This is a genomic window from Streptomyces sp. NPDC002867 (assembly GCF_053591895.1).
Map to the genome: position 1 here is coordinate 1 of NZ_JBSFUR010000013.1, position 57,671 is coordinate 57,671.

General features: G+C 71.2%; 43 protein-coding genes and 2 pseudogenes (1 of these 45 running past the window's edge). 28 read left to right on the forward strand and 17 right to left on the reverse strand.

Features of this window, described 5'->3' with window-relative positions:
- Positions 1–84 precede the first annotated feature (84 nt).
- The 7 genes from ACWD0A_RS15065 to ACWD0A_RS15095 all read right to left on the reverse strand — a co-directional run bounded on the left by ACWD0A_RS15065 (position 85) and on the right by ACWD0A_RS15095 (position 5,352).
- Positions 85–417, reverse strand: coding sequence for a TcmI family type II polyketide cyclase (locus ACWD0A_RS15065; RefSeq protein WP_451298140.1), 333 nt, complete (start codon positions 415–417; stop codon positions 85–87).
- A gap of 39 nt (positions 418–456) precedes the next feature.
- Positions 457–936 (reverse strand): SRPBCC family protein, encoded by a 480-nt coding sequence (locus ACWD0A_RS15070; protein WP_451298142.1) that lies wholly within the window; start codon positions 934–936, stop codon positions 457–459.
- Between the two features lies 1 nt (position 937).
- On the reverse strand, positions 938–1,195 hold the full coding sequence (locus tag ACWD0A_RS15075) for an acyl carrier protein (RefSeq protein WP_177152254.1): 258 nt from the start codon (positions 1,193–1,195) through the stop codon (positions 938–940).
- An 11-nt stretch (positions 1,196–1,206) separates the two neighbouring features.
- Positions 1,207–2,454: a ketosynthase chain-length factor gene (locus tag ACWD0A_RS15080; protein WP_451298144.1), complete on the reverse strand. Its 1,248-nt coding sequence runs from the start codon at positions 2,452–2,454 to the stop codon at positions 1,207–1,209.
- Positions 2,451–3,719, reverse strand: a complete 1,269-nt coding sequence (locus ACWD0A_RS15085; RefSeq protein WP_451298146.1) for a beta-ketoacyl-[acyl-carrier-protein] synthase family protein — start codon at positions 3,717–3,719, stop codon at positions 2,451–2,453. The genes ACWD0A_RS15080 and ACWD0A_RS15085 overlap by 4 nt, the downstream gene beginning before the upstream one ends.
- Positions 3,716–4,156 carry a cupin domain-containing protein gene (locus ACWD0A_RS15090; RefSeq protein ID WP_451298147.1) on the reverse strand — a complete coding sequence of 147 codons (441 nt, stop codon included), beginning with the start codon at positions 4,154–4,156 and terminating at the stop codon, positions 3,716–3,718. The genes ACWD0A_RS15085 and ACWD0A_RS15090 overlap by 4 nt, the downstream gene beginning before the upstream one ends.
- Positions 4,157–4,230: 74 nt before the next feature.
- Positions 4,231–5,352, reverse strand: a complete 1,122-nt coding sequence (locus tag ACWD0A_RS15095; RefSeq protein WP_451298149.1) for a SchA/CurD-like domain-containing protein — start codon at positions 5,350–5,352, stop codon at positions 4,231–4,233.
- 258 nt (positions 5,353–5,610) lie between these two features.
- Between ACWD0A_RS15095 and ACWD0A_RS15100 the strand changes: the two genes are divergently transcribed.
- Entirely contained in the window at positions 5,611–7,269 is a 1,659-nt protein-coding gene (locus ACWD0A_RS15100) for an FAD-dependent oxidoreductase (protein ID WP_451298151.1), read from the forward strand.
- 225 nt (positions 7,270–7,494) lie between these two features.
- Positions 7,495–8,850 carry an NADP-specific glutamate dehydrogenase gene (gdhA, locus tag ACWD0A_RS15105; RefSeq protein WP_451298153.1) on the forward strand — a complete coding sequence of 452 codons (1,356 nt, stop codon included), beginning with the start codon at positions 7,495–7,497 and terminating at the stop codon, positions 8,848–8,850.
- Between the two features lie 83 nt (positions 8,851–8,933).
- Here the strand turns inward: gdhA and ACWD0A_RS15110 are convergent, their stop codons facing one another.
- The 3 genes from ACWD0A_RS15110 to ACWD0A_RS15120 all read right to left on the reverse strand — a co-directional run bounded on the left by ACWD0A_RS15110 (position 8,934) and on the right by ACWD0A_RS15120 (position 11,818).
- Positions 8,934–9,776 (reverse strand): endo alpha-1,4 polygalactosaminidase, encoded by an 843-nt coding sequence (locus ACWD0A_RS15110; protein WP_451298155.1) that lies wholly within the window; start codon positions 9,774–9,776, stop codon positions 8,934–8,936.
- Positions 9,776–10,453: a TetR/AcrR family transcriptional regulator gene (locus ACWD0A_RS15115; RefSeq protein ID WP_451298157.1), complete on the reverse strand. Its 678-nt coding sequence runs from the start codon at positions 10,451–10,453 to the stop codon at positions 9,776–9,778. The genes ACWD0A_RS15110 and ACWD0A_RS15115 overlap by 1 nt, the downstream gene beginning before the upstream one ends.
- A 330-nt stretch (positions 10,454–10,783) precedes the next feature.
- On the reverse strand, positions 10,784–11,818 hold the full coding sequence (locus ACWD0A_RS15120) for a LacI family DNA-binding transcriptional regulator (RefSeq protein WP_177152263.1): 1,035 nt from the start codon (positions 11,816–11,818) through the stop codon (positions 10,784–10,786).
- Positions 11,819–12,169: 351 nt separating this feature from the next.
- Here ACWD0A_RS15120 and ACWD0A_RS15125 point away from each other — a divergent pair, with 351 nt between their 5' ends.
- The 17 genes and pseudogenes from ACWD0A_RS15125 to argF all read left to right on the forward strand — a co-directional run bounded on the left by ACWD0A_RS15125 (position 12,170) and on the right by argF (position 37,005).
- Positions 12,170–13,441, forward strand: coding sequence for an extracellular solute-binding protein (locus tag ACWD0A_RS15125; protein WP_451298160.1), 1,272 nt, complete (start codon positions 12,170–12,172; stop codon positions 13,439–13,441).
- Between the two features lie 107 nt (positions 13,442–13,548).
- Positions 13,549–14,556, forward strand: a complete 1,008-nt coding sequence (locus ACWD0A_RS15130; protein WP_451298162.1) for a carbohydrate ABC transporter permease — start codon at positions 13,549–13,551, stop codon at positions 14,554–14,556.
- Between the two features lie 22 nt (positions 14,557–14,578).
- Entirely contained in the window at positions 14,579–15,490 is a 912-nt protein-coding gene (locus ACWD0A_RS15135) for a sugar ABC transporter permease (RefSeq protein WP_451298164.1), read from the forward strand.
- 46 nt (positions 15,491–15,536) lie between these two features.
- Positions 15,537–17,186 carry a glycoside hydrolase family 13 protein gene (locus ACWD0A_RS15140; RefSeq protein WP_451298166.1) on the forward strand — a complete coding sequence of 550 codons (1,650 nt, stop codon included), beginning with the start codon at positions 15,537–15,539 and terminating at the stop codon, positions 17,184–17,186.
- Positions 17,174–18,244, forward strand: coding sequence for a LacI family DNA-binding transcriptional regulator (locus tag ACWD0A_RS15145; protein ID WP_451298168.1), 1,071 nt, complete (start codon positions 17,174–17,176; stop codon positions 18,242–18,244). Before ACWD0A_RS15140 ends, ACWD0A_RS15145 begins: the two co-directional genes overlap by 13 nt.
- 414 nt (positions 18,245–18,658) lie before the next feature.
- Positions 18,659–20,035 (forward strand): annotated as a pseudogene (locus ACWD0A_RS15150) (alpha-amylase); the annotation flags it as partial.
- Positions 20,036–20,131: 96 nt separating this feature from the next.
- Positions 20,132–25,519, forward strand: a complete 5,388-nt coding sequence (pulA, locus tag ACWD0A_RS15155; RefSeq protein WP_451298170.1) for a pullulanase-type alpha-1,6-glucosidase — start codon at positions 20,132–20,134, stop codon at positions 25,517–25,519.
- A 73-nt stretch (positions 25,520–25,592) separates the two neighbouring features.
- Positions 25,593–25,991: a cell division protein SepF gene (locus tag ACWD0A_RS15160; RefSeq protein ID WP_451298172.1), complete on the forward strand. Its 399-nt coding sequence runs from the start codon at positions 25,593–25,595 to the stop codon at positions 25,989–25,991.
- A 56-nt stretch (positions 25,992–26,047) separates the two neighbouring features.
- Entirely contained in the window at positions 26,048–27,217 is a 1,170-nt protein-coding gene (locus ACWD0A_RS15165; protein WP_451298174.1) for an ATP-binding protein, read from the forward strand.
- Complete coding sequence (locus ACWD0A_RS15170) at positions 27,214–27,546, forward strand: nucleotide pyrophosphohydrolase (RefSeq protein WP_451298176.1); 333 nt, start codon at positions 27,214–27,216, stop codon at positions 27,544–27,546. Before ACWD0A_RS15165 ends, ACWD0A_RS15170 begins: the two co-directional genes overlap by 4 nt.
- Positions 27,547–27,747: 201 nt before the next feature.
- Positions 27,748–28,275: a DUF6099 family protein gene (locus ACWD0A_RS15175; RefSeq protein WP_451298178.1), complete on the forward strand. Its 528-nt coding sequence runs from the start codon at positions 27,748–27,750 to the stop codon at positions 28,273–28,275.
- Between the two features lie 140 nt (positions 28,276–28,415).
- Positions 28,416–29,339 (forward strand): LLM class F420-dependent oxidoreductase, encoded by a 924-nt coding sequence (locus tag ACWD0A_RS15180; protein ID WP_451298180.1) that lies wholly within the window; start codon positions 28,416–28,418, stop codon positions 29,337–29,339.
- Between the two features lie 15 nt (positions 29,340–29,354).
- Positions 29,355–30,287: a homocysteine S-methyltransferase gene (mmuM, locus tag ACWD0A_RS15185; protein ID WP_451298182.1), complete on the forward strand. Its 933-nt coding sequence runs from the start codon at positions 29,355–29,357 to the stop codon at positions 30,285–30,287.
- Positions 30,288–30,346: 59 nt separating this feature from the next.
- Positions 30,347–31,819: a 3' terminal RNA ribose 2'-O-methyltransferase Hen1 gene (locus ACWD0A_RS15190; RefSeq protein ID WP_451298184.1), complete on the forward strand. Its 1,473-nt coding sequence runs from the start codon at positions 30,347–30,349 to the stop codon at positions 31,817–31,819.
- Positions 31,816–34,407 carry a polynucleotide kinase-phosphatase gene (locus ACWD0A_RS15195; protein ID WP_451298186.1) on the forward strand — a complete coding sequence of 864 codons (2,592 nt, stop codon included), beginning with the start codon at positions 31,816–31,818 and terminating at the stop codon, positions 34,405–34,407. Before ACWD0A_RS15190 ends, ACWD0A_RS15195 begins: the two co-directional genes overlap by 4 nt.
- Positions 34,408–34,702: 295 nt before the next feature.
- Positions 34,703–35,935 carry an arginine deiminase gene (locus ACWD0A_RS15200; RefSeq protein ID WP_451298188.1) on the forward strand — a complete coding sequence of 411 codons (1,233 nt, stop codon included), beginning with the start codon at positions 34,703–34,705 and terminating at the stop codon, positions 35,933–35,935.
- A 62-nt stretch (positions 35,936–35,997) separates the two neighbouring features.
- Positions 35,998–37,005, forward strand: coding sequence for an ornithine carbamoyltransferase (argF, locus tag ACWD0A_RS15205; protein ID WP_451298190.1), 1,008 nt, complete (start codon positions 35,998–36,000; stop codon positions 37,003–37,005).
- A gap of 182 nt (positions 37,006–37,187) precedes the next feature.
- Here the strand turns inward: argF and ACWD0A_RS15210 are convergent, their stop codons facing one another.
- Positions 37,188–37,616 carry an ATP-binding protein gene (locus ACWD0A_RS15210; RefSeq protein WP_451298192.1) on the reverse strand — a complete coding sequence of 143 codons (429 nt, stop codon included), beginning with the start codon at positions 37,614–37,616 and terminating at the stop codon, positions 37,188–37,190.
- A 222-nt stretch (positions 37,617–37,838) separates the two neighbouring features.
- On the opposite strand from ACWD0A_RS15210, the gene ACWD0A_RS15215 reads away from it, so the two are divergent.
- Together ACWD0A_RS15215 and ACWD0A_RS15220 are read left to right on the forward strand one after the other, a co-directional pair.
- Positions 37,839–38,666, forward strand: coding sequence for an enoyl-CoA hydratase family protein (locus ACWD0A_RS15215; RefSeq protein WP_451298194.1), 828 nt, complete (start codon positions 37,839–37,841; stop codon positions 38,664–38,666).
- 1 nt (position 38,667) lies between these two features.
- Entirely contained in the window at positions 38,668–41,181 is a 2,514-nt protein-coding gene (locus ACWD0A_RS15220; RefSeq protein ID WP_451298196.1) for a bifunctional salicylyl-CoA 5-hydroxylase/oxidoreductase, read from the forward strand.
- Here ACWD0A_RS15220 and ACWD0A_RS15225 read toward each other — a convergent pair whose 3' ends face one another.
- The gene (locus ACWD0A_RS15225) at positions 41,182–41,997 is read right to left on the reverse strand and encodes a PaaX family transcriptional regulator (protein ID WP_451298198.1); all 816 of its coding nucleotides are present in this window, start codon (positions 41,995–41,997) and stop codon (positions 41,182–41,184) included. It lies immediately after the preceding gene.
- Positions 41,998–42,001: 4 nt separating this feature from the next.
- A complete protein-coding gene (locus ACWD0A_RS15230; protein ID WP_451298200.1) occupies positions 42,002–43,618 on the reverse strand; it encodes an AMP-binding protein in 1,617 nt (538 codons plus the stop codon).
- A gap of 133 nt (positions 43,619–43,751) precedes the next feature.
- Between ACWD0A_RS15230 and ACWD0A_RS15235 the strand changes: the two genes are divergently transcribed.
- From ACWD0A_RS15235 to ACWD0A_RS15250, 4 genes are all read left to right on the forward strand, one after another.
- Entirely contained in the window at positions 43,752–44,876 is a 1,125-nt protein-coding gene (locus ACWD0A_RS15235; RefSeq protein ID WP_451298202.1) for an acyl-CoA dehydrogenase family protein, read from the forward strand.
- Entirely contained in the window at positions 44,873–45,271 is a 399-nt protein-coding gene (locus ACWD0A_RS15240) for a RidA family protein (protein ID WP_307712940.1), read from the forward strand. Before ACWD0A_RS15235 ends, ACWD0A_RS15240 begins: the two co-directional genes overlap by 4 nt.
- Before the next feature lie 208 nt (positions 45,272–45,479).
- On the forward strand, positions 45,480–45,668 hold the full coding sequence (locus tag ACWD0A_RS15245; RefSeq protein ID WP_451298205.1) for an alpha/beta fold hydrolase: 189 nt from the start codon (positions 45,480–45,482) through the stop codon (positions 45,666–45,668).
- Between the two features lie 187 nt (positions 45,669–45,855).
- Complete coding sequence (locus tag ACWD0A_RS15250; RefSeq protein WP_451298385.1) at positions 45,856–47,334, forward strand: MFS transporter; 1,479 nt, start codon at positions 45,856–45,858, stop codon at positions 47,332–47,334.
- 111 nt (positions 47,335–47,445) lie between these two features.
- Here ACWD0A_RS15250 and ACWD0A_RS15255 read toward each other — a convergent pair whose 3' ends face one another.
- On the reverse strand, positions 47,446–47,901 hold the full coding sequence (locus ACWD0A_RS15255) for an SPW repeat protein (protein WP_451298207.1): 456 nt from the start codon (positions 47,899–47,901) through the stop codon (positions 47,446–47,448).
- Between the two features lie 76 nt (positions 47,902–47,977).
- Here ACWD0A_RS15255 and ACWD0A_RS15260 point away from each other — a divergent pair, with 76 nt between their 5' ends.
- Together ACWD0A_RS15260 and ACWD0A_RS15265 are read left to right on the forward strand one after the other, a co-directional pair.
- Positions 47,978–48,484, forward strand: coding sequence for a hypothetical protein (locus ACWD0A_RS15260; RefSeq protein WP_451298209.1), 507 nt, complete (start codon positions 47,978–47,980; stop codon positions 48,482–48,484).
- Positions 48,485–48,501: 17 nt separating this feature from the next.
- A pseudogene (locus ACWD0A_RS15265) lies at positions 48,502–49,022 on the forward strand (Gfo/Idh/MocA family oxidoreductase); the annotation flags it as partial.
- 61 nt (positions 49,023–49,083) lie between these two features.
- On the opposite strand, the gene ACWD0A_RS15270 reads toward ACWD0A_RS15265, so the two are convergent.
- A complete protein-coding gene (locus ACWD0A_RS15270) occupies positions 49,084–50,613 on the reverse strand; it encodes a helix-turn-helix domain-containing protein (protein WP_451298211.1) in 1,530 nt (509 codons plus the stop codon).
- Positions 50,614–51,202: 589 nt separating this feature from the next.
- On the opposite strand from ACWD0A_RS15270, the gene acnA reads away from it, so the two are divergent.
- Positions 51,203–53,920: an aconitate hydratase AcnA gene (gene acnA / locus ACWD0A_RS15275; RefSeq protein ID WP_451298387.1), complete on the forward strand. Its 2,718-nt coding sequence runs from the start codon at positions 51,203–51,205 to the stop codon at positions 53,918–53,920.
- Between the two features lie 76 nt (positions 53,921–53,996).
- On the opposite strand, the gene ACWD0A_RS15280 is transcribed toward acnA, so the two are convergent.
- Together ACWD0A_RS15280 and ACWD0A_RS15285 are read right to left on the reverse strand one after the other, a co-directional pair.
- Positions 53,997–54,932 carry an FG-GAP repeat domain-containing protein gene (locus tag ACWD0A_RS15280; protein WP_451298213.1) on the reverse strand — a complete coding sequence of 312 codons (936 nt, stop codon included), beginning with the start codon at positions 54,930–54,932 and terminating at the stop codon, positions 53,997–53,999.
- Positions 54,933–55,077: 145 nt separating this feature from the next.
- Positions 55,078–57,671: the 3' portion of a GH92 family glycosyl hydrolase gene (locus tag ACWD0A_RS15285; RefSeq protein WP_451298215.1), read on the reverse strand. The gene runs 1,249 nt beyond the window's last position; only the last 2,594 of its 3,843 coding nucleotides appear in the window; its start codon lies off the right edge, out of view — the gene reads right to left on this strand; the stop codon is at positions 55,078–55,080.

The following is a 57,671-nucleotide window of genomic DNA, read 5'->3' on the forward strand; positions in this document are numbered from 1 at the left end:
ACGCGACCGTCCTCGGCCTCGCGACCCCGTTCCTGAGCGAGGACCTCGAACCGACCGGCAACCAGCTCCTGTGGATCGGCGAGCTCAGGCGCCCTTGTCGCTCTGCCAGGAGTAGAACTGCGTGGCCATTGCGTCCTTCGGGCTCCGCCAGGTCTGCGGATCGTAGGGACTGACGAAGGCCGCAAGGCGTTCGCTGACGTCCCGGAACGCGGCGTGCTCGGTCACCTTGGCGATCGCCGGCCCGGGGGGCCGGTCGGCCTCGATGAGGTGGAGGTACACGTCGCCGAACTGGAACAGGCTGCGCCGCCGGACGCCGACGAGGTGCGGCAGTTCACCGCTGTCGGAGGCCGCGAACACCTCGGCGATGTCCGGCGCGGACCCGGGTGCCATACGGGCGACGATCAGTGCTTGGTGCATCGGGGGCGTCCCTTCGGATGCCGTCGGGGGAAAGGGCCGTCAGTTCGGCGTGACCGGAGCGGTCTCGCGGACGCGGGCACGCTGCTCGATGCGGTCCCGGATCAGGGCCATCTGGATGCGGGAGTTGCGGTTGATGTTGTCGGTCATCCACGCGTCGTCCACGGGAGCGTCCGGCTTCATCGCGAAGTCCTGCGTCCAGTGCATCCGGACGCCCTGCGGCGTCTCGGCGTACGTCCACAGGATGTTCATGTACTCGAACGGTCCGGTCTCCACGCGCTTGGCGCGCACGGTGAGGGCCGCCCGGTCCGCCTCGCGCTCCGAGACCCAGCTCCAGACCTTGCCGTTCTCGTCCGGGTACATGGTCAGCCGGAACACCGTCCGGTTCCCGTCCCGCTCGATCACCTCCACGGAGGCGTACTCGGTGAACAGCTGTGGCCAGTGGTCCACGTCGTTCGTCACCTCCCAGACCAGGTCCAGGGGCGCGTCGATGATGATCTCGTTCTCGGTGTGCCCGGCCATTTCAGGCTCCTGCCATCAGAGTGTCGTTGACGAGGTCGAGGAACTCGCGCGGTGTCTTGCAGCGGTCGGCCTCGACCGGGAGCGCCCGGCCGTACCGGTTCTCCAGCTCGCCGACGATGCCGAGCAGGCCGAGCGAGTCGAGGCCGTACGCCTCGAACGGGATGTCCGGGTTGCTGTCCATCTGGGCCGGGTCGACGGATATGCCGGCGCCCTTCTTCATCAGCGCGGACAGCTCCTCGACGGTCAGTTGTGCGGTCATGCGATCCTCCTTCACGAGAGGTTGTCGGCGTCGCGCCGGAGCACGAGCGCCGCGTTGGAACCCATCAGTCCCCGGCTCAGCACCAGTGCCGTGCGCAGCGCGGCGGGCCGTGCCGTGCCCGTCACCAGGGCGATGTCGTGACAGACGTCGAACACATGGGGGGTGGGCGGGACCAGGCCGTGCTCCAGCGAGAGCACCGCGGCGGCGACGTCGAGCACCGGCGCTCCGCAGTAGGCCCGGCCGGTGCCGGTCTTGGGCGCCGTCACCGGCACCCGGCTGCCGTGCGGGCCGAGGGCGTCGACGAGGGCCAGCGCCTCGGCGCGGTCCGCGTCCGGCAGCCCCAGCGCGTCCGCGAAGACCACATCGATCTCCTCGGGCGCGCAGCCCGCCTCGTCGAGCGCCCCGCGGATCGCCCGGGCGAGCCCCTCGCGGGACTCCTCCCAGCGCGAGGCGCCGGTGAACGTCGCGCAGTGCCCGGCCACCTCGGCGCGCACGGCCGCGCCGCGCGCGACGGCGGCGGACTCGTCCTCGACGACGAGCATGGCGCCGCCCTCCGCGGGCACGAACCCGCACGCGTGCGCCGTGAACGGGCGGTACGCCCGATCCGGTTCCTCGGACGTGCTGAGCTCCCGGTAGCCGAGCTGGCAGACGACCGAGTACGGCGCGAGCGGCGCCTCGGCGGCGCCGACGACCACGCTGTCGGTGCCACGCCGTACGGCCCCGGCGGCGTGCGCCAGGGCGTCGAGCCCGCCGGCCTCGTCACTGGCGACGACACCGCACGGCCCCTTGAAGCCGCCGCGGATCGAGATCTGGCCGGTGCTCGCCGCGTAGAACCAGGCGATGGACTGGTAGGGGCCCACGTACGTCGAGCCCTGGCCCCACAGCCGCTGCAGCTCTCGCTGGCCGAACTCGCCGCCGCCCGACCCCGCCGCCGTGACGACCCCGACGGCGAACGGCTCGTCCTGGCTCCCGGGGTTCAGCCGCGCGTCCGCCAGCGCCATGTCGGCGGCCGCCATCGCGAAGTGGGTGAACCGGTCCGTCTGGACCAGGAACCGCTGCTCGACCAGCGCCTGCGGGTCGAAACCCCGCACCTCGCCCGCGACGCGCAGCGGCAGGTGTTCGCAGCCCTCGCGGGTGACGCGGTCGAGCGCGCTGATCCCCTCGCGCGTGGCCTTCCAGAAGGCGTCGGTGCCCACGCCGCCGGGGGCGACGACTCCGATGCCGCTGATGACGGGGCGACGGCTCTGACGAGGGCTCATGGTGTCCTCCCACCTGGCCTGGTGAGCACCACCGCGGACTGGAATCCACCGAACCCGCTGCCGACCGACAGCACGGTGCGCAGCTTCGCCTCGCGTGCCGTACGCGGGACGTAGTCCAGGTCGCACTCGGGGTCGGGCGTCTCGTAGTTCGCCGTGGGCGGCACCGTCTGGTGGACGAGTGCCAGGACGCAGGCGACGACCTCGATCGCGCCGATCGCACCCAGCGAGTGGCCCACCATGGATTTGATGGAGCTCATCGGCACCTCGTACGCGTGCTGCCCGAGCGACCTCTTGACCGCGGCGGTCTCGTGCCGGTCGTTCTGCTGCGTCCCGGAACCGTGGGCGTTGACGTAGTCGACGTCCGACCCGTTGAGCCGGGCGTGGTCCAGGGCGTGGTCGATGGCGTGTGCCATCTCCAGGCCCTCGCGGGTGAGACCGGTCATGTGGTGGGCGTTGCCGAAGGTGGCGTAGCCGCCGATCTCGCAGTAGACGCGGGCACCGCGGGCGCGGGCGTGCTCGAGCTCCTCCAGTACGAGGACCGCGCCGCCCTCGCCCATCACGAACCCGTCGCGGTGGGCGTCGAACGGGCGCGAGGCGTGCGTCGGGTCGCCGTTGTTCGGCGACGTCGCCTTGATCGCGTCGAAGCACGCCACGGTGATCGGGGAGATCGGCGAGTCCGAGGCGCCGGCGACACAGATGTCGACCCGGCCCTCCTCGATGGCGTGGAACGCGTAACCCACCGCGTCCAGCCCCGACGTGCAGCCCGTGGACACGGTCTGCACGGGCCCGTGCGCGCCCGTCAGTTCCGCTATCTCCGAGGCGAGGGCGCTGGGTGAGAACGCCCGGTGGAGATGCGGCCCCGCCTCGCTGTGGTCGACGTCCCAGCGGCGGCCCGAGCTGCTGACCGCCACATAGTCGTGCTCCAGCCGGGTGGTGCCGCCGACCGCGGTGCCCATGGACACCCCGATCCGCCACGGATCCTCCCGTCCCATGTCCAGACCGGCGTCGGCGAGCGCCTCGCGCGCGGCGACCATGGCGAACTGCACGTATCGGTCGGCCCGTTGCGCCTGCTGGGCGTCGAGGCCGTGGACCGCGGGATCGAAGTCGACCTCCGCGGCGATACGGGACCTGAAGCCCGCCGGGTCGAACAGGGTGATGCCCCGCGTCGCGGTCCGGCCGTCCGCGAGCAGGCCCCAGAACGCCGGGGCGCCCACGCCTCCGGGTGCGACGATGCCGACACCGGTCACCGCCACACGTCGGTTCACGAAACCGCTCCCGTGGGCTCGGAGGGCCGGTGCGCCGCGGTGCCCTCCGCGGCGGGGGTCTCCTCCGTGTCGACGTGCCCGAGCTCCGGGCGCGGGGCCAGCGGCCCCAGGTGGAAGACCATGCGGGCCTCGGTGCGGCCCACGTTGCGGAACCGGTGACGCACGTACGGGGGGATCATCAGCCCCTGGTCGGTCCGGATCGGGTGCGTCTCGCCGTCCAGATCGACCTCGAGATCGCCGGCGACCACATACACGAACTCCTCCGAGTACGGGTGGTAGTGCTCGCCGATGCGGTCTCCGGGTTCGACGATCGCGAGGCCCATGAAGCCGCTCGTCGCCCCCACCACGGTGGGCGTGAGCATGGCGCGCAGGTCACCACCGCGCCGGCGGTTGGGCTGGGTCTCGCTGAGGTCGACGATGCGGTGCGTTGTGCTCATGACTGTTTCCTCCACAGGGCCGGAAGTCGGGAGCCGCGGTCTGCGGCGCCCGGCTCCGCTCGGACGGTCGCGGTTCAGGAAGCGCGGCGGTCGGTGATCAGACGCATGTCGGCGCTTTCCAGGAGGCGCGCCGCCACCTTCTCGTCGGTGAGCGACCCGTCCACACCGAGAGCATCGAGATCGAGCAGGCGCGCCAGCACGTCGGCCTTGCGGGGGCCGCGCGCGCCGAGGGCGAGCAGCGGGTCGGTGTCCAGCGGACCGCGCGCGTCGACGAGCCGTACGACGATGTCGTCGCGCTGGAAGACGGTGCTGCTGTCGATCAGCCCTGCGGGAACGTCCGCGGCGGCCTCGTCCTGCTGGGCCAGCAGCTTGGCCAGCGCCATGCCGCACCCCTTCTTGGCCGGGTAGTACAGGCCGTGCCGCACGACGTCCTGCGGGCTGCCGCCCGTCGTGGCCAGGTGGTGGACGGCCGGGAGAGCCGCGCGGGTGAAGAACACGCGGGCCGACTTCGGGTCGTCGAGGTCGCGGTCCTGCTCCAGGTACGGGTTGATGGCCTCTTCCACCGCCCGCACCTCGGGCTGGCGGGCCACGTGCCGCAGTGCCGCCAGCAGGTCACCCTGCACCTCCACGGTCCGCACGACGCGGTTGCCGTGCATGAACAGGGAGGTGCGGCGCAGCCGGGTGGTGTCGTCGACCCGGGCCTCGGGCGAGGTGTATCCCGCGAGGATCTCGGCGACCCTGTGCTCGCTGTCCGGCCTGACCGTGAAAGTGAGGGCGTGGCGTACGACGCCGTCACCGACGCGGGGCGCCGGCTGCGTGCCCGTGCGGCGCTTCTGGGAGACCGGGGTGCGTGCCCCGTCCGTCTCGCGCAGCACGCTGTAACGGAAGGACCGGGTATCGCGCACACAGTCGTGGAGCGGCTGGACGGTCTCCAGGTGCTCCTCGCTGTTCACCCAGGCGAGGAACGGCGGAGCGCTCTCCCATTCGCTGGTGATCAGCCACTGGGACGGATTCTCTATGGACTGGCACAGCTGGTCGGAGATGTGGCCGGGGACGGACGCCACCTGGTGCCGCATGTGCTCGTAGGCGGCGAGGAACTGCTGCTGTGCCCCGTCGTAGAGATCGAGCATCAGTACCACGCGCAGCCGGGAGCCGTCGAAGGCCGACTGGGATATACGTTCGGACAGCGTCGTCATGGTCACGCCTCTCCTTGGACAGTGAGCCCGCCACACCCGCGTACGACATCGGTCCTCGGAAGATCCCGAGTATGAGATCCGGTGCGTACGGTCCGTCGATCGCCGTCAACGGCTGTGGCGGTCCGGTCTCGATCCTCGCCACGTACCACCGGTGGCGCGAGATGTGTGAACCAGGTGGGTGAAGCGGCGACCCGAAGCACCTTCCCGGGGGCATGGAAACGTCGTCCACTTCCCGGCGGCCGCAGCAGGAGCTGATCGATGCAACAACAGGCTGAAGTACGCGTACCTGTCCTCGTCGTGGGCGGCTCCCTGGTGGGCCTGTCCACGTCCCTCTTCCTCGGCCGGCTCGGCATCGAGCACATGCTGGTCGAGCGACATGCGGGCACCTCGATGCACCCACGCGGCCGCGGCAACAACGTGCGCACCATGGAGCTGTTCCGCACGGCCGGCGTGGACGATCCCATCCGTGAGGCCGGCCGGGTCCTGGCCGAGAACCACGGCATCCTCCAGACGCCCTCCCTCACCGGCGGTGGCGGCGAATGGCTGATCAAGGAGGTGCAGCACAGCAGCGGCGCGTCCCGCTTCAGCCCGGCCCCCTGGTGCGTGTGCAGCCAGAACGACCTGGAGCCGGTGCTCCTGGAGTACGCCACGAAGTACGGCGGCGATCTGCGGTTCTCCACCGAGCTGCGCTCCTTCGAACAGGACGCCGGGGGCGTCACGGCGGTCGTCGAGGACCGGATGACGGGCCGGCTCGGCACGGTGCGCGCGGACTACCTCGTCGCCGCCGACGGGCCGCGCAGCCCGGTGCGCGAACGGCTCGGCATCGGCCGGTCGGGGCCGGGCGACCTGTTCCACAACGTGAGCATCACGTTCCGCTCGCGCGGCCTCGCGGCCGTGGTCGGGGACCGCCGCTTCATCGTCTGCTACCTCACCGACCCGGCGGCCGACGGCGCCCTGCTGCCGGTGGACAACGCCGAGAACTGGGTGTTCCACGCGCCGTGGCAGCCCCAGACCGGCGAGACGATCGAGGACTTCACCGACGAGCGCTGCATCACGCACATCCGCCGCGCCACCGGCGCCCTCGACCTCGACGTCGAGATCACCGGCAAGGCGCCCTGGCACGCCGCCGAGCGGGTCGCCGAACGGTACGCCGACGGCCGTGTCTTCCTCGCGGGCGACTCCGCGCACGAGATGTCCCCGACCGGCGCGTTCGGCTCCAACACCGGTATCCAGGACGCCCACAACCTCGCCTGGAAACTCGCCGCCGTCCTGCGCGGCCACGCGGGCCCCGGCCTGCTGGACACCTACGACGCCGAGCGCCGGCCGGTCGCGGTGGCCACCAGCAAGCGGGCCTCCGTCCGCTCCGAGGAGCACAGCCACCCCGGCTACGCACCCGCCCCCGGCGGCGGCGGAAAGCAGAGCGGAATGCTGACCGTCGCCCTCGGCTACCGCTACCGCAGCGGTGCGGTCCTGGGCGCCGACCCCGAACTGCCCATCGTCCCCCAAGGGCTGCAGCTCACGGGTGAACCCGGCAGCCGCGCACCGCACCTGTGGGTGCGCCGCGGCGGCGAGAGCGGCATGGTGTCCACCCTCGACCTCTACGAGCGCTCCTTCGTCCTGCTGACGGACGCGGGCCCCGGCGGTGGCGCCTGGCACGCGGCCGGGGTGGACGCCGCCGCCCGGCTGCGCGTCCCGCTCGACGTGTACCGCATCGGCGAGGGCCCCGGCGCCGACCTGGTGCCCGAGACCGGCGTCGACTGGCGGGCCGCGCACGGCACGACCGGCGAAGGAGCTCTCCTCGTACGGCCGGACGGCTTCGTCGCCTGGCGCTCGCCGGGCTCCGTACCCGACCCCGAAGCCGTGCTGTCCGACGTGCTGGAGTCATTGCTCCACCGTTCACCGACGGGTCGTGGCTGAGCCGCCAACGCCTGATAGCGTCCGAGGGGAGGCGGCTCGCCGCCTCCCCTTTCCCGTGCCGGAGCCCGGCCGGAAGGGCACCCGGGGAGGAGCCGGGGACTGTTCCGCGGGTCCCGCCCGCGTGAACACCCGGGGCCGTACGGCCGTACTCCTCGCCGGCAACGACACCGGACCACCGTCCCGGCCGGGCACCGACCGCGCCGGCCGGGCAGGAAGGGACACGCTGTGACAGCTTCACCCGCGAAGGACCGGCAGGCCACCCTCCGCACCGAACTGGAACGCCGCAACCCGGGCGAGCCCGAGTTCCACCAGGCGGCCCGGGAGGTCCTGGAGAGCCTGGGCCCCGTGTTCGCCGCGCGTCCCGAGTACGCGGAGCCGGGGCTCGTCGAGCGGCTCTGCGAGCCCGAGCGGCAGATCATGTTCCGGGTGCCCTGGCAGGACGATCACGGCGCGGTCCACGTCAACCGGGGATTCCGGGTGGAGTTCAACAGCGCGCTCGGCCCGTACAAGGGCGGGCTGCGCTTCCACCCCTCGGTCAACCTCGGTGTCGTGAAGTTCCTCGGCTTCGAGCAGATCTTCAAGAACGCCCTCACCGGACTCGGCATCGGCGGCGGCAAGGGCGGCAGCGACTTCGACCCGCGCGGCCGCTCGGACGCCGAAGTCATGCGCTTCTGCCAGTCGTTCATGACCGAACTCCACCGGCACATCGGCGAGCACACCGATGTGCCGGCGGGTGACATCGGGGTGGGCACCCGCGAGATCGGCTACCTCTTCGGCCAGTACCGGCGCATCACCAACCGCTGGGAGGCGGGGGTGCTCACCGGCAAGGGACTCGCGTGGGGCGGCTCCGCGTTCCGCACCGAGGCGACCGGCTACGGCAGCGTGCTGTTCGCCGCCGAGATGCTGAGCCTGCGGGGCGAGGAACTCGCGGGCCTGACGGCTGTGGTCTCCGGCTCCGGCAACGTCGCCGTCCACACGATCGAGAAGCTGACGACCAGCGGCGCGCACCCGGTCACCTGCTCCGACTCCCAGGGCTGCGTCGTCGACGAGAAGGGCATCGACGTCGAACTCCTCAAGCAGGTCAAGGAGGTCGAACGGGGACGCGTCAGCGACTACGCGGACCGTCGCGGGTCCTCCGCCCGCTATGTGCCGGGCGGCAGTGTGTGGGACGTCCCGGCCGACATCGCGTTCCCCTCGGCCACCCAGAACGAACTGGACGCGCAGCACGCCCTCACGCTCGTCCGCAACGGCGTGCGCGCGGTCTCCGAAGGCGCCAACATGCCCTGCACGCCCGAGGCGGTGCGCATCTTCCAGGACGCGGGCGTCGCCCTCGGCCCCGGCAAGGCGGCCAACGCCGGCGGCGTCGCGGTCAGCGCCCTGGAGATGCGCCAGAACGCCTCCCGCGACTCCTGGACGCCCGCGCGCATGGAGAAGGAGCTCGGCCTGATCATGGGCGACATCCACCGCATCTGCTACGAGACGTCCGAGCGCTACGGCGTCCCCGGCGACTACGTGACCGGCGCGAACATCGCGGGCTTCGAGCGCGTCGCGGACGCGATGCTGGCCCAGGGCCTGGTCTGATCCGTCCGGGGCTCGGCCCCCGGCCCGCCAGGATGCAGGAGGCGGGCACGGGGGCGGAGCACCCGGTTCGGGCAGGCCGGCGTTCAGCAGGTTTCGCGGACGTGACCCGGCTCGCCCGCAGGGCGCACGTCGCGGTCGCGCAGCACGACGGACAGGCGCGGCCACGTGCGGCACGCGGTGGCGAAGTCCTCCTGCTCGTACTCGACGTCGAACACGCGGCCGTCGTACGCGCGCGTGAAGCCCGGGCACTCCTCATAGCGCGCGCACTCCTCCACGACCGCGAAGTCGAAGCCGATGTCCTCGTGCCCGTCGAGCAGTTCGGCGGTGTTCTTCTGGGCGATCGCGAGCCCCCGCGCATGGGCCCGGTCCGCCAGCAGCCGGGCGAAGGCGATGGCGTCGGCCTCGGTGAGGAGGCCGTCCGAGCGGGTGTACGAGTCGAGGTTGTCGGGCTCGACCGCGTCGAATCCGCGCTCCGCGCAACCGTCGATCCACGGCCCCACGACACCGAGCAGCGAGCGGCGCTTGGCGGCCGACGAGAGGTCGAGCAGCGGCTCGTCCCAGTCCTCGTCGACGACCAACTCGCCGTCGCGCCCGCGCAGCAGCAGGTCCGGGTGCTTCTTCCGCCACCAGGCGACGGCGTCCCCGGGTTGTGTCTGGAAGGCGTTGACGTAGCAGATGTTGTACAGGCCCGGCACGGGCTCGGCGCTCCGGTCGCGGGAGACGGCCTCGACGTCGTCGGCCGGCGGATAGGCGCCGCCCAGCTGGTAGTCGAACACCGCACCCGCCGCCGGGCGCAGGACGCCGTCCCCGTCGGGACCGGGCGCCGTGGGACGCGGAGGGGGGTCCGTGGTCGTGGAGCACGCGCTCAGCAGCACCAGCAGGACGGCGGCGGTGGCCACGACGCGGGTCCTGGGCAACGGGCGCATCAGTTCCCTGCTTCGGTGTCCGCGGCCCGACCGACGGGCATGACTCCCGGCTGCGCGACGAGCGCGAGCACCTCGGCCTCCGCCTGCCCTGCGGGCACTCCCGCCGCGATGAGCGTCGCGACGGCGGTCGCCCGCCCGTCGTCCTTCCAGGCACCGGTGTCGACGCTCTCCAGCAGCGAGAGCGTCAGGCACTCGAGGGCCGCGCTCAGCGCGGGCGCCGGGACGGGGGAGGGGAACGCCCCGGCCGCCCGGCCGCGTTCCAGGATCGTCTGCACCGTCGTGCGCGTGGGGGAGAGGATCCCGGTGACACGCTCGACGCCCAGGTCACGCCGGGCCAGGGCGATCAGCATGCGGTAGCGGTCGCCGACCGGCCACATCGTCAGCACGAAACGGGCGAGCGCGCGCTCGGCGGGCTCGTCGGGGGCACTCGTCGCGGCGAACGCGCCGACCGCCTCCCGCAGTGCCGCGGCTGCCTCGTCGGCGAGCGCCTCGAGCAGCGCCTGGCGGCCGGGGAAGTGGCCGTAGACGGTGCGGCGCACGACACCCGCGGCCCGCGCGATCTCCTCGAGCGTGGTGTCCGGGCTGAAGCCCAGTTCGCTCCGTGCGACGGCGAGGATGCGGGCGCGGTTGGAGCGGGAGTTGCGCCTCTGCGGCTCGCGGGCGGCGGGCTTCGTCACAGCAGTACCTCGGGGCCGGGGTCGCGCGGCGGTTCCCGCGGACGGATCTTCATGGTGGCACGGGCGGGGCGGCCGCCCAAGAAGCCCACCGCCGCCCGCAGACGGTTCCGGCGCATCGGCGGCCGGCCGGCACCGGGCCACGGATATGTCCGGGCGGCCCGTGATCGTGACGATCTTCCGGCGGCAGGCGGCAGGCGGCAGGCGGCAGGCCGCAGGCGGCGGACGACGAGACGGGCGCCGCCCGCGTTGTCGGAGTCCGACGTGGGAGACCGGCTCGTCACGGGACCGGAGCCGTACGTGAGTCCGCGCGCCGCCCTCTGGCGGGGCCGCTCACCGGTCGGAGCCGGACCTCTTCGTTCCGGACGCCGTCGAGCCGCGGACCACCAGCTCGGGCATGAACACGAACTCGCTGTGGGGGGCCGGCGTCCCGCCGACCTCCTCCAGCAGCGCACGGACCGCGGCCTGGCCCATGGCCTGCACGGGCTGGCGGATCGTGGTCAGCGGGGGGTCGGTGAACGCTATGAGCGGCGAGTCGTCGAAGCCGACCACCGAGATGTCCTTCGGCACGTGCAGCCCCTGCTGCCGCGCCGCCCGGATCGCGCCGAGCGCCATCATGTCGCTCGCGCACACGATGGCCGTGCAGCCGCGCGCGATGAGCCCGGAGGCGGCGGCCTGGCCGCCCTCCAGCGTGTAGAGCGAGTGCTGGATCAGCTCCTGCGACTCCTCGGGGGACAGGCCCAGCCGCTCCTTCATCGCCGTCTGGAAGCCCTCTATCTTGCGCAGCACGGGCACGAACCGCCTGGGGCCGAGGGCCAGGCCGATCCGGGTGTGGCCGAGTGAGACCAGGTGGGTGACCGCCAGCTGCATGGCGGCCCGGTCGTCGGGGGAGACGAAGGGCGCCTGCACCTTGGAGGAGAAGCCGTTGACCAGGACGTACGGCACGCCCTGGGCGCGCAGCCGGTCGTAGCGCTCCATGTCGGCGGTGGTGTCGGCGTGCAGGCCGGAGACGAAGATGATCCCGGAGACGCCCCGGTCGACCAGCATCTCGGTCAGCTCGTCCTCGGTGGAGCCGCCGGGTGTCTGGGTGGCGAGGACGGGGGTGTACCCCTGGCGGGTCAGCGCCTGGCCGATCACCTGCGCAAGGGCGGGGAAGATGGGGTTGTCCAGCTCGGGGGTTATCAGGCCGACCAGGCCCGCGCTGCGCTGGCGCAGCCGCACGGGCCGTTCGTAGCCGAGCACGTCGAGTGCGGCCAGGACGGACTCACGGGTGGCCGCAGCCACACCGGGCTTGCCGTTGAGCACGCGGCTGACTGTGGCTTCACTGACCCCCGCCTGGGCTGCGATGTCGGCGAGCCGCGCGGTCATGTCAGTGGACTGTACCGCTCGTACGGGGGATTGCCCACCACGTAGGGGATTCAGCCGGTTCCTGTGCGATGGCGGAAGAACCGGATCAGGCGCCTGCAAAGCCTTGCGGGCCCCTTGCGGAGGCCTTGCAGCGAGGTACACCCTGTGTCGGGACCGGTGTCAAGCGACCTGACGGCAACTCTCCGGACACGCGAATGTAACGATCACCCGTCCTTGCAGAAATTTGCCGCAAGGTCTTTCCGATGCTTTTCAGCCCTGTTACGTTCCTGGCAACCCGGCGCCGCGAGGGAGCGGTCGGCGGGAGGCGCGACTTCGCCTCCGCCCTTCCCGGGCACAGTTGAAGGAGTTCACATGCGGCGTGGCATAGCGGCCACCGCGCTGGTAGCGGCACTGGCCCTCTCAGCGACGGCGTGCGGTGGGGGCAGCGGAGAGAGCAAGGCAGAGGGCCCGGTCACCATCACGTGGTGGGACACCTCGAACGCGACCAACGAGGCGCCCAACTACAAGGCGCTCATCAAGGAGTTCGAGGCGGCCAACAAGGGCATCACGGTCAAGTACGTGAACGTCCCCTTCGACCAGGCCCAGAACAAGTTCCAGACCGCTGCCGGCAGCAAGGGCGCCCCCGACATCATCCGTGCCGACGTCGGCTGGACCGGTGCGTGGGCGAAGCAGCAGTTCCTCGCCCCGCTCGACGGCACCGAGGCCCTGAAGAACTCCGAGGACATCACGCCCGCCCTGCTGAAGCAGGCGCAGTACGAGGGCAAGACCTACGGCGCGCCGATCGTCACCGACACCCTCGCGCTCATGTGGAACAAGGACCTCCTCAAGAAGGCGGGCTTCGAGGCGGCGCCCACCACCTGGGACGAGCTGAAGAAGGTCTCCAAGGCGGTCGCCGACAAGACCGACGCCGACGGCTTCTGGCTGAACAAGGCCGGTTACTACCAGATGCCGTTCCTCTACGGCGAGGGCGTCGACCTCATCGACTCCGAGGGCAAGAAGATCACCGTCAACTCGGACAAGGCCGCCAAGGCCATCGAGACGAGCAAGAGCCTGCTGGCCTCCGACGGTGTCGCCAAGCTCGACGTCTCCGCGGACGCCTACGCGCACATGCAGGACGCCTTCACGACCGGCAAGGTCGCGATGATCGTCCAGGGCCCGTGGGAACTCACCAACATCTACAAGGGCGCCGCGTTCAAGGACGCCGCGAACCTGGGCATCTCCAAGGTGCCCGCCGGCTCGACCGGCACCGCGGGCGCCCCGATCGGCGGCCACAACCTGTCGCTCTACGCCGGTTCCGACGCCGCCCACCAGAAGGCCGCGCAGAAGTTCATCGGCTTCATGACCTCCGGTGAGACCCAGGCGAAGATCGCGCTGAAGAACAGCACCCTGCCCACCCGTACCTCCGCCTACACCGCCGAGGTCAAGGCGCTGCCCGGCTTCGGCGACATGCAGACGGTGCTGGCCGAGAGCGGCAAGGCGCGCGGCTCGGACCCGAGCTACAGCTCCCTGTACACCGACTTCGAGACCAACGTCACCAAGATCCTCCAGAACAAGGTGAGCGTGCAGAAGGGCCTGGACGACACCGCCGCGGCCTACAAGAAGCTGCTCCAGGACTACTCCTGAGCCCAGCGGCCGGCCCGCCCTCCTGACGGGGCGGGCCGGCCGCACAGCCGCGTCCCGACCGACTCCCGCAGTCAACTGCCGAGAAGAACGCCGAGAAGGTGCCGAAGATGACCGTCGCCGCTGAGGGCGCAACCGCCGCCGAGCGCGGGCGCGCCCCGCGCCCCGGGCGCCCCGGGCTCTTTGCCCGTATGAAGCTGTCGTACGAGAAGAACTGGTACGCCTGGGCCATGGTGGCCCCGGTCGTCCTCGTACTCGGCGTGCTGGTGCTGTATCCGCTCGTCCGCGGCATCTACCTGTCGATGACGGACGCCGACAGCACGAACATCGGCCGCACCATCGGCGTCAACAAGATCCCGGACTCGTTCTCGTGGGTCGGCCCGGACAACTACACGGAGATCCTCTCGGGCGCCGACGGCCAGTTCTGGCCGCACTTCGTCTGGACGATCGTGTGGACCGTCGTCTGCGTCGCCTTCCACTACGGCATCGGGCTCGGCCTCGCGCTGCTGCTCAACCGCAAGTTGCGCGGCCGCACGTTCTACCGGCTCGTCCTGATCCTGCCGTGGGCCGTGCCCACCTTCGTCACCGTCTTCTCCTGGCGGCTGATCCTCGCCGACGAGGGCGGCATCCTGAACACCGCGCTCGGCTGGCTCGAGCTGCCGCAGCCCGGCTGGCTCAGCGACGTCTTCTGGCAGCGGACCTCCGCCGTCATGGTCAACGTCTGGGTCGGTGTGCCCTTCATGATGGTCTCGCTGCTCGGCGGACTCCAGTCCATCAACGGCGACCTGTACGAGGCGGCCGAGATGGACGGCGCGAGCGCCTGGCAGCGCTTCCGCCACGTCACGCTGCCCGGTCTGCGCTCGGTCAGCTCCACCGTGATCCTGCTCGGCGTCATCTGGACCTTCAACCAGTTCGTCGTGATCTTCCTGCTCTTCGGCGCGACCGGCGCCCCCGAGGCGCAGATCCTCGTCACCTGGGCGTACCGCCTCGGCTTCGGTCAGGACCCGCGCGACTACGCCGGCTCGGCCGCGTACGGCGTGATCATCCTGTCGATGCTCATCGTCTTCGCCTCCTTCTACCGGCGCTGGCTCGCTCGCAACGAGCAGTCCGCCGCCTGATGCCGACAAGGACACCACCGACATGAGCACCCTCACCGAACGCCCCGCCGCAGCCCCCTCGAAGCGCCCCGCCCGCCCCGCCGACCGGACGGGCGCCCGCCGCCGCGGCGAGCGCAGCCGCGGCGCCTCGATCGCCATCCACGCCACGCTGATCGTCGCGAGCTTCATCGCCTTCTTCCCGGTCGGATGGATCGCCTGGATCTCGCTCGGCCCGGACAAGACCGACTTCCTCCACCCCGACAAGATCGCCGGGAAGATCAGCTTCGAGAACTACTCGGCCGTGCTCGCCGACACCCAGTTCCTCACCTGGTTCGGCAACTCGATGATCGTGGCCCTCGGGACCTGCGTGCTGGGCGTGTTCATCGCCGCCAGCTCCGGATATGCCGTGTCCCGCATGCGCTTCCCCGGCTACCGCCAGCTGATGTGGACCTTCCTGGTCACCCAGATGTTCCCCGTCGCCATCCTGATGGTGCCGCTCTACAAGATCGTCGCCGACCTCGGCCTGCTGGACACCTACGGGGCGCTCATCCTCGTCTACTGCACCACGGCCGTCCCGTACTGCGCCTGGCTGCTCAAGGGATACTTCGACACCATCCCGCACGAGATCGACGAGGCGGGCCGCGTCGACGGACTCACCCCGTTCGGCACCTTCTACCGGCTGATCCTGCCGCTCGCCCGGCCGGGCCTGGCGGTGGCCGCCTTCTACACCTTCCTCACCGCGTGGGGCGAGGTCGCGTACGCCTCCGTCTTCATGCTCAGCGAGGGCAAGTACACGCTGTCGATCGGTCTGACCACCTTCGTCAGCCAGTACGACACCCAGTGGGACCTGATGGCCGCCACCGCGGTCCTCATCGCCCTGCCCGCGTCGCTCGTCTTCTACCTCGTCCAGCGCCATCTGGTCACCGGCCTCACCGCCGGCGCGGCGAAGTCCTGACGCGCCGCCGACCTTTCCCGTCCGCCATCTCTTACTCAGGGAAGACATGACCCAGCACCTCACTGCCCCCGCGCACACCCTCGACAGCACCCGGCCGGGCTGGTGGCGCGACGCGGTGATCTACCAGGTCTATCCGCGCAGCTTCGCCGACGGGAACGGCGACGGCATGGGCGACCTCGAAGGCGTGCGCAGCCGGCTGCCGTACCTGAAGGACCTCGGCGTCGACGCCGTCTGGCTCAGCCCCTTCTACGCCTCCCCGCAGGCCGACGCCGGGTACGACGTCGCCGACTACCGTGCCATCGACCCCATGTTCGGCTCGCTCCTCGACGCCGACGGGCTCATCCGCGACGCCCACGCCCTGGGCCTGCGCATCATCGTGGACCTCGTCCCCAACCACTCCTCCGACCAGCACGAGTGGTTCAAGCGCGCGCTGCGCGAGGGGCCCGGGTCGCCGCTGCGGGCCCGCTACCACTTCCGCCCCGGCAAGGGGAAGAACGGCGAACTCCCGCCCAACGACTGGGAGTCCATCTTCGGCGGACCGGCCTGGACGCGCACCGAGGACGGCGAGTGGTACCTCCACCTGTTCGCGCCCGAGCAGCCCGACTTCAACTGGGAACACCCCGCCGTCGCCGACGAGTTCCGCTCCATCCTGCGCTTCTGGCTCGACATGGGCGTCGACGGCTTCCGCGTCGACGTCGCCCACGGCCTGGTCAAGGCCGACGGCCTGCCCGACCTCGGCAGCCACGACCAGCTCAAGCTGCTCGGCAACGACGTCATGCCCTTCTTCGACCAGGACGGCGTGCACGCGATCTACCGCAGCTGGCGCAAGATCCTCGACGAGTACCCCGGCGAGCGGATCGCCGTCGCCGAGGCGTGGACGCCGACCGTGGAGCGCACCGCGAACTACGTGCGCCCCGACGAGCTGCACCAGGCGTTCAACTTCCAGTACCTCGGCACCCCGTGGGACGCCGACGAACTGCGTGCCGTGATCGACCTCTCGCTGGCGGCCATGCGGCCCGTCGGCGCCCCCGCCACCTGGGTGCTGTCCAACCACGACGTCACCCGGCACACCACCCGCTTCGCCAACCCGGCGGGCCTCGGCACCCAGATCCGCACGGCCGGCGACCGTGAGCTGGGCCTGCGCCGGGCCCGCGCGGCGACGCTGCTGATGCTCGCACTGCCCGGCTCCGCGTACATCTACCAGGGCGAGGAACTGGGTCTGCCCGACGTCACCGACCTGCCCGACGAGGTGCGCCAGGACCCGTCGTTCTTCCGCGCGGCCGGCCAGGACGGTTTCCGCGACGGCTGCCGCGTGCCGATCCCGTGGACGGTCGAGGGCTCCTCGTACGGCTTCGGCAGCGGCGGAAGCTGGCTGCCGCAGCCCGACAGCTGGGCCGCGCTCAGCGTCGAGGCGCAGACCGGCGACCCCGACTCCACGCTGGAGCTGTACCGCAGTGCCCTCGCGGTGCGCCGCGCACGGCCGGAACTCGGCGCGGGCGACGCGGTGGAGTGGCTGGACGCCCCCGACGGCGTGCTCGTCCTGCGCCGCGGCGGCTTCGTCTGCGTCGCCAACACCACGTCCGAGCCCGTCACCCTGCCGGCCTACGGGCAGCTGCTGCTGGCCAGTTCGGCGGTGAAGGCCACCGGCGAGGCGGCCGAGGTGCCCGCCGACACCACCGCCTGGTGGGCGGTGTGACGGTCCCTCCGCCTCGGGGCGACGCCGCGCACGCCGTCCCGAGGCTCGCCGACCTCGCCCTCCAGGCAGGGGTCAGCGAAGCCACCGTCAGCCGGGTGCTCAACGGCAAGGCGGGTGTCGCCGCCACGACCAGGCACCGGGTGCTGGCCGCGCTCGACGTGCTCGGCTACGAGCGGCCCGTGCGGCTCAAGCGGCGCAGCGCCGGTCTGGTCGGGCTCGTCATCCCCGAGCTGACCAATCCGATCTTCCCGGCGTTCGCGCAGGTCATCGAGCAGGTACTGGCCGGGCACGGGTACACGCCCGTGCTGTGCACGCAGATGCCGGGCGGTGCCACCGAGGACGAGCTCGTGGAGCAGCTGGAGGAGCGCGGCGTCACGGGCATCGTGTTCCTGTCCGGGCTGCACGCCGACACCTCGGCCGACCCGTCGCGCTATGTGCAACTCGCTTCCCGGGGCGTGCCGTTCGTCCTCATCAACGGCTTCAACGAGCGGGTCGACGCGCACTTCGTCTCGCCCGACGACCGCTCGGCGGCCCGCATGGCGGTGCGCCATCTCGTGGAGCTGGGGCACGAACGCATCGGCCTCGCCGTCGGCCCCACCCGGTATGTGCCCTCCCGGCGCAAGACCGAGGGATTCACGGCGGCCCTCCACGCGCTGCTGGGCATACCCCACGAGGAGGCCCAGCACCTCATCCGGCGCACGCTGTTCTCGGTCGAGGGCGGCCAAGTGGCCGCCGGCGCACTGCTCGACGCGGGCTGCACCGGCATCGTGTGCGGCAGCGACCTGATGGCGCTCGGCGCGATCCGCGCCGTGCGCGGGCGCGGCCTCGACGTGCCGCGCGACGTCTCGGTGGTCGGCTTCGACGACTCGCCGCTGATCGCGTTCACGGATCCGCCGCTCACGACGGTGCGTCAGCCCGTGCAGGCGATGGCGACGGCCGCGGTGGACGCGCTGATCGAGGAGATCGACGGAAACCCCGTACAGCGCACGGAGTTCGTCTTCCAGCCGGAGCTCGTGGTGCGGGGCTCCACGGGCGCTCCCTCCGGCCACGGCGCCTGACGGGGGGGATCGGTCCGGCCGGCCGGGCGCGTAGGGCCCCGGCACGGACCGGGACCCCCGGCCGGCGCGAACCCCGTGGAAGCCACCCACTCGGGATGACCGCCAGCGGCCCTGCCCGGATCCACGGCCCGCGTAAGGAGCCGGTCCGGAGACGTGGTTGAACGTAACACCGCTGCAATGACTTGCGAAAGAGTTTGCGGACACGGAACGGCCACGTTTCCCGGTTGTCACCCCGCCCGTCATGAACCCCGGTCCGGAGGGTTGACCGGGTCGCGCGGGGGGTCGTACGGTCTCGACCGCAACGAGTTTCAGACTTCTTGCACAAGAATTCTCAAAAGGCCTTGCGGGCACGGCGCGTTGACCGTACGAGGCTGCCCCCTCGCATCCGCACCTCCCTGAAGAGCAGGAGGAATCATGGCCCGCAGAACCGTGGCCGCTGCACTCGCCGTCCTGGCGGGAGCCGCTGCGGCCGTCACGGCCCCCGCACCGGCCCAGGCCGCGCCGCCCGGCGACAAGGACGTCACCGCCGTGATGTTCGAGTGGAAGTTCGCCTCCGTCGCCAAAGCCTGTACGGACCAGCTCGGTCCGGCAGGCTACGGGTACGTCCAGGTCTCGCCGCCCCAGGAGCACATCCAGGGCCCGCAGTGGTGGACCTCGTACCAGCCCGTCAGCTACAAGATCGCCGGCCGCCTCGGCGACCGGACCGCCTTCAAGAACATGATCGACACCTGCCACGCGGCAGGCGTGAAGGTCGTCGCCGACACCGTCGTCAACCACATGGCCGCGGGCTCCGGGACGGGCACCGGCGGCTCCTCGTACGGGAAGTACGACTACCCGGGGCTGTACTCCTGGTACGACCTGAACAACTGCACCGCGCAGATCAGCAACTACCAGGACCGCTGGAACGTGCAGGAGTGCGAGCTCGTCGGGCTCGCCGACCTGGACACCGGCGAGGAGTACGTCCGCACGAAGATCGCCGGCTACATGAACGACCTGCTGTCGCTCGGTGTCGACGGCTTCCGTATCGACGCCGCCAAGCACATCGCCGCCGGCGACCTCGCGGCCGTCAAGGCCAAGCTGACGAACCCGTCCGTGTACTGGAAGCAGGAGGCCATCCACGGCGCAGGCGAGGCGGTCTCGCCCGCCGAGTACCTCGGCAACGGCGACGTGCAGGAGTTCCGCTACGCACGCGACCTCAAGCGCGTCTTCCAGAACGAGAACCTCGCCTACCTGAAGAACTACGGCGAGGGCTGGGGCTACATGGAGTCCGCCAAGTCCGCCGTCTTCGTCGACAACCACGACACCGAGCGCGGTGGCGACACGCTCAACTACAAGAACGGCGCCGACTACACCCTGGCCAACGTCTTCATGCTGGCCTGGCCCTACGGGTCGCCCGACGTGCACTCCGGCTACGAGTGGTCGGACAAGGACGCAGGTCCGCCGGGCGGCGGGCAGGTCAACGCCTGCTGGAGCGACGGCTGGAAGTGCCAGCACGCCTGGCGCGAGATCTCCTCCATGGTCGCCTTCCGCAACGTCTCCCGGGGCCAGTCCGTCACCAACTGGTGGGACAACGGAGGCGACCAGATCGCCTTCGGCCGCGGCTCCAAGGCGTACGTGGCCATCAACCACGAGACGTGGTCGCTCACCCGCACCTTCCAGACGTCCCTGCCGTCGGGCACCTACTGCGACGTCCAGAACAACAGGCCGGTCACGGTGAACGGCTCCGGCCAGTTCACCGCGACCCTCGGCCCCAACACCGCGGTCGCGCTGCACGCCGGCGCACGTTCCTGCGGCTGACGTCCACCGCACTCCCGCCGCCCCGCTCCTCCTCCCCGGAGCGGGGCGGCACTCCGCACCCGTTCACCATCCTCATCCAGGAGATCCGCTGTGATACGCCCCCGTATCCGCCTGCGCCCGGGCGCGGCCGCCGTCGCCGCCGCGGCGACGGTCGCGGCGCTCGTCCCCGCCCTGCCGGCGGTGGCCGCGCCCGAGCCGCCCCCGCCGCCCTCGGACAGAGCCCTGGCCGCACAGCCGGCCCGTCACGACCTGACCCGTGAGCAGTTCTACTTCGTCCTGCCGGACCGTTTCGCGAACGGCGACCCGAAGAACGACCGCGGTGGCCTCACCGGCACCCGGACCACCACCGGCTACGACCCCGCCGACAAGGGCTTCTACCAGGGCGGCGACCTCAAGGGGCTGACCGAGAGGCTCGACTACATCAAGGGGCTCGGCACCACCGCCATCTGGATGGCGCCGATCTTCAAGAACCAGCCGGTACAGGGCGAGGGCAAGGACGCGAGCGCGGCCTACCACGGCTACTGGATCACCGACTTCACCCAGGTCGACCCCCACTTCGGCACCAACGCCGACCTGGAGAGGCTGATCGACAAGGCCCACGACAAGGGCATGAAGGTCTTCTTCGACGTCATCACCAACCACACAGCCGACGTCGTCGACTACCAGGAGAAGTCGTACGGCTACCTCTCCAAGGGCGCCTTCCCCTACCTGACGAAGGACGGCGAGCCCTTCGACGACAGCGACTACGCCGACGGGACACGCCGTTTCCCGGCGACCGACCGGGACTCCTTCCCACGCACCCCGGTCGTGCCCGCCGCGAAGAAGGACATCAAGGTCCCCGCCTGGCTCAACGACCCGGAGATGTACCACAACAGGGGCGACTCGACCTTCGCGGGCGAGTCCGCCGAGCACGGCGACTTCTCCGGTCTCGACGACCTGTGGACCGAACGGCCCGAGGTCGTCGAGGGCATGGCGAAGATCTACCAGCGCTGGGTGCGCGACTTCGACATCGACGGCTTCCGCATCGACACGGTCAAGCACGTCAACATGGAGTTCTGGACGCAGTGGGCGACCGCGCTCGACGCGTACGCCGCCCAGCAGGGCCGGGACGACTTCTTCATGTTCGGCGAGGTCTACTCGGGCGACCCGGCGATCACCTCGCCGTACGTCACCCGGGGCCGCCTCGACGCGACCCTCGACTTCCCGTTCCAGGACGCCGCCCGCGCCTACGCCTCGCAGGGCGCCTCCGCGGACAAGCTCGCGCACCTCTTCGCCCAGGACTACCGCTACACCACGGACAAGGCCAACGCCTACGAGTCCGTACCCTTCCTCGGCAACCACGACATGGGCCGCTTCGGCACCTTCCTGCGGCAGGACAACCCGCAGGCCGGCGACGCCGAGCTGCTGCGGCGCCACCGGCTCGCCAACGAGCTCATGTTCCTCAGCCGCGGCAACCCGGTGATCTACTACGGCGACGAGCAGGGCTTCACCGGCGCGGGCGGCGACAAGGACGCGCGCCAGAGCCTGTTCGCCTCGCGGACCGCCGACTACCTCGACGACGACCAGCTCGGCACCGACCGCACGCACGCCGAGGACGCGTACGACACCTCCCACCCGCTGTACCGGTCCGTCGCCGCGCTGTCGAAGCTCACCAAGGCGCACCCGGCGCTGCGGGACGGCGTGCAGCAGCAGCGCTACGCGGAGGGCTCCGTGTACGCCTTCTCCCGCACGCACGCCGCGGCGAAGACCGAGTACGTCGTGGCCCTGAACAACGCGAGCGCCGCCAAGACGGTCCGCATCCCGACCGGTTCGGCCGGCACGGACTTCACCGCGATCCACGGCGGCGACGCCACCGTCCGCAGCGGAAGCGACCGGACCGTCGAGGTCACCGTCCCGGCGCTCTCGTCGCTCGTGCTCAAGGCCGCGAAGCCGCTCGCCGCGCCCGCCACGAAGCCGTCCGTCGTTCTGAAGGCACCGGAAGCCGGCGCCACCGGCACCGTCGAGATCTCGGCCGACGCCGACGGCGGGCCGCTCGGCCGGGTCGTGTTCGCCGCGCAGGTGGGCAACGGCCCCTGGCAGGTCCTCGGCTCAGCCGACCACGCCCCGTACAAGGTCACCCAGCACATCACCGCCCCCGCGGGAACCGCCCTGCGCTACAAGGCCGTCGTCGTCGACTCCGAGGGCCGCACCGCGAGCGCCACGGCCGCCACGACCAGCGGCGCACCCGCCGTAGAACAGCCCCCGACCGCGACCCAGCGGGACTACGCGATCGTCCACTACAAGCGCGCCGACGGCGACTACGCCGACTGGGGCCTGTACACCTGGGGCGACATCGCCGAAGGCGAGGGCACGACCTGGCCCGCGGGCAAGCCCTTCACCGGCCGCGACGCGTACGGCGCCTTCGCCTACGTGAAGCTGAAGCCCGGCGCCTCCTCCGTCGGCTTCATCGCCGTGAACAAGGACGGCGTGAAGGACACCGACGCCGACCGCACCATCGACCTGTCGAAGACCGGTGAGGTGTGGATCGAGCAGGGCAGGCCCGGCCTGTCGAACACCGCGCCCGAGGGGGCCTACCCGCCCCAGGACACGTCCAAGGCCGTCCTGCGCTACAAGCGCGCCGACGGCGACTACACGGGCTGGGGCCTGCACACCTGGACCGGGGCAGCGAACCCGACCGACTGGTCCAAGCCCCTGGAGCCGGTACGGACGGACGCGTACGGCGCCGTCTTCGAGGTGCCGCTCGCACCGGGAGCCACCTCCCTCAGTTACATCCTGCACAAGGGCGACCAGAAGGACCTGCCCTCCGACCAGTCCCTCGATCTCAAGGCGAACGGCCACGAGGTGTGGCTCCTGGCCGGCCAGGAGAAGTACCTGCTGCCGCAGCCCAAGGGCGGTGGCGCGGCGCTGGACCTCACCCAGGCGCACGCCGTCTGGATCGACGAGGAGACCGTCGCCTGGAACGGCAGCGACGCTGCCGCGTCCAGCGCCCTGCTCTACTCCCACGAGGGCTCCATCGCCGTGGAGAACGGCGCGCTGACCGGTGACGCGCGAGTGCTGCGGCTGACCAAGGCGTCGCTGACCGACGCGCAGAAGGCCAAGTACCCGCACCTGAAGAACTACACGGCCCACCGCGTCGACGAACGCGACCGCGACCGGGTGCGCGAAGCGCTGCGCGGCCAGGTCGTGGCCGCCCAGTACGCGGCCAACGGCGCCGTCGTCACGGCGACCGGCGTCCAGATCGCCGGCGTCCTCGACGACCTGTACGCGCCGGAGGCCACCAAGGCGCAGCTCGGTGCGACGTTCGACCGCAAGGGCGTGCCCACGCTGCGGCTGTGGGCGCCGACCGCGCAGCACGTCGCGCTGGAGCTCGACGGCGAGAGGGTCGCCATGCGCCGCGACGACGCGAGCGGCGTCTGGTCGGTGCGCGGAAGGAAGGGCTGGAAGGGGGACGAGTACCGCTACGCCGTGCGCGTGTGGGCCCCGAGCGTGCGGAAGGTCGTCACCAACAAGGTCACCGACCCCTACTCCGTCGCCCTGACGGCGAACTCCGAACGGAGCATCGTCACCGACCTCTCCGACCCGTCCCTGGCCCCCGCCGGCTGGTCCGCGCTGAAGAAGCCCGCCGCCGTGCCGCTGAAGGACGCCCAGATCCAGGAGCTGCACATCCGGGACTTCTCCGTCGCGGACCCGACGGCCGACCACCGGGGCACGTACCTCGCCTTCGCCGACAAGGACAGCAAGGGCTCGAAGCACCTGCGCGCCCTCGCCGGTGCCGGCACCTCCTACGTCCACCTGCTGCCCGCCTTCGACATCGGCACCATCCCCGAGAGGAAGGCCGACCAGCAGCAGCCCGAGTGCGACCTGAAGATCTACGCGCCCGACTCCGAGGAGCAGCAGGCCTGCGTCGCGAAGGCGGCCGCGAAGGACGCCTACAACTGGGGTTACGACCCCCTGCACTACACGGTCCCCGAGGGCTCGTACGCCACCGACCCGGACGGCACGCGGCGCACGGTCGAGTTCCGGCAGATGGTGAAGTCCCTCAACGACGACGGACTGCGCACCGTCATGGACGTCGTCTACAACCACACCGTCGCGAGCGGCCAGGCTGACAAGTCCGTCCTCGACAGGATCGTGCCCGGCTACTACCAGCGGCTGCTCGCCGACGGCTCGGTGGCGACCTCCACCTGCTGCGCCAACACCGCCCCCGAGAACGCCATGATGGGCAAGCTCGTCGTGGACTCGATCGTGACCTGGGCGCGCGACTACAAGGTGGACGGCTTCCGCTTCGACCTGATGGGCCACCACCCGAAGGCCAACATCCTCGCGGTGCGCGAGGCGCTCGACGAGCTCACCGTGGAGCGCGACGGCGTCGACGGGAAGAAGATCGTGCTGTACGGGGAGGGCTGGAACTTCGGTGAGATCGCCGACGACGCCCGCTTCGTCCAGGCCACCCAGAAGAACATGGCCGGCACCGGCATCGCGACCTTCTCCGACCGTGCGCGCGACGCCGTGCGCGGTGGCGGTCCGTTCGACGACGACCCGGGTGTGCAGGGCTTCGCCTCGGGCCTGTACACCGAGCCGAACTCCTCGAAGGCCAACGGCACCGAGGCGGAGCAGAGGGCGCGGCTGCTGCACTACCAGGACCTGATCAAGGTCGGTCTTTCGGGCAACCTCGCCTCGTACTCCTTCACGGACACCCGCGGCCGCGCCGTCAAGGGCTCCGAGGTCGACTACAACGGCGCCCCGGCCGGCTACGCCGCGGCACCCGGTGACGCGCTCGCCTACGCGGACGCCCACGACAACGAGACGCTGTACGACGCACTCGCCTTCAAGCTCCCGGCCGGTACGTCCGCCGCGGACCGGGCGCGCATGCAGGTGCTCGCGATGGCGACCTCGGTCCTGTCGCAGGGGCCGGCCCTCTCCCAGGCGGGCACCGACCTGCTGCGCTCCAAGTCGCTGGACCGCAACTCGTACGACAGCGGCGACTGGTTCAACGCCATCCACTGGGACTGCCGCGACGGCAACGGCTTCGGCCGCGGCCTGCCGCCCGCCGCGGACAACAAGTCCAAGTGGGGGTACGCGAAGCCGCTGCTGACAAGCGCGTCGCTCACCGTCGGCTGCGCGCAGATCGACGGCGCCTCGGCCGCCTACCGCGACCTGCTGCGGATCCGGACCACCGAGCCCGTGTTCGGCCTCGCCACCGCCGAGGACGTCCAGTCGGCGCTGTCCTTCCCGCTGTCGGGCACGGACGAGACCCCGGGCGTGATCACCATGCGCCTCGGTGACCTCGTCGTCGTGTTCAACGCCACGCCCGAGCGGCAGACCCAGCGGGTCGCGGACCTCGCGGGCCGCGGCTACGCCCTGCACCCGGTACAGCGTTCGGGTGCGGACGAGGCCGTCAAGGCCTCGTCGTACGAGCGGAGTTCGGGAACCTTCACGGTCCCGGCCCGTACGGTCGCCGTCTTCGAGCGCGGCTGACCGATTCGTGATCCCCCGCTCCTCACCCGTGTCGCTGATGGGCCGAACGGGTGAGGGGCGGGAGGATGGTCCCATGAGTAGGTACGAGAGGTACGACGTCACCGACGAGCAGTGGGAGGGCCTGGCGCAGGTGGTGCCGCTGCGCAGTCGCGACGAGTGGCCGTCGCGGGTGGACCACCGGACGGTCCCGCGGGACTACGCGGCCGCCGAGCAGCGTCGTTTCGTCGTGCTGCGGGTGCAGGTCTTCGCCGACGCGCGCGAGGTCGCCGAGTACCTCGTCAACCGCACGCCCGTCCTGCTGGACCTGACCGCAGCCGACACCGAAGTGGCCAAGCGCATCCTGGACTTCAGCAGCGGTGTCGTCTTCGGACTCGGCAGCGCGATGCACCGGGTCGACCGCAACGTGTTCCTCCTCGCACCGGTGGGCACCGAGGTGGAAGGAGCCGAGCAGGCCGCTGTACCTCATTCGTAGGACGGCCGCCACGACGGAACGGTTCGGCGGTGAGCACGGTGCGTACCGTCCCGCCCATGGACGCGAACGCACTGGTCACCGGCCCGAGGACACTGCCCGCAGAGGCGGGCGCCGCCCGGCCCGCGGTCACCGAACTACGGCTCTCCGCCTACAGGAGGCACCGAGGGGCGGCGCTCCCCCTCGGCCCCATGACACTCTTCACCGGCGTCAGCGGCAGCGGCAAGTCCAGCGCCCTCGAGGCGTACGAGGCACTCGCCCTGCTCGGCGCCGGACACGATCTGGAGACCGCGTTCCCGCAGGCGGCCGAGTGCGTTCCGGAGGGGGCCCGGCCCGACCGCCAGGGACGCCGCGGCTTCCGGATCGGGTGCACGGTGGACGGCCCCGCGGGCCCGGTGTGCCTCGACCTCGCGGTGGAGGCCGTGCCGCGCCTGCGCGTCGTCGGGGAACGGCTGACGAGCGGCGGACGGACCTTGCTCGCCACGGCTCTGCGCGATCCCGGCCGCGCGGAGGTGGAGGCCGCCTGGCACACCTCCGGTGCGGACGGTGTCACCCGCGGCCGGCTGCCCGGCGACCGGCTCGGCACCGCCCTGCTGCCTCTGCACGTCGCCGGCAGGACGCAGGCGCAGCTGCGCGTGCTGGCCGCGGCCGAGCAGGTGGTGCTCGCCCTGAGGTCCGTCTTCGCCTGCGACCCGCGGCCCCACCGGATGCGCGAGTCCGTCGCCGCGGGGCCCGGCAGACTGCGGCGCGGGTGCGACAACCTTGCCGAGGTCCTGCACCGCACGCGCAGTGAATGCGGAAAGCGGCACGCGCGGCTCGCGGCGGCGGCGCGTGCGGGGTGCGCGGGGCCGGTGACGGACCTGTGCGTGGAGGAGCTTCGGGACGGCACGGTCCGGGCACTGCTCGCCCGTGGCGGCGGCCGTCCCGGCACGCCCCTCGGACGGCTCGGGGAGGGCGAGTTGAGGTATCTGGCCCTGGCCCTGGTGCTGCTCACGGGGCCAGGTGTGCTGTCCGTGGACCAGGTGGCCGAGGTGCCGGCCGCGTACCAGTCGCTCACGGTGCTCGCGGACGGGTTCGACCGGTGCCTGGATCCGGCTCAGGCGCGCGAACTGGTGGGTCTCGCCGCCGAGATGTGCGCGCGGGGGCACATCCGGCTGGTGGGGGCCGTGTCCGACCCGTCGTGCGCGCGGGGGACCGAGGGCGTGTCGGTGGTAGACCTGATGCCGTGACGAGAGACGACGGGCTGGACGTGGCGGGACTGCAGCGCAGACTGGCGGAGTTCGCGGCGGCACGCGACTGGCAGCCCTACCACACCCCGAAGAACCTGGCGGTGGCGCTGAGCGTCGAGGCCGCCGAACTGGTGGAGATCTTCCAGTGGCTGACGCCCGAGCAGTCGGCCCGGGTGATGGAGGAGGAGGGCACGGCGCACCGCGTCCGCGACGAGGTCGCGGACGTGCTCGCCTACCTCCTCCAGTTCTGCGAGGTGCTCGGGATCGACGTGCTGCAGGCCCTGTCCGACAAGATCGACCGCAACGAGCGGCGTTTCCCGGCGCAGTAGAGCCGGGGCGCCGCGAACGGGCGCGCAGGGGTGGCCGAGGGCCGTTTCGACACCCATTCGTCACTCTTCGGAGTTGTCGAGTTATCCACAACAGCCTTGGTGTCCACAGATTTCCGAATTCCCCTGGCTTTTCTGGTCGAAGACCTTCACTCTGGGTAATGAACTGAGTGGGCAGATAGTCGTGCGAACGGGGGCGCGGTCATGGACGCGTTACGACTCATCGAGATCAGCCGCCACGGGCTGGCACAGAGCCGGTCCGTGCCGGAGACCGTGGCCGAGGCATGGCAGGTCCAGGCGCTGGCCCAGGCGATCGGCAGCCGGCTCGCGGCGAGCGGGCCCGCCGAGCTGAGAGGCGAGGCCCGGGGGCTCGGCGAGATCGGTGGACGGGGGTGCGGGGTGCTCGACCACCCGATGGTGCGCAGCGGCGGGGTCCGGGCCGCCCAGCTCACCGAAGTGGCCGACCCCGAAGCCGTGTTGACCGGGCTGAACGTCCTGCTCGGCGAGGTCGGCATCGCTCTCGTCGCGGTCGCCTGCGCGACGGACGACGAAGGGCTCTACTGGCAGTGCATCGAGACGATAGACGCCGCGGACGAGTCGAGCGACCGCGTGCGCGGCATGCTGCGCCGCCTGGCGGAGCACGAGCACGAGCGCCCGCCCGAAGCGGTCCGCGGCCGGGCGGGCCCGGAGCGGCCCGTCGCCGAGATGGACTCCGCGGCCGGCGCGCCGTGACGGGGCTCCACGGGTCGTCTCGTGCTCCGCGAAGGCGCGACTGTCCCGGTGCAACCGGCCCGGGGCACGGTCCCGCGTGAGAACCTCATCCGCCCCCGCGGGACCGGATTGCTCGGCGGCGAAAGGTGCAGGATGGATGCATGGATCTTCGAATCTTCACCGAGCCCCAGCAAGGGGCGAGCTACGAGACCCTCCTGAGCGTCGCCAAGGCCACCGAGGAGCTCGGCTTCGACGCCTTCTTCCGATCCGACCACTACCTGCACATGGGTTCCGCCGACGGACTGCCCGGCCCGACCGATGCCTGGATCACCCTGGCCGGTCTGGCCCGCGAGACCAAGCGGATCCGTCTGGGCACACTGATGACGGCCGGCACCTTCCGACTGCCCGGCGTGCTCGCCATCCAGGTCGCCCAGGTCGACCAGATGTCGGGCGGCCGCGTCGAACTGGGGCTGGGCGCGGGGTGGTTCGAGGAGGAGCACCGGGCGTACGGCATTCCCTTCCCCAAGGAGAAGTTCGCCCGCTTCGAGGAGCAGCTGGAGATCATCACCGGCCTGTGGGCCACCGAGGTCGGCGAGACCTACACCTTCGAGGGCCACCACTACCGGCTGACGGACTCCCCGGCCCTGCCCAAGCCCGCCCAGACCAAGGTCCCCGTGCTGATCGGCGGCCACGGATCCACCCGCACCCCCCGCCTCGCCGCGCAGTACGCGGACGAGTTCAACCTGCCGTTCGCCTCCCTCGAGGACACCGAGCGCCAGTTCGGCCGCGTCCGTGCCGCCGCCGAGAAGGCCGGCCGCTCCCCGGACGCCCTCGTCTACTCGAACGCGCTGGTCGTGTGCGTCGGCAAGGACGACGCCGAGGTGGCCCGCCGCGCGGCGGCGATCGGACGGGAGGTCGACGAGCTCAAGGCGAACGGCCTGGCCGGGTCCCCGGCGGAGGTCGTCGACAAGATCGGCCGCTACGCGGCGACCGGCTCGTCGAGGATCTACCTCCAGGTGCTCGACCTGGAGGACCTCGAACACCTGGAGCTCATCTCCTCCCAGGTCCAGTCCCAGCTGAGCTGATCCCCGGGAGCCGCTGTGAGACCCGCCCGCACACTCGCCGAAGCGCTCGCCCGGGACGTCCTCGTCCTCGACGGCGGCCTGTCCAACCAGCTGGAGGCGCAGGGCTGCGACCTGTCCGACGCCCTCTGGTCGGCGCGGCTGCTCGCCGACGCTCCGCGGCAGATCGAGGCGGCGCACGCGGCGTACGTGCGGGCGGGTGCGCAGGTGCTCATCACGTCGAGCTACCAGGCCACGTTCGAGGGATTCGCCCGCAGGGGCGTCCGGCCGGAGGCGGCCGCCCGCCTGCTCGGCCGCAGTGTCGCGCTGGCGCGCGCCGCCGCCGACGCGGCGCCCCACGAGGTGTGGGTCGCCGCATCGGTCGGCCCGTACGGGGCGATGCTCGCCGACGGCAGCGAGTACCGGGGGCGGTACGGGATCGGCACGGCGGAGCTCGAGCGCTTCCACCGGCCGCGTATCGAGGCCCTCGTCGCCGCGGGGCCCGACGTGCTCGCCCTGGAGACCGTGCCGGACGCCGACGAGGCGGAGGCGCTGCTGCGCGCCGCCGAGGGGTGCGGTGTGCCGGTGTGGCTCTCCTACACCGTCGCGGGCGGGCGGACCCGGGCCGGCCAGGACCTGGCGGAGGCGTTCGCCCTGGCCGCGGGCCGGGACGACGTGCTCGCGGTGGGCGTGAACTGCTGCGACCCGCGGGACGTGGCCGCGGCGGTCGAGACCGCCGCCGCGGTGACCGGCAAGCCTGTCGTCGCGTACCCCAACAGCGGGGAGGGCTGGGACGCCGCCGAGCGGCGCTGGCAGGGCGGGAGCGCGTACGACCCCGCCGCGGCACGCGCCTGGTGCGCCGGGGGAGCACGCCTCGTCGGCGGCTGCTGCCGCGTGGGGCCGCAGGAGATCGGCGCCCTCGCCCGGCTGCTGGACACGGACCGACCCCGCGGTGCGAGGAAGGTGTTCTGAGGCCCGGTTGTGACAAAAACCCCTGGTCGGGGCGGACGGACCGGACGATACTCAAACGCGTGTTCCTGACGATCAGTACGACCGGCACCCCAGAGCGTCCCGCGACCGACCTCGGCTTTCTGCTGCACAAGCACCCCGACAAGGCGCAGACGTTCTCCACCGCGCACGGCACCGCGCACGTCTTCTACCCCGAGGCGTCCGCGGAACGGTGTACGGCGGCACTGCTGCTGGAGGTCGATCCGGTGGCGCTCGTGCGGCGCGGCAAGGGCAAGGGCCGCGGCGGCGCGCCCGATGCCGCGCTCGCGCAGTACGTCAACGACCGCCCCTACGCGGCCTCGTCGCTGCTGGCAGTGGCGCTGAGCACCGTGTTCAAGAGCGCCCTGCGTGGTGTGTGCGGGGCGCTGCCCGGACGGGCCGAGGCCCCGCTGCCGCTGCGCATCGAGGTGCCCGCCGTCGCCGCCCGCGGCGGCGCCGAACTGGTCCGGAGGCTCTTCGGACCGCTCGGCTGGACCTCGGTCGAGGCCGAACCGATCGCCCTGGACGAGCAGTTCCCCGAGTGGGGCGCGTCGCGCTACGTACGCCTCGTGCTCGAAGGGGAGCTGCGGCTCGCCGACGCGTTGCGCCAGCTCTACGTCCTGCTCCCCGTCCTCGACGACGCCAAGCACTACTGGGTCGCTCCCGACGAGGTCGACAAACTGCTGCGCGCGGGCGAGGGCTGGCTCGCCGAACACCCCGAGCACAAGCTCATCACCAGCCGCTACCTGTCCCGCCGCTGGGGACTGACCCGGCAGGCCATGGAGCGCCTGGAGCTCGTGCGCCTCGCCGAGACCGACGACCTCCGGGTCGAGGACGTGGACAACGCCGTGGACGAGACCACGGACACCGAGGAGCGCCCCGTGCCGCTCGCCGAGCAGCGCAGGGATGCCATCCTCGAAGCGCTGCGCGCCGCCGGTGCGAGCCGGGTGCTCGACCTGGGCTGCGGACAGGGCCAGTTGGTGCAGGCGCTGCTCAAGGACATCAGGTTCACCGAGATCGTCGGCGTCGACGTGTCGGTGCGTGCCCTGACCATCGCGGGGCGCCGGCTCAAGCTCGACCGCCTCGGCGAGCGGCAGGCCGCCCGCGTCCGGCTGATCCAGGGCTCGCTCACGTACACCGACAAGCGCCTCACGGGCTACGACGCCGCCGTGCTCAGCGAGGTGATCGAGCACCTCGACCTGCCGAGGCTGCCCGCCCTGGAGTACGCGGTGTTCGGCGCGGCGCGCCCCCGCACCGTGCTCGTGACGACGCCCAACGTCGAGTACAACGTGCGCTGGGAGACGCTCCCCGCCGGACACGTGCGCCACGGCGACCACCGGTTCGAATGGACCCGGGAGGAGTTCCGGACCTGGGCCGAAGGCGTCGCCGGACGCCACGGCTACGCGGTGCGCTTCGTGGCCGTCGGCCCCGACGACCCCGAGGTGGGCCCGCCGACCCAGATGGCGGTGTTCGAGACGACGACCGACACGACCGCGAAGCAGGCGACCGCCGCATGACCAGCACCACGGAAACCACCGTCACCGCCCCGGGCCGCCGGCTCCCCGTGACCGACCTGTCCCTCGTGGTCCTCGTCGGGGCCACCGGGTCGGGCAAGTCCACGTTCGCCCGCAAGCACTTCAAGCCCACCGAGGTCGTCTCCTCGGACTTCTGCCGGGGCCTCGTCGCCGACGACGAGAACGACCAGAGCGCCAGCGGCGACGCGTTCGACGTCCTGCACTACATCGTGGGCAAGCGGCTCGCCGCCGGACGGCTGACCGTCGTCGACGCCACCAACGTGCAGACGGAGAGCCGCCGGCAGCTCGTACGCCTCGCACGCGAGCACGACGTCCTGCCCATCGCCATCGTCCTGGACCTTCCCGAGGATGTCTGCGCCGCCCGCAACGCGACCCGACCCGACCGCGCCGGCATGCCCCGCCATGTCATCGCCCGCCATCGCCGCGAACTGCGCCGCTCGCTGCGCGGACTGGAGCGCGAGGGCTTCCGCAAGGTCCACGTCCTGCGCAGCACGGCGGAGGCCGACAGCGCGGAGATCGTGCTCGAGCGCCGCTACAACGACCTGCGCCACCTCACCGGACCGTTCGACATCATCGGGGACATCCACGGCTGCAGCTCCGAGCTGGAGACCCTGCTCGCCAAGCTCGGCTACGAGGACGGCGCCCACCCCGAGGGCCGTACCGCGGTCTTCGTCGGCGACCTCGTCGACCGGGGCCCCGACAGCCCCGGCGTGCTGCGCCGCGTCATGGGCATGGTCGCCGCGGGCAACGCCCTGTGCGTCCCGGGCAACCACGAGAACAAGCTCGGCCGTTACCTCAAGGGCCGCAACGTCCAGCACACGCACGGCCTCGCCGAGACCATCGAGCAACTGGAGAAGGAGGATGCCAAGGACCCGGAATTCCGCGAGCGGGTACGCGATTTCATCGACGGCCTCGTCAGTCACTACGTGCTCGACGAGGGCAGGCTCGTCGTCTGCCACGCCGGCCTGCCCGAGAAGTACCACGGTCGCACCTCCGGCCGGGTCCGCTCGCACGCGCTGTACGGCGAAACGACCGGCGAGACCGACGAGTTCGGACTGCCCGTCCGCTACCCGTGGGCCGAGGACTACCGGGGCCGCGCAGCGGTCGTCTACGGGCACACGCCCGTGCCCAGCACCTCGTGGATCAACAACACCATCTGCCTGGACACCGGTGCCGTCTTCGGCGGCAGGATGACCGCGCTGCGGTGGCCGGAGCGCGAACTGGTCGACGTTCCGGCCGAGAAAGTCTGGTACGAGCCGGTCAGGCCACTCCTGACGGAGGCGCCCGGCTCCCGTGAGGGGCGCCCGCTGGACCTCGCCGACGTGGCGGGCCGCCGGGTCGTCGAGACGCGGCACATGGCGCGCATCGCCGTCCGCGAGGAGAACGCGGCGGCGGCGCTGGAGGTCATGAGCCGCTTCGCCGTCGACCCCCGGCTGCTGGTCTACCTGCCGCCGACGATGGCGCCCACCGCGACGTCGCGGGAGGACGCCGGCGGCGGAGGCGCTGACGGACCCTTCCTGGAGCACCCGGCCGAGGCGTTCGCGCAGTACCGGGCCGACGGCATCGGCAAGGTCGTGTGCGAGGAGAAGCACATGGGGTCGCGTGCGGTGGTGCTCGTGTGCCGGGACGCGGAGGCGGCGCGGGAACGCTTCGGCGTGGAGGGCGCCACGGGGGCTTTGCACACCCGCACCGGGCGGCCGTTCTTCGACGACGGGACGGTCACCGAGGAGATCCTCCAGCGGCTGCGCACGGCCGTCACCGCGGCCGGCCTGTGGGACGAGCTGGGCACTGACTGGCTGCTGCTGGACAGCGAGTTGATGCCCTGGTCGCTCAAGGCCTCCGGGCTGCTGCGCTCCCAGTACGCGGCGGTCGGCGCGGCTTCCGGCGCCGTGCTGCCCAGGGCCGGCGCGGCGCTGGAAGCGGCCGCCGCCCGGGGTGTCGACGTGGAGGGTCTGCTCGGCCGGCAGCGTGAGCGGGCCGGCGACGCGTCCGCGTTCACCGACGCCTATCGCCGTTACTGCTGGACGACGGACGGACTCGACGGCGTGCGTCTCGCGCCGTTCCAGATCCTCGCCTCCCAGGGCCGCTCGCTGGCCGCTGTCCCGCACAACGAGCAGCTCGCCTGGCTGGACCGGCTCGTGGAGCACGACCCGACCGGCCTGTTGCAGGTCACGCGGCGGCTGGTCGTCGACACCGGCGACGAGGCGTCCGTGCGCGCGGGCGTGGACTGGTGGCTGGAGATGACGGGCCGCGGCGGCGAGGGCATGGTCGTCAAGCCGCTGCAGGCGCTCGCCAAGGACGAGAAGGGCCGGCTGGTGCAGCCGGGCATCAAGGTCCGCGGGCGCGAGTACCTGCGTATCGTCTACGGCCCGGAGTACACCCGTCCGCACAACCTGGAGCGGCTGCGCCAGAGGTTCCTGAACCACAAGCGCTCGCTCGCCCTGCGCGAGTACGCCCTGGGGCTGGAGGCCCTGGACCGGCTCGCGGACGGGGAACCGCTGTGGCGGGTGCACGAGGCCGTCTTCGCGGTGCTGGCCCTGGAGTCGGAGCCGGTCGACCCCCGGCTCTGATCCGGTCCGGTGCGGCTGCGGGGAGGCACGGTCCGTGCCTCCCCGCAGTACGCAGGTCCGGCGCCGGACGGGACAGGGCCGTCGACGCCGCGCGTGCCCGCGAGCCGCTGGACGAGGTCGGCAGTGCCGAGCGCGAGGAGGGCCGTCGGCACGTCACGCGCTCCGGCCTGTCCGTGGGCGGCCACGTCTGCGCCGAGCCCACCTGGCGGGCGATGCCCGCCCTGGTGTCCCGGCGGACTCCACAAGGTCGGCCGTTCGCCGGGTGAAGGACCGTCCGCGCGGCGAGGATGGAGACATGGGATTCCATGTCGACTCCGAGACCGGGCGACTGCGCCAGGTCATCCTCCACCGGCCCGATCTGGAGCTGAAGCGGCTCACGCCGAGCAACAAGGACGCGTTGCTCTTCGACGACGTGCTCTGGGTCCGCCGGGCCCGTCAGGAGCACGACGGATTCGCGGACGTTCTGCGTGACCGAGGGGTGGAGGTGCATCTCTTCGGCGACCTGCTGCGCGAGTCGCTGGAGATCCCCGAGGCCAGGAAGCTGGTGCTGGACCGCGTCTTCGACGAGAAGGAGTACGGACCGCTCGCGACCGACCACCTGCGGGTCGCCTTCGACGCGCTGCCCACGTCCGATCTCGTCGAGGCGCTGGTGGGCGGGATGACCAAGCGGGAGTTCCTCGCAGGACACTCCGAGCCGACGTCGGTCCGCTTCCATGTGATGGACCTGGACGACTTCCTGCTCCAGCCGCTGCCCAATCACCTCTTCACCCGGGACACTTCGGCCTGGATCTACGACGGCGTCTCCATCAACGCGATGCGCTGGCCGGCTCGGCAGCGGGAAACCGTGCACTTCGAGGCCATCTACAAGCACCATCCCCACTTCGTGGGTGCGGAGGCAGAGACGTTCCACCACTGGTCGGAGGGGCAGGACGACTACCCGTCCACCATCGAGGGCGGCGATGTGCTGGTGATCGGAAACGGCGCGGTGCTGATCGGGATGAGCGAGCGCACCACACCGCAGGCCGTGGAGATGCTGGCGCGCGGACTGTTCGCCGCCGGTTCCGCGCGGACGATCGTGGCCCTGGACATGCCCAAGCGCCGGGCCTTCATGCACCTGGACACCGTGATGACCATGGTCGACGGGGACACGTTCACGCAGTACGCGGGGCTCGGCATGCTCCGCTCGTACACCATCGAACCGGCCGACGGCTTCGGTGGGCTCAAGGTCAGCGACCATCCGCCGGAGCAGATGCACGACGCGATCGCGGCGGCGCTCGGGCTGAAGGACATACGGGTGCTGACCGCGACCCAGGACGTGCACGCGGCCGAGCGCGAGCAGTGGGACGACGGCTGCAACGTGCTCGCCGTCGAACCGGGTGTCGTCGTGGCCTACGAGCGCAACGTCACGACCAACACGCATCTGCGCAAACAGGGCATCGAGGTGATCGAGATACCCGGCAGCGAACTGGGCCGGGGCAGGGGCGGCCCGCGCTGCATGAGCTGCCCTGTGGAGCGCGAGGCTGTATAGCGATGCATTGAGTCGTATAGACTTCCATCGTCACCGCCTTCCGCGACCCAGGAGCAGCCACCATGGCGATACATCTCGAAGGCCGCCACTGCCTCAAGGAGCTGGACTTCACGGCCGAGGAGTTCCGCGGCCTGATCGGTCTGGCCGCCGACCTCAAGGCCGCCAAGCGGGCGGGGACCGAGGTTCAGCGGCTGCGCGGCAAGAACATCGCACTGATCTTCGAGAAGTCGTCGACCCGTACGCGCTGCGCCTTCGAGGTCGCCGCCGCCGACCAGGGCGCGTCCACGACCTACATCGACCCGGCCGGCTCCCACATCGGCAGCAAGGAGTCGGCCAAGGACACCGCCCGGGTGCTGGGCCGCATGTTCGACGCGATCGAGTTCCGCGGTGACGCGCAGGACACCGTCGAACAGCTGGCCGCGCACGCCGGCGTGCCCGTCTACAACGGGCTCACCGACGACTGGCACCCCACTCAGATGCTCGCCGACGTGCTGACCATGACCGAGCACACCGACAAGCCGCTGGCGAGCGTCTCGTTCGCCTACCTCGGTGACGCCCGCTTCAACATGGGCAACTCCTACCTGGTCACGGGGGCCCTGCTGGGCATGGACGTGCGCATCGTCGCACCCAAGGCGTTCCGGCCGGCCGAGGAGGTCGTCGCCACGGCCCGCCGGGTGGCCGAGGAGAGCGGTGCGCGGATCATGCTCACCGAGGACATCGCCGAGGGTGTGCGAGGCGCCGACTTCGTCGCCACCGACGTCTGGGTCTCGATGGGCGAGCCCAAGGAGGTCTGGGACGAGCGGATCAAGGCGCTCGCTCCCTACGCGGTGACCATGGACGTGCTGCGCGCGACGGGCAACGCGGACGTCAAGTTCCTGCACTGCCTGCCGGCCTTCCACGATCTTGGCACCGCGGTGGCGCGCGAGATCCACGAGCGTCACGGCCTCACGGAGCTGGAGGTGACCGACGAGGTCTTCGAATCGGCCCACTCCGTCGTCTTCGACGAGGCCGAGAACCGTATGCACACGATCAAGGCGGTCATGGTGGCCACCCTCGCTGCTGCCGAATAGCCATGTGCCCGATTGGGTGAGCATGCACAACGGCGGTTGCCATGCCGCCTTCGGTGGGGTCCGGGCTCAGCTCGGACCCCACTTCCTTGTGTGCGGCCGTGCACGACCTGCGCGCCCGTACCGTCCGGTCGCCCAACGACCTGGTCGGCGCCGCCTCCGTGGAGTGAGCCCCGGCCGCGCGCTCAGTGCCGGGCGGGCAGGGTGAACCAGACCGCCTTGCCCCGCTCCGTCGGGCGGTGCCCGCAGTCCGAGCTGAGCGTGCGGACGAGCAGCAGCCCGCGACCGTGTTCCTGCCACGGGTCGGGCGCATGAGCCGGCGCCGCGGGTGAGAGATCGCCGGGCGACGCCGGATCGGCGTCGTGCACCTCCACCTGGCAGCCCGTGGGCAGCAGCTCGATCACCAGCTGTATGGGCACCCCGCACGGGGTGTGCTCCACCGCGTTGGCTACCAGCTCCGCCGTGAGCAGCTCGGCCGTGTCGCTGTCCGCGGACGCCTCGATGTCCGCCAGCGCTGCGCGGACCACCGCACGGGCCATGGGCACCGCTGCCGTGGTGTGCGGCAGCGCGATGCGCCAGGAGGCGGTCTCGGCGGAGTCGGCGGCTTCGGGCAAGGCGTATGTCCGTTCGGTGGCGGTGGTGTGTTCACCCTACGAACAGTCGAAGGCCGGACCAGGGATCCCAAGGCCTGCTGCCGTGACCTGTGCCAGAACCGGGACGGGATCCCAGCAGTGTCACAACACGGATATCGCGTACTCGTGACGGCAGTCACAGATGAGTGATAACTTCGAGAGGCAGGCAGCAGGCCGACCGCCCGCCGAAGGAGGCCCCACTCCATGAGCCCCTTTTCCGGTTCCGCGACGCGCACCGAGCGCTGGCGCCATCTGCGGCTGACGCTCCAGGACGGCGTGGCGCGCGTGACGCTCGACCGGCCCGACAAGCTCAACGCCCTCACCTTCGGCGCCTACGCCGACCTGCGCGATCTGCTCGCCGAGCTCTCCCGGGAGCGGTCCGTGCGGGCCCTCGTGCTCGGCGGCGAGGGCCGCGGCTTCTGCTCGGGCGGCGACGTCGACGAGATCATCGGCGCGACCCTGTCGATGGACACCGCGCAGCTCCTCGACTTCAACCGGATGACGGGACAGGTCGTCCGCGCGATCCGCGAGTGCCCCTTCCCCGTGATCGCCGCGGTCCACGGCGTCGCCGCCGGAGCGGGTGCGGTGCTGGCGCTGGCCGCCGACTTCCGGATCGCCGACGCGTCGGCGAAGTTCGCCTTCCTGTTCACCAAGGTCGGGCTGTCCGGCGGCGACATGGGAGCGGCGTACCTCCTGCCCCGGGTGGTCGGGCTGGGCCACGCCACACGGCTCCTCATGCTCGGCGAGCCGGTGCGCGCACCCGAGGCCGAACGGATCGGCCTCCTGAGCGAGCTCGTCGACGAGGGCCAGGCGGACCAGCGCGCCGCCGAGCTGGCCCGGCGTCTCGCCGACGGCCCGGCCCTGGCGTACTCCCAGACCAAGGCGCTGCTCACCGCGGAACTGGACATGCCGCTCGCCGCGGCGGTCGAGATGGACGCGGCCACGCAGGCGCTCCTGATGAACGGCGAGGACTACGCTGAGTTCCACGCTGCGTTCACGGAGAAGCGCCCGCCCAAGTGGCAGGGCCGCTGACATGGCCCCCGCCCCGTTCCCCGGCCCCGGCCCGTCCCCCGGCGGCCCGCTCTTCGCCGGGGCGGGTGACGCCGTCGCCCCCGAGACATCCCCCCGCCCGCTCCTCGCCGCGGCAGCCGACGCCGACGCCGCCGCCCCCGTGCCGCCGTCGGCGCCGGGACCGGGCCCAGCCCGCGCCACGCCCGTGTCCGGCGCTCCGCACGCCGACGCGCCCCAGGGGCGCCCCGTCCCGTCGGACGGGCACCCCCTGCGCGTCGCCGTCATCGGCGGCGGGCCCGGCGGGCTGTACGCCGCCGCGCTGCTCAAGCGGCTCGACCCGGCCCGCGACATCACCGTCTACGAACGCAACGCGCCCGACGACACCTTCGGCTTCGGCGTCGTCCTCTCCGACGAGACGCTCGGCGGCATCGAGCACGCCGACCCCGTGGTCTACGGCGCCCTGCAGGACGAGTTCGTCCGCTGGGACGACATCGACATCGTCCACCGCGGACACACGCTCACCTCCGGCGGGCACGGCTTCGCCGCCCTCGGCCGGCGCCGCCTGCTGGAGATCCTCCACGAGCGCTGCGCGTCCCTCGGCGTCCGCCTCCGCTTCCGCACCCCCGCGCCGCCCGCCGCAGAACTCGCCGCCGGCCACGACCTCGTCATCGCCGCCGACGGTGTCCACAGCGCGACCCGCGACGCCCACGCCGACGTCTTCGGGTCCCGGATCACCACTCACCGCTGCCGCTACATCTGGCTCGCCGCCGACTTCGCCTTCCCCTCCTTCCGGTTCGAGGTCGCCGAGACCGAGTACGGCGTCATGCAGCTGCACGGCTACCCGTTCTCCACCGACGCCTCCACCGTCATCGTCGAGATGCGCGAGGAGGTCTGGCGCGCCGCGGGCTTCGACGAACTCGGCGAGCAGGAGTCCGCCGCCCGCTGCGCCAAGGTCTTCGCCGAGGCGCTCGACGGCCGCCCCCTGCGCGGCAACTCCTCCGCCTGGATCGCCTTCCGCACCGTCGTCAACGACCGCTGGTCGCACGGCAACACCGTGCTCCTCGGCGACGCCGCCCACACCGCGCACTTCTCCATCGGCTCGGGCACCAAGCTCGCCGTCGAGGACGCACTCGCCCTCGTCGCCTGCGTCCAGGAGCAGCCCGACCTGCCCGCGGCCCTCGCCGCGTACGAGAGCGAGCGCCGCCCCGTCGTCGAGTCCACCCAGCGGGCGGCGGCCGCGAGCCTGCGCTGGTTCGAGGAGCTCGCGACCTACCTCGACCAGCCTCCCCGGCAGTTCGCCTTCAACCTCCTCACCCGCAGCCGCCGCGTGACCCACGACAACCTGCGGCTGCGCGACCCCGCATTCACCGGGGCCGTCGAGCGTGACTTCGGCTGCCCACCGGGCACACCGCCGATGTTCACCCCCTTCCGCCTGCGCGGACTGACTCTGCGCAACCGCGTCGTCGTCTCGCCCATGGACCTGTACGTTGCCGAGGACGGACTCCCCGGCGACTTCCACCTCGTCCACCTCGGCGCCCGCGCACTGGGCGGCGCGGGCCTGGTGATGACCGAGATGGTGTGCGTGAGCCCCGAGGGCCGGATCACCCCGGGCTGCACCGGGCTCTACACCCCCGAACAGGCCGCCGCCTGGCGCCGCGTCACCGACTTCGTCCACCAACGGGCCCCGGGCGCAGCGATCGGCGTCCAGCTCGGCCACTCCGGCCGCAAGGGCTCCACCAAGCTCATGTGGGAAGGCATCGACCAGCCCCTGGAACAGGGCAACTGGCCTGTGTCCGCCGCCTCCCCGATCCCGTACAGGCACGGCGTCAACCAGATCCCGCACGCGCTCGACCGCGCCGGACTGGCCGAGATCCGGGCGCAGTTCGCCGCAGCCGCCCGCCGCGCCGCACGCAGCGGCTTCGACCTCCTCGAACTCCACTGCGCGCACGGCTACCTGCTCTCCGGCTTCCTCTCGCCGCTGACCAACCACCGCACGGACGCCTACGGCGGTTCCCTGGAGAACCGGCTGCGCTTCCCTCTCGAAGTCTTCGACGCCGTGCGGGAGATCTGGCCCGAGGAGCGGCCCATGACCGTCCGCGTCTCCGCCACCGACTGGGCGGACGGCGGCACCACCGCCGAGGACTCCGTGGCCGTCGCCCGCGCCTTCGCCGCCCACGGAGCCGACGCCATCGACGTCTCCACCGGCCAGGTCGTACCCGACGAACGTCCCGAGTACGGCCGCTCCTACCAGACCCCGTACGCGGACCGCATCCGCAACGAGGCGGGCGTGCCGGTCATCGCGGTGGGCGCCATCTCCTCCTGGGACGACGTCAACTCGATCCTGCTCGCGGGCCGGGCCGACCTCTGTGCCCTGGCCAGACCCCACCTCTACGACCCCCACTGGACCCTGCACGCGGCGGCCGACCAGGACTACCAGGGCGACGCGGCCCCCTGGCCGCTCCCGTACCGCGCGGGCAGCCGCAAGCCCCCGACCGGCCGCACCGACGCGCCCAGGCCCCGGCTCACGCTCGGCTGATCAAGCCCTGTCGCCGAGCACGAACGCCGCCCCGGCGTCCCGCAGCCGCGCGTGCAGCCGGGCGAACACGTCCGCCGAGCGTCCGCCCGGCCAGCCCTGGGGCAGCAGCTCGGCGGGCAGTCCCGGGTCCGCGTACGGCAGCCGGCGCCAGGAGTCCAGGGCCGGCAGGTAGTCCCGGTAGGCGTCCTCGGCCGGTGTGTCCTCCCGGGCCTCCCAGGAGCGCAGCACCGGCTCGTGCAGATCGAGGAACTCCTCGTGCTGCTTGGCGATCGCCGCCAGGTCCCACCAGCGCGAGACCGCCTCCGCCGTCGGGGTGAAGCCGAGGTGCTCGCCGCGGAACAGGTCCACGTACGTGTCGAGCTGGAGGCGGCGCAGGGTGTGCTGCGTCTCGTCGAACAGGCGGGCAGGAGCGATCCACACGCCCGGAGCCGCAGCCCCGAAGCCCAGCCTGACCAGCCGGGAGCGCAGCAGATGGCGCTTGTGACGTTCCGCCTCGGGCACCGAGAACACGGCGATGACCCAGCCGTCCGCGAGGTCGGCCGACGAGCCCGCGTAGATCCGCCGGTCGCCGTCGTCGAGGAGCTGGCGGGCGTCGGCGGACAGGGCGTAACCGGCGGCGCCGTCCTCGGTGCGCTCGGGCACCAGCAGACCCCGGCGCTTGAGCCGGGACACGGAGGAGCGCACCGACGGGGCGTCCACGCCGAGGGCGCCCAGCAGCCGGATGAGCTCGGCCACGGCGAGGGAGCCCGTGTGCTCGCGCCCGTAGGCGCCGTACAGGGTGACGATCAGGGATCGCGGGGTGTGCTGCTCGGCCACGCGATCACTCTAGAGCGCGCAGGCGGAACCGCTGCAGCTTGCCGGTCGGTGTACGCGGCAGGGCGTCGAGGAAGACGATCTCGCGCGGGCACTTGAACGGCGCGAGGCGCTGCTTGACCGACGCGGTCAGCGCCTCGGCCGTACCGTCGCCCCGCACCGCGCCCTCGCGCAGCACCACGTAGGCGACCACGATCTGGCCGCGCAGCTCGTCCGGGCGTCCGACGACCGCCGCCTCGGCCACGTCCGGGTGGTGCAGCAGGGCGTCCTCCACCTCGGGACCCGCGATGTTGTAACCGGCCGAGATGATCATGTCGTCGGCGCGGGCGACGTAGCGGAACCAGCCGTCCGGCTCGCGCACGTAGGTGTCGCCCGTGATGTTCCAGCCGCCCCGGACGTACTCGGTCTGCCGCGGGTCGGACAGGTAGCGGCAGCCGACCGGGCCGCGCACGGCCAGCAGCCCCGGCTCGCCGTCGGGCAGCGGGTCGCCCTGTGCGTCCACCACGCGCGCCTGCCAGCCCGGCACGGGGGCCCCGGTGGTGCCCGGCCGGATCGCGTCGTCGGCCGCGGAGATGAAGATGTGCAGCAGTTCGGTGGCGCCGATGCCGTTGATGAGGCGCACACCCGTCCGCTCGTGCCAGGACTGCCAGGTGGCCGCGGGCAGGTTCTCACCGGCCGACACGCAGCGCCGCAGTGAGCGGATGTCGTGCCCGTCGAGGTGGTCCAGCATCACGCGGTAGGCGGTGGGCGCCGTGAACAGGACCGACACCCGGTGCTCCGCGACGGCCGGCAACAGCTGAAGGGGACCGGCCTGTTCCAGCAGCAGCGTGGACGCCCCGGCCCGCATCGGGAACACCAGGAGCCCGCCGAGGCCGAAGGTGAACCCCAGCGGAGGACTGCCCCCGAACACGTCGTCCGCATGGGGCCGCAGCACGTGGGCCGAGAAGGTGTCGGCGATCGCGAGGACGTCCCGGTGGAAGTGCATGCACCCTTTGGGACGGCCCGTGGTCCCGGAGGTGAAGGCGATCAGCGCCACGTCGTCGGCCGCCGTCGCGACAGCCTCGTACGGCTCGGGGGGCCGCGCCGCGGCCCGCCGCAGCAGGTCGTCGGGCGCGTCACCGCCGTACGTGGTGATCCGCAGCCCCGGCACCTCGGCCTTGACCAGGTCGTCGACCGACCGGATGTCGCACAGGGCGTGGCCGGCCCGCGCGATCTCGCACACCGTGGCCAGTTCCTTCGACCGCTGCTGGGCCAGAACGGTGACCGCTACGGCGCCCGCCTTGAGGACGGCGAGCCAGCAGGCCGCGAGATGAGGGGTGGTCGGCCCGCGCAGCAGGACCCGGTTGCCGGGGACCACGCCCAGTTCGGAGGTGAGGACGTGTGCGATGCGGTCGACCTGTTCGCGCAGCTCACCGTACGTCCAGACCGCGCCCTCGCCGGTACGGAAGACGGGCCGGCCCGCGCCGTGGCGCCCGATCGTGCCGTCCAGGAGCTCCGCAGCGCAGTTGAGGCGCCGCGGGTACTGGAGCGAGGGCAGGTCGAAGAGGATGTCCGGCCACTCCCCGCCGGGCGGCAGATGGTCGCGCGCGAAGGTGTCCAGGTGGGCCGAGGGTGTCAGCTCCATGGGTTCGCCCCTCTTCTGGTGGTGGGGTCGCGAAACGAGCGTATCGTGATGGTGACGACAGTCAACGGTGCGCGATACTGTGCTTTTCGCCGGGGAGTACCCCGCGCCTCCGGCCGTCCGAAGTGGGGAGCGAATGCCCGTATTCTCACTTGATCCGGTACAGACCGCCTGGTGCGCCGAGCTGCGCGCCACGGCCGTGACCCGATTGGCTCCGCTCGCCGAGAAGGGCGAACCGGGCCACGTCAACCGCCCCTTGGTGACCGCCCTCGGCGAACTCGGCCTGCTGGAGCGCCTCTTCACGGCAGGCGCCCTCGAACTGTGCCTGCTGCGCGAGTCCCTGGCGTACGGCTGCACGGAGGCCGAGACCGCCCTCGCGCTCCAGGGCCTCGGCACCTTTCCCCTCGTCCAGGCGGGTACCGAGGAGCAGCGCCGGCGCTGGCTGCCCGAGGTTGTCGCCGGACGGGCCGTCGCGGCCTTCGCGCTGAGCGAGCCCGACGCCGGTTCGGACGCCGCCGCGCTCACGCTGAAGGCGGTGCCCGACGGCCGCGGCTGGCGCCTGAGCGGCGAGAAGCGCTGGATCTCCAATGCACCGGAGGCCGACTTCTACTCCGTCTTCGCACGGACCACCGAAGGCGCGGGAGCCCGCGGCGTCACCGCGTTCCTCGTCCCCGCCGACCGTCCCGGACTGAGCGGCACGCCGCTCGACATGCTCTCCCCGCACCCGATCGGTGCCCTGGCCTTCGACGACGTCCCCGTGACCGCCGACGACCTGCTCGGCGAGCCGGACCGCGGCTTCCGCGTCGCGATGAACACGCTCAACCTCTTCCGGCCCAGTGTCGGAGCGTTCGCGGTGGGCATGGCGCGCGCCGCCCTGGACGCGACCCTCACGCACACCGCGCACCGCAGGGCCTTCGGCGGCACGCTGGGCGACCTGCAGTCGGTGGCCCACACGGTCGCCGAGATGGCCACCCGTACCGAGGCCGCCCGCCTGATGGTGTACGCGGCGGCCTGCGCGTACGACGAGGGGGCGGCCGACGTGCCGACGCGGTCCGCGATGGCCAAACTGCTCGCGACCGAGACCGCCCAGTACGTCGTCGACTCGGCCGTCCAACTGCACGGCGCCCGCGCCCTCCAGCGCGGCCACCTGCTCGAACACCTCTACCGAGAGGTCCGCGCCCCCCGGATCTACGAGGGCGCGACCGAGGTCCAGCGCACGATCATCGCCAAGGAGCTGTACGCCGAGGAGGCGGCCCGATGAGCCTGCAACGGCACAACCCGGCGGAGCTGTCGCCCCCCACCGGTTTCTCCCACGCCGTCACCGCGTCCGGTACGCGGCTGGTGTTCCTGGCCGGGCAGACCGCTCTGGACACCGACGGCAAGGTCGTGGGGACCACGCTGCCCGAGCAGTTCGAGACGGCCCTGACCAACCTGCTCGCCGCTCTCGCCGCGGCCGGCGGCACTCCGCACGACCTCGCCCGCGTCACCGTCTACGCCACCGACGTGGCCGACTACCGGGCGCACGTCGTCGAACTGGGCCGCATCTGGCGCCGTCTGGCGGGCCGCGACTACCCGGCGATGGCCGTGATCGGCGTGGTCAGGCTGTGGGACGACGCCTGCCTGGTCGAGGTGGACGGAACGGCCGTACTGCCCTGACGGCGACCCCGCGTCCCCCCGCCCGGCGTCCCCGGCACGATGATCTCCCTTGTCTGCAAGGTGCCCGGCGGCATCGCGCTGATGGTGAGGGTGCTGGGGCTCGAGGCGTTGCGCAGGCTGCCGATCGGCATCGGCGCCCTCGTGAAGCACCCGGTCCCGGACACTGCTCGAAGCGGCCGAGGAACTGTCCTCCTTCGACAGGCCGGCCATGGTGGTCTGGGCGGCCGACGACCGCATGATGCCGCGCGAGCACGGCCGCCGGCTGGCCGAACTGCTGCCGCGCGGAGGGCTGTTGGAGATCGAGGACAGCTGCACGCTGGTGGCGGAGGACCAACCGGAGAAACTGGCCTCCGCACTGCGGTCCTTCGTCGCCGAACGGGCCGGTGACCGCCCATGATCGAGTGGTGACCCCCCAAGGGCCGGGCTTAACGTCGAAACAGTGGACTGAACCGCTTCAAACCTGCCGAACGGGTGATATCCGCACAGGATTCCCCACCACAGAGGCACGATGCGCCATGACGACCCCGCAGCCGACACCAGCCCTCTCGGACAGCACCCCCGACAAGGGCGGCGGCGGAAACGGGATGGCACTTCTGGTCATCGCCTCCTGCCAGCTGATGGTGGTCCTCGACATCACCATCGTGAACATCGCCCTGCCGCACATCCAGACCTCGCTGGACTTCTCCACCACCACCCTGTCGTGGGTGCTCAACGCCTACACGCTGACCTTCGGCGGGCTGCTGCTGCTCGGCGGGCGCGCCGGTGACATCCTGGGCCGTCGCCGGGTGTTCGTCTCCGGCATCCTGCTGTTCGTCGTCGCCTCGCTGCTCGGCGGGCTGGCGCAGAACGCCGGACAGCTCCTCGCCGCCCGTGCCCTCCAAGGCGTCGGCGGCGCGATCGCCTCTCCCACCTCGCTGGCGCTGATCAGCACCACCTTCAAGGAGGGCCCGGAGCGCAACCGGGCCTTCGGCGTCTTCGCGGCCGTCTCGGCCGGCGGCGGCGCGATCGGCCTGCTGGCGGGCGGCATGCTCGTCGAATGGCTCGACTGGCGCTGGGTGCTGTTCGTCAACGTGCCGATAGGTCTGCTGATCGCGATCGCCGCACCGCGCTGGATCAAGGAGTCCGAGCGGCACCCGGGCCACTTCGACCTCCTCGGCGCCCTGACCTCCACCCTCGGCATGGCGGCGCTCGTCTACGGGTTCATCCGCGCGGCGCAGGAGGGCTGGCGCGACGCGCTCACCCTGGCGTCCTTCGGGGCGGCCCTGGTGATGCTCGCCGCCTTCGTCACCGTCGAGCGGCGTTCGAAGCAGCCGATCACCCCGCTGCACATGTTCGCCGACCGCAACCGGGCGGGCACGTACAGCATCATGCTGTGCCTCGCGGCGGCGATCTTCGGGATGTTCTTCTTCCTCACCCTCTTCGTCCAGAACGTGCTGGACTTCAGCCCTCTCCAGGCCGGGCTCGCCTTCCTGCCGGTCAGCGCCGTGATCGCGGTCGGCGCCGGACTCGCCTCGCACCTGCTGCCGAAATACGGCCCGAAGCCGTTCATGGTGACCGGTGCGCTCCTGGCCGCGGCCGGGCTGGCGTGGCTGACACTGACCGACGTCCACTCCACGTACGCCGGCAGCGTCCTGGGGCCGATGCTGGTCTTCAGTCTCGGCATGGGCATGCAATTCGTCTCGATCACCCTGATGGCGCTCTCCCGGGTCCCGATGCACGAGTCCGGTGCGGCTTCCGGCCTGCTGAACACCACGCAGCAGGTGGGCGGTTCCCTCGGACTGTCCATCCTGGTCACGGTCTTCGGCACGGCGAGCACCAACGAGGCCAAGGACCAGATCCCCCGCTTCATGGCCCAGGCGACACCGGCGGAACGGATCCGTTTCGAGCGCACCGGGCAGCTGCCGGCGCCGTGGAGCGACGAGATCCTGACCTCCGGTGTGTCCGCCGCCTTCATCGTGGCCGCCGCCTTCACCGCCGTCGCCGCGGTGCTCGCGCTGCTCGTCATCCAGGTCCGCCCCGACGACCTGGAACGCCTCAAGGGCGGGGTGAAGCCCGGGCCCTGAGCCTCCGGGGGCCGCCCCGGTCAGGACCGGCGGCCGGAGCCTCGTACGGCCCGTGCGAGGGCCCCGGCACATCCTCGTGCCGGGGCCCTCATCCGAGTGGTCGCGACAGGCTCAGCTCATCGCAGAGGGACCTAGGCTGCGTCCGCGTCCGCGCTCGCCCCGGGCACCGACTGCCATGGCCAGGGCGCAGAGCAGGGCGACAACGCCGACGATCACGTTGTTGACGACGGTCCGCGTGGTGTCGACGTTTCCGGCGACGAGCCACGGCGCGATGATCGTGAAGGCGCCTATGGCGCATCCTGCCCATGCCATGGCATGGGTGCGTTCGTACGCCGATCCCAGGCCGCCCATGCAGGCTGCGTAGGCGATACCGAGGATCAGGTTGGTCACCGCGAGGGCGGTGAGGCCGCTGAATCCGGCTATCCACGGCGATGCCGCCAGGTAGACGCCGGTCAGTATTGCCAGGGCTTCGACGGCCTGGGCCGCGGGATTGGTCGTCGCCCGCTCGAAGCGGGAACGCATCTCGGCCAGGTCCGGGTGTTGTGTGATGTCTGAACGGGTGGTCATGGTGGGCCGCCTCCTGCCAGCAGCCTTATCTGTCCTTTATGTCCATGGAACGCCTGTCGGACCGCGAGGTCAATGGGTGACTTCCTGGTGTCCGGCCCCACGGGCACCGCGCCGGAGCTCCTCACGCCGAAGGCCTGTCGTCGCTCCCGCCGGATGCCCGGCCGACGTCCACATCGTTGCGTTACCGGCTCTCGCGGGCAGTCCGCCCATCCGCGCCCGCGGCTTCGCCGTCGGTCTGGCGAGCTGCGCCGCCGATGTCGCCGACCAGGCCGGAACTCGCCGGCATGAAGCCCCGCAGACGCTCTACCTGCCGGGCAAGCCGGACGTCACCCGCTCGATCCACGCCACCGAGACCGAGCTGATGAAGATCGGAAGGATCGACCCGACGAACGGGTTCTTCTCCAACACGTTCGCCCACAAGGGCGCCTCGTCCTCCGACGACCTGTACAACGCCGTCAAGGACATCGTGGCCGGGCGCAAGCCGCCCTCCTCCTGCAAGAAGGAGGTCCTGCCCAAGTGGCGCCGGGACGCCGGCGACGCCATGCGCCGCGAGTACGAGAAGGCCGTCGCCGCGAGCAAGTGACGCCCGCTCTACCGGAACAGGACCCGCACGACTGGCCGCAGACCCGGCGCCGGGACCTGCACCACGTCGTGGAGTCGAGGACGTCTCCGTGATGAACATGCGGCTGGACAACGGTGTGATCGCCGCCTGCCAACAGCGCCACTTCAGCCCGGACTGCTTCCGCAACTGCACGGTCATCGGCACCGAGGGCCGGCTGGAGAACTTCGGAGACCGCCCGGGCGACGAGGTACGGGTGTGGAACACCGGCCCGACCGGCTACCGCACCGACGCCGACGTGGTCCACCGGGTCCCCGAACGCGCAGGGCTCGCACGGCGGGGCGGACGCCCGGATCGTCGACGAGTTCTGCCGCTTCGTGCGGGAGGGCGGCGTCACCGACACCTCCCCGGTGGCGGCCCGCATGAGCGTCGCCGCGGGCGTGATGGCGACCCGCTCCCCGCGCGACCGGGGCGCACGTACGAGGTGCCCCCACGGGATCCGGCCCTGCTGGCCTACCTCACGAACGGCCAAGGGGGCGCGGGCAGCGGCCCGCTGCGCTGACGCACACCCGCGGCCACCGAGGCGCGTCGGCGGCCGCGGGCTCATCGGTGCGGGGCGTGGGTCAGATGTCCCGGAAGATCTCGATCTGCGCGCCGACCGTGTTCAGCCGCTCCGCCAGGTCCTCGTACCCCCGGTTGATGACGTACACGTTCCGCAGCACCGACGTGCCCTCCGCCGCCATCATCGCGAGGAGGACGACCACCGCCGGGCGCAGTGCCGGCGGGCACATCATCTCCGCCGCGCGCCAGCGGGTGGGGCCCTCCACCAGGACCCGGTGCGGGTCGAGCAACTGGAGCCGGCCGCCCAGGCGGTTGAGGTCCGTGAGATAGATCGCACGGTTGTCGTAGACCCAGTCGTGGATCAGCGTCTGGCCCTGCGCCACGGCCGCGATCGCAGCGAAGAACGGCACGTTGTCGATGTTCAGGCCGGGGAACGGCATGGGGTGGATCTTGTCGATCGGCGCCTCCAGCTTGGACGGCCGCACGGTCAGGTCCACCAGACGGGTGCGCCCGTTGTCCGCTGCATACTCGCCGGAACGGTCGTGGTCGAGGCCCATCTCCTCCAGGACCGCCAGCTCGATCTCCAGGAACTCGATGGGCGCCCGGCGGATCGTCAGCTCCGACTCGGTCACCACGGCGGCGGCGATCAGGCTCATCGCCTCGACCGGGTCCTCGGAGGGGGAGTAGTCGACGTCCACGTCGATGTTCGGCACGCCGTGCACGGTCAGCGTCGTGGTGCCGATGCCCTCGACCTTGACGCCCAGCGCCTCCAGGAAGAAGCACAGGTCCTGGACCATGTAGTTGGAGGAGGCGTTGCGGATGACGGTCACGCCGTCGTGGCGCGCGGCGGCCAGCAGCGCGTTCTCGGTCACCGTGTCGCCGCGCTCGGTCAGGACGATCGGCCGGTCCGGCGATGTCGAACGGTCCACCCGGGCGTGGTAGATGCCCTCGGTCGCCGTGATGTCCAGGCCGAAGCGGCGCAGGGCGATCATGTGGGGCTCGATGGTCCGGGTCCCGAGGTCGCACCCACCGGCGTACGGCAGGCGGAACGTGTCCATCCGGTGCAGCAGCGGCCCGAGGAACATGATGATCGAACGCGTGCGGCGCGCGGCGTCGGCGTCCATGGAGTCCATGTCGAGACCGGCGGGCGGCACGATCTCGAGGTCCATGCCCTCGTTGATCCAACGGGTGCGCACACCGATCGAGTTGAGCACTTCGAGCAGGCGGTAGACCTCTTCGATGCGGGCTACGCGCCGCAGCACGGTCCGCCCCTTGTTGAGCAGCGAGCCGCACAGCAGCGCCACGCACGCGTTCTTGCTCGTCTTGACGTCGATGGAACCGGAGAGACGGCGTCCGCCGACGACTCGGAGATGCATGGGCCCCGCGTAACCGAGCGAGACGATTTCACTGTCGAGCGCCTCACCGATGCGCGCGATCATCTCAAGGCTGATGTTCTGATTGCCGCGCTCGATACGGTTGACGGCGCTCTGGCTGGTGCCGAGCGCCTCGGCAAGCTGACTCTGTGTCCAGCCACGATGCTGACGGGCGTCACGGATGAGCTTGCCGATACGTACGAGGTAGTCGTCTGCCATGGCTGGAGGCTATCTCACATATGAGATGCGATCGTACGGGCATGGGCTGTTGGAGTGATGCCGCCTTCCGGGGTGGCCGTTCGCCTGTTGGCGTGCATTCGAGGGGAGTTCACCCTCTTGTGCCCGAAATCTGACAGAACATACCGCAAACGTCCGCGCAGTCGGCGTCGACAGCGGGGGGAGTGTCGCTGCGCAGGTCGCGACGCGCGGTCCATGCCGGCGCCTCGGCCGGCCGGGCGGTGCGGGCGGCGTCTGACGGAGTGTCGGTTGCGTGCCGAGGGGCGCGTCGGGGCCGAGCCTCCTCGCGGGGCGGAGCGCGTACCGGAGATCCTCTCCGGCGCGAAGGCCGGTCGGCGGCCGGTGCGGCGGCCGGCGCGACGGCTGGTCCACGGCCGGGAGGAGGGTGTCCGGGCATGACCGCGCGGCGGTCATGTACTAGAGTTATCTCGACATCGAGATATCTGCCGAAGGCGTACCGCAAGCCGCCTATCGGTAAGGGTTACCTAACTAAGCCTTACCTTAGCGGATCGGCGAGGAGCCGTGGCGGCAGCATTGAGGTAGTACGCGCACATTGATGAAGGAGACTGTCGTGTCGGCGAACAGCTTCGACGCCCGCAGCACGCTGCGCGTGGGCGACGAGTCGTACGAGATCTTCAGGCTGGACAAGGTCGAGGGCTCCGCGCGCCTCCCCTACAGCCTCAAGGTCCTCCTGGAGAACCTGCTCCGCACCGAGGACGGCGCGAACATCACCGCCGACCACATCCGGGCCCTCGGCAACTGGGACTCCCAGGCCCAGCCCAGCCAGGAGATCCAGTTCACGCCGGCCCGCGTGATCATGCAGGACTTCACCGGTGTTCCCTGTGTCGTCGACCTCGCCACCATGCGCGAGGCCGTCAAGGAGCTCGGCGGCGACCCGGCGAAGATCAACCCGCTGGCCCCGGCCGAGCTGGTCATCGACCACTCCGTCATCGCCGACAAGTTCGGCACCGCGGACGCCTTCGGCCAGAACGTCGAGCTCGAGTACGGCCGCAACAAGGAGCGCTACCAGTTCCTGCGCTGGGGCCAGACCGCCTTCGACGAGTTCAAGGTCGTCCCGCCGGGCACCGGCATCGTCCACCAGGTGAACATCGAGCACCTGGCCCGCACCGTCATGGTCCGAGGCGGCCAGGCGTACCCGGACACCCTCGTCGGCACCGACTCGCACACCACCATGGTCAACGGCCTCGGTGTGCTCGGCTGGGGCGTCGGCGGCATCGAGGCCGAGGCCGCCATGCTCGGCCAGCCGGTCTCCATGCTCATCCCGCGCGTCGTCGGCTTCAAGCTGACCGGTGAGCTGCCCACCGGCACCACCGCCACCGACCTCGTGCTCACCATCACGGAGATGCTGCGCAAGCACGGCGTCGTCGGCAAGTTCGTCGAGTTCTACGGTGAGGGCGTCGCCGCCACCTCCCTCGCGAACCGCGCCACCATCGGCAACATGTCGCCGGAGTTCGGCTCCACCGCCGCGATCTTCCCGATCGACGGCGAGACCCTGAAGTACCTCAAGCTCACCGGCCGCTCCGAGCAGCAGGTCGCGCTCGTCGAGGCGTACGCCAAGGAGCAGGGCCTCTGGCTCGACCCGGCCGCCGAGCCCGACTTCTCCGAGAAGCTTGAGCTCGACCTCTCCACGGTCGTCCCCTCGATCGCCGGCCCGAAGCGCCCGCAGGACCGTATCGTCCTCGCGAACGCCGCCGAGCAGTTCAAGCAGGACGTCCGCAACTACGTCGACAGCGTGGACGAGGCGGGCCAGGAGTCCTTCCCGGCCTCCGACGCCCCGGCCGTCGCCCCCAACGGCGCCCCGTCCAACCCGGTCACCGTCACCGCCCCCGACGGCTCGACCTACACGATCGACCACGGCGCCGTCACCGTCGCCGCGATCACCTCCTGCACCAACACCTCGAACCCGTACGTCATGGTCGCCGCCGCGCTGGTGGCCAAGAAGGCGGTCGAGAAGGGCCTGACCCGCAAGCCGTGGGTCAAGACCACCCTCGCCCCGGGCTCCAAGGTCGTCACCGACTACTTCGACAAGGCGGGCCTGACCCCCTACCTCGACAAGGTCGGCTTCAACCTCGTCGGCTACGGCTGCACCACCTGCATCGGCAACTCCGGCCCGCTGCCGGAGGAGGTCTCGAAGGCGGTCAACGACCACGACCTCGCGGTCACCTCGGTCCTGTCCGGCAACCGCAACTTCGAGGGCCGGATCAACCCCGACGTCAAGATGAACTACCTCGCCTCCCCGCCGCTGGTCGTCGCGTACGCCCTCGCCGGTTCGATGAAGGTGGACATCACCAAGGACGCGCTCGGCACCGACACCGAGGGCAAGCCGGTCTACCTGGCCGACATCTGGCCGACCGAGGCCGAGGTCAACGACGTCGTCGCCAACGCCATCGGCGAGGACATGTTCTCCAAGTCCTACTCCGACGTCTTCGCGGGCGACGCCCAGTGGCAGGCGCTGCCGATCCCGACCGGCAACACCTTCGAGTGGGACCCGCAGTCCACCTACGTGCGCAAGCCCCCGTACTTCGAGGGCATGACGATGGAGACCACCCCGGTCTCCGACATCGCCGGCGCGCGCGTCCTCGCCAAGCTGGGCGACTCGGTCACCACCGACCACATCTCCCCGGCCGGCGCCATCAAGGCCGACACCCCGGCCGGCAAGTACCTCACGGAGCACGGCGTCGAGCGCCGCGACTTCAACAGCTACGGCTCGCGCCGCGGCAACCACGAGGTCATGATCCGCGGTACGTTCGCCAACATCCGCCTGCGCAACCAGATCGCGCCGGGCACCGAGGGCGGCTACACGCGTGACTTCACGCAGGACGGCGGCCCGGTCTCCTTCATCTACGACGCCTCGCAGAACTACCAGGCCGCCGGCGTCCCGCTGGTGATCCTGGCGGGCAAGGAGTACGGCTCCGGCTCGTCCCGCGACTGGGCCGCCAAGGGCACCGCGCTCCTCGGCGTCAAGGCCGTCGTCGCCGAGTCGTACGAGCGCATCCACCGCTCGAACCTCATCGGCATGGGCGTCCTGCCGCTCCAGTTCCCGGAGGGCGCCTCGGCCGAGTCCCTCGGCCTGACCGGTGAGGAGACCTTCTCCATCTCCGGCGTCACCGAGCTGAACAACGGCACCACGCCGCGCACGGTCAAGGTCACCACCGACACCGGTGTGGAGTTCGACGCGGTCGTCCGCATCGACACCCCCGGTGAGGCGGACTACTACCGCAACGGCGGCATCATGCAGTACGTGCTGCGCAACCTCATTCGTGGATAAGCACAGCCGCGGCTGACGCCGCGGACAGGCCGAAGGGCCGCACTCCTCACCGAGGAGTGCGGCCCTTCGCGTTCCGTCAGAACAGCAGGCGGTAGGTGTTCCAGCCGCTGGTGCCGATCTTCACGCGGGGCTTGAACGGGGCCGCCGCGCTGCCGGTGCCCTTGTACAGGTAGAGGGCGCCGAGCGTGTCCCGGGCGATCAGGTCCGTCCGGCCGTCGATGTCGATGTCACCGACGGAGACGAGGGCGTTGAACTGGTTCCAGCCCGTGCCGATCTTGGTGCGGGTGGCGAACGGCGCCGTGTGGCTGCCGGTGCCCTTGTAGAGCCACAGCGTGCCGGAGCCGTCGCGGGCGACGATGTCGGCCTTGCCGTCGCCGGTCAGGTCGCCCTTGCCGGCGATCTGGTTGTAGATCTGCCAGCCGCCGCCGACCTTCTTGCGGGTGTTGACCTTGCCGTTGCCGTAGCCCAGGTAGATCCACAGCGCGCCGGAGCCGTCCCGCGCGATCAGGTCGTCGGCCACGCCGCCCGCGAGATTGCCGGGCGAGACCATCTTGTTGTAGATGTGCCAACCGGAGCCGATGGAGAAGGGCTGCTGGCCCCAGCCGCCGTAGTACACACCGCCGGTGCTGGTGATCTGCCAGAAGCCGTCGGAGTTTCCGTCGGCGTCGTTGTCCACCTGGGTGGCGTGCTTGATGATGTCCCAGCCGTCCCCGCTCCAGATGCGGCTGTCCAGGCCGCCGCTGCCGTTCGGCGGGTAACCGTACACGTCTCCCGGGGAGTTGACGCCGTAGAGGGCGTTGACCGGGGCGTCGCCGGGCTCGGCTTGGATGCCGAAGGCGGAGCCGCCCGGCGAGGGCGTGCTCACGGCGTTGGCGGCGGGCGCCGGAGTCGGCCTGTCGGCGGCGGAGGCGGCACCGGCGGCCGTGCCGGTGACGAGCAGGGCGACAGCGGTCGCCGCGGCGGCGAGGCGGACCCGTGCCCGGCCGCGCTTGAGGCCAGAAAGTTCGGCCACGTAGTTCTCCCAACGGAAGGATCGACAGAAGTGGCTCGCCCCGCGAGGCGAGGCGAGCCACAGGATCACCATAGACCTTCCACCGGACGTTCACGTATCAATACGTGTCGTGGCGCAAGGAGTTGTACGCGACAGGTGAGCCTCGCTACCGGCCGAGGAGTTCCACCTCCGCGAGCGACGCCTCGTCCGCGGCCACCAGTCGGTAGTGCGCGTACGCCCCCGGCCTCTCGACCGTGAACACCCGCGTCTGCCGGTCCCAGCGGAACGACTCGCCCGACCGCTCGTCCAGGTCCGTCCACGACCGGCCGTCGGCCGAGCCCTGCAGGACCCAGCCCGTCGGCGCCTTGTCCTTCGCCGCCGACGTCAGCGTGTACTCCACCGCCCGGGATCCCGGCGCCACCGGCAGGTCGACCGACGTGAAGGCCGCCGACGTGCGCGAGGTGTTGTCGAGGAGCGGGCCGCCGGCCGTGGTCATGTCGTGCCGCGGGGCGGGGACCTTGTCGTCCTTGGTGAGGGAGACGGGCGCGGCGTCCTTGCCCGTGCCCCACGTGGACGGCTCGGCGCCCATCGCGAACTCCAGGGTGCCGCCCTCGGCGATCACCTCGTGCGGCAGTGACGTGGAGTCCCACTTCTCGCCGTTGACCTTCAGGCCCTGCACGTAGATGTTCCGCGCGCTGTTCCTCGGGGCCTTCACGACCAGTTCGCGTCCGTTGTCGAGGTGCACGGTCGCCTTCGTGAACAGGGGCGAGCCGATGGTGTACTCCCCGCTGCCCATCACCAGCGGGTAGAACCCGAGCGCGGAGAACAGGTACCAGGCGGACTGCTCGCCGTTGTCCTCGTCGCCGTGGTAGCCCTGGCCGATCTCGCTGCCCGTGTACAGGCGCGACAGCACCTCGCGAACCTTCTCCTGCGTCTTCCACGGCTGGGACGCCGCGTTGTACATGTAGGTGACGTGGTGGGCCACTTGGTTCGAGTGGCCGTACATGCCCATCCGCACGTCGCGCGCCTCGGTCATCTCGTGGATGACGGAGCCGTACGAGCCGACGAACTCCGGCGACGCCGTCTCGGGCGTGGCGAAGTAGGTGTCGAGCTTCTTGCCGAGGCCCGAGCGGCCGCCGTAGAGGTTGGCGAGACCGCGCGAGTCCTGGGGCGCGGTGAAGGCGTAGCCCCAGCCGTTGGTCTCCGTGTAGTCGTAGCCCCACACCCGCGGGTCGTACCGGCCCGACGGAACGCGCCAGTCGCCCTTGAGGTTGCGGCCCTGGAAGAAGCCGGCCTCGGAGTCGAAGAGCGTGACGTAGTTGCGGGCGCGGTTCAGGAAGTACTCCGACTCCTCCCGGTAGCGCGCCTTCTTCGTCTTCTCGTACAGCGCCTTGCCCATCTCGGCGAGCCCGTAGTCGTTGAGGTAGCCCTCCAGCGACCACGACAGGCCCTCGTGGGTCTCGGTGGAGGCGTAGCCGAGGAACGGCGAGGTCTCCATGCCCTTGCGGCCCACGCCCGACGACGGCGGGACCACGGTCGCGTTCTTCAGCGCGGCCTCGTACGCCGCCTCCGCGTCGAAGTCCACGCCCTTGACGTAGGCGTCGGCGAAGGCCACGTCCGAGCTGGTGCCGGTCATCAGGTCCGCGTAGCCCGGGGAGGACCACCGGGAGATCCAGCCGCCGTCCTTGTACTGCTGGACGAAGCCGTCCACCAGCTCGCCCGCCTTCTTCGGCGTCAGGAAGGAGTACGCGGGCCAGGTCGTGCGGTAGGTGTCCCAGAAGCCGTTGTTGACGTACACCTTGCCGTCGACGATCTTCGCGCCGGTCCGGGTCGGGGTGTCGGGCCCGGGCATCGGCGAGAAGGGGCTCGCGTACTGGTACCGGGGCTTCTGCTTGCTGCCGGTGTTCTCGAAGCCCGAGTTCGGGTACAGGTACAGCCGGTACAGGCTGGAGTAGAGCGTGGTCAGCTGGTCGTGCGTGGCGCCTTCGACCTCGACCCTGCCCAGCAGGTCGTCCCACGCGTCCTGCGCCTTGCCGCGGACGCGCTCGAAGCCGGTGCCCGCCGGGATCTCGTCGGCGAGGTTCTTCTTCGCCTGGTCCACGCTGATCAGCGAGGTGGCGATGCGCAGGGTCACCGTGCGGTCCTCGCCCGCGTCGAAGCGGAGCCTGCCGCTGACGCCGTCGGCCGCCGAGTCCGTGACCCGCGCGTCGAAGACGCCGTGGACGAACAGCCGCGTGGCACCCGTGGACAGACCGCTCTTGACGTCGGAGAAACCGGTGAAGGACCGGGTCGCGGGATCGAGCGTGAGACCGCCTTGCTTGGTCACGTTGTCGAAGATCACGCTCGCGTCGTCACCGGGGTAGGTGAACCGCATCATCGCCGCGTGGTCGGTCGGCGTCATCTCGGCCTTGAGGCCGTTCTCGAACGTCACGCCGTAGTAGTGCGGGCGCGCCGTCTCGTTCTCGTGCCGGAAGGGCAGCGCCCGGCCGGTGCGCGAGGTGTCCGGGGTGCCCGCCGCGGCGGACGGCATCAGCTGGAACGTCTGCCGGTCGCCCATCCACGGGCTCGGCTCGTGGCTGGTGCTGAACGCCTGCACGGTCGGGAGGTTGTCCGCGTTGTTGCCGCGCGCGTACTCGTAGAGCCAGCTCTGGGAGCCCGCGTTGGTGACCGGCGTCCAGAAGTTGAAGCCGTGCGGGACCGCGGTGGCGGGGAAGGTGTTGCCGCGGGAGAAGGAACCGCTGGAGTTGGTGCCGCGTGTCG

Coding starts and splice junctions, on each gene's coding strand:
- argF (WP_451298190.1), top strand. CDS start 35,998: ATGGCGATACATCTCGAAGGCCGCCACTGCCTCAAGGAGCTGGACTTC.
- ACWD0A_RS15125 (WP_451298160.1), top strand. CDS start 12,170: ATGCGGCGTGGCATAGCGGCCACCGCGCTGGTAGCGGCACTGGCCCTC.
- ACWD0A_RS15215 (WP_451298194.1), top strand. CDS start 37,839: ATGAGCCCCTTTTCCGGTTCCGCGACGCGCACCGAGCGCTGGCGCCAT.
- ACWD0A_RS15165 (WP_451298174.1), top strand. CDS start 26,048: ATGGACGCGAACGCACTGGTCACCGGCCCGAGGACACTGCCCGCAGAG.
- ACWD0A_RS15110 (WP_451298155.1), bottom strand. CDS start 9,776: ATGCGCCCGTTGCCCAGGACCCGCGTCGTGGCCACCGCCGCCGTCCTG.
- ACWD0A_RS15140 (WP_451298166.1), top strand. CDS start 15,537: ATGACCCAGCACCTCACTGCCCCCGCGCACACCCTCGACAGCACCCGG.
- ACWD0A_RS15230 (WP_451298200.1), bottom strand. CDS start 43,618: ATGGAGCTGACACCCTCGGCCCACCTGGACACCTTCGCGCGCGACCAT.
- ACWD0A_RS15065 (WP_451298140.1), bottom strand. CDS start 417: ATGCACCAAGCACTGATCGTCGCCCGTATGGCACCCGGGTCCGCGCCG.
- ACWD0A_RS15090 (WP_451298147.1), bottom strand. CDS start 4,156: ATGAGCACAACGCACCGCATCGTCGACCTCAGCGAGACCCAGCCCAAC.
- ACWD0A_RS15255 (WP_451298207.1), bottom strand. CDS start 47,901: ATGACCACCCGTTCAGACATCACACAACACCCGGACCTGGCCGAGATG.
- ACWD0A_RS15175 (WP_451298178.1), top strand. CDS start 27,748: ATGGACGCGTTACGACTCATCGAGATCAGCCGCCACGGGCTGGCACAG.
- ACWD0A_RS15135 (WP_451298164.1), top strand. CDS start 14,579: ATGAGCACCCTCACCGAACGCCCCGCCGCAGCCCCCTCGAAGCGCCCC.
- ACWD0A_RS15160 (WP_451298172.1), top strand. CDS start 25,593: ATGAGTAGGTACGAGAGGTACGACGTCACCGACGAGCAGTGGGAGGGC.
- ACWD0A_RS15240 (WP_307712940.1), top strand. CDS start 44,873: ATGAGCCTGCAACGGCACAACCCGGCGGAGCTGTCGCCCCCCACCGGT.
- ACWD0A_RS15075 (WP_177152254.1), bottom strand. CDS start 1,195: ATGACCGCACAACTGACCGTCGAGGAGCTGTCCGCGCTGATGAAGAAG.
- ACWD0A_RS15120 (WP_177152263.1), bottom strand. CDS start 11,818: ATGACCGCGCGGCTCGCCGACATCGCAGCCCAGGCGGGGGTCAGTGAA.
- ACWD0A_RS15095 (WP_451298149.1), bottom strand. CDS start 5,352: ATGACGACGCTGTCCGAACGTATATCCCAGTCGGCCTTCGACGGCTCC.
- ACWD0A_RS15180 (WP_451298180.1), top strand. CDS start 28,416: ATGGATCTTCGAATCTTCACCGAGCCCCAGCAAGGGGCGAGCTACGAG.
- ACWD0A_RS15195 (WP_451298186.1), top strand. CDS start 31,816: ATGACCAGCACCACGGAAACCACCGTCACCGCCCCGGGCCGCCGGCTC.
- ACWD0A_RS15270 (WP_451298211.1), bottom strand. CDS start 50,613: ATGGCAGACGACTACCTCGTACGTATCGGCAAGCTCATCCGTGACGCC.
- ACWD0A_RS15250 (WP_451298385.1), top strand. CDS start 45,856: ATGGCACTTCTGGTCATCGCCTCCTGCCAGCTGATGGTGGTCCTCGAC.
- ACWD0A_RS15235 (WP_451298202.1), top strand. CDS start 43,752: ATGCCCGTATTCTCACTTGATCCGGTACAGACCGCCTGGTGCGCCGAG.
- ACWD0A_RS15080 (WP_451298144.1), bottom strand. CDS start 2,454: ATGAGCCCTCGTCAGAGCCGTCGCCCCGTCATCAGCGGCATCGGAGTC.
- ACWD0A_RS15130 (WP_451298162.1), top strand. CDS start 13,549: ATGACCGTCGCCGCTGAGGGCGCAACCGCCGCCGAGCGCGGGCGCGCC.
- ACWD0A_RS15100 (WP_451298151.1), top strand. CDS start 5,611: ATGCAACAACAGGCTGAAGTACGCGTACCTGTCCTCGTCGTGGGCGGC.
- ACWD0A_RS15245 (WP_451298205.1), top strand. CDS start 45,480: ATGGTGGTCTGGGCGGCCGACGACCGCATGATGCCGCGCGAGCACGGC.
- ACWD0A_RS15220 (WP_451298196.1), top strand. CDS start 38,668: ATGGCCCCCGCCCCGTTCCCCGGCCCCGGCCCGTCCCCCGGCGGCCCG.
- ACWD0A_RS15070 (WP_451298142.1), bottom strand. CDS start 936: ATGGCCGGGCACACCGAGAACGAGATCATCATCGACGCGCCCCTGGAC.
- ACWD0A_RS15200 (WP_451298188.1), top strand. CDS start 34,703: ATGGGATTCCATGTCGACTCCGAGACCGGGCGACTGCGCCAGGTCATC.